Source organism: Sulfobacillus sp. hq2 (assembly GCF_002903155.1).
In the GTDB taxonomy this organism is placed as follows: domain Bacteria; phylum Bacillota; class Sulfobacillia; order Sulfobacillales; family Sulfobacillaceae; genus Sulfobacillus; species Sulfobacillus thermotolerans.
This window is the reverse complement of sequence record NZ_NWUL01000044.1, coordinates 57,672-115,342: the sequence shown is the minus strand read 5'-3', so window position 1 is coordinate 115,342 and position 57,671 is coordinate 57,672. Positions and strand designations below refer to the sequence as shown.

The 57,671-nt window shown below is 53.9% G+C and carries 53 protein-coding genes, 1 pseudogene and 1 riboswitch (2 of these 55 cut by a window edge); of the genes and pseudogenes, 18 read left to right on the top strand and 36 right to left on the bottom strand.

Features of this window, described 5'->3' with window-relative positions:
• Positions 1–893, bottom strand: partial view of an MFS transporter gene (locus tag CO251_RS12470; protein WP_103376137.1) — the 5' portion only. Its footprint begins 289 nt before the window's first position; only the first 893 of its 1,182 coding nucleotides appear in the window; the start codon lies at positions 891–893; the stop codon falls past the left edge of the window.
• 80 nt (positions 894–973) lie between these two features.
• Between CO251_RS12470 and CO251_RS12465 the strand changes: the two genes are divergently transcribed.
• Positions 974–1,486 (top strand): MarR family winged helix-turn-helix transcriptional regulator, encoded by a 513-nt coding sequence (locus tag CO251_RS12465; protein WP_158246335.1) that lies wholly within the window; start codon positions 974–976, stop codon positions 1,484–1,486.
• 137 nt (positions 1,487–1,623) lie between these two features.
• On the opposite strand, the gene CO251_RS12460 is transcribed toward CO251_RS12465, so the two are convergent.
• From CO251_RS12460 to CO251_RS12420, 9 genes are all read right to left on the bottom strand, one after another.
• Positions 1,624–2,631, bottom strand: a complete 1,008-nt coding sequence (locus CO251_RS12460) for a DUF1641 domain-containing protein (RefSeq protein WP_103376135.1) — start codon at positions 2,629–2,631, stop codon at positions 1,624–1,626.
• A 36-nt stretch (positions 2,632–2,667) separates the two neighbouring features.
• Positions 2,668–3,807, bottom strand: coding sequence for an NAD(P)/FAD-dependent oxidoreductase (locus CO251_RS12455; protein WP_103376134.1), 1,140 nt, complete (start codon positions 3,805–3,807; stop codon positions 2,668–2,670).
• A 42-nt stretch (positions 3,808–3,849) separates the two neighbouring features.
• Positions 3,850–4,080 (bottom strand): sulfurtransferase TusA family protein, encoded by a 231-nt coding sequence (locus CO251_RS12450; protein WP_242968589.1) that lies wholly within the window; start codon positions 4,078–4,080, stop codon positions 3,850–3,852.
• An 85-nt stretch (positions 4,081–4,165) separates the two neighbouring features.
• Positions 4,166–4,564 carry a DsrE family protein gene (locus CO251_RS12445; RefSeq protein WP_173677108.1) on the bottom strand — a complete coding sequence of 133 codons (399 nt, stop codon included), beginning with the start codon at positions 4,562–4,564 and terminating at the stop codon, positions 4,166–4,168.
• A 236-nt stretch (positions 4,565–4,800) separates the two neighbouring features.
• Positions 4,801–5,814, bottom strand: coding sequence for a hypothetical protein (locus CO251_RS12440; RefSeq protein ID WP_103376133.1), 1,014 nt, complete (start codon positions 5,812–5,814; stop codon positions 4,801–4,803).
• Positions 5,786–7,000 (bottom strand): DUF58 domain-containing protein, encoded by a 1,215-nt coding sequence (locus CO251_RS12435; protein ID WP_103376132.1) that lies wholly within the window; start codon positions 6,998–7,000, stop codon positions 5,786–5,788. The genes CO251_RS12440 and CO251_RS12435 overlap by 29 nt, the downstream gene beginning before the upstream one ends.
• Positions 6,997–7,935 (bottom strand): MoxR family ATPase, encoded by a 939-nt coding sequence (locus tag CO251_RS12430; protein ID WP_103376131.1) that lies wholly within the window; start codon positions 7,933–7,935, stop codon positions 6,997–6,999. Before CO251_RS12430 ends, CO251_RS12435 begins: the two co-directional genes overlap by 4 nt.
• A 45-nt stretch (positions 7,936–7,980) precedes the next feature.
• Positions 7,981–9,246 (bottom strand): hypothetical protein, encoded by a 1,266-nt coding sequence (locus CO251_RS12425; RefSeq protein ID WP_103376130.1) that lies wholly within the window; start codon positions 9,244–9,246, stop codon positions 7,981–7,983.
• Between the two features lie 57 nt (positions 9,247–9,303).
• Positions 9,304–10,095, bottom strand: coding sequence for a type III pantothenate kinase (locus tag CO251_RS12420; protein ID WP_103376129.1), 792 nt, complete (start codon positions 10,093–10,095; stop codon positions 9,304–9,306).
• A gap of 148 nt (positions 10,096–10,243) precedes the next feature.
• Here CO251_RS12420 and glp point away from each other — a divergent pair, with 148 nt between their 5' ends.
• Entirely contained in the window at positions 10,244–11,464 is a 1,221-nt protein-coding gene (glp, locus tag CO251_RS12415; protein ID WP_173677107.1) for a gephyrin-like molybdotransferase Glp, read from the top strand.
• 158 nt (positions 11,465–11,622) lie between these two features.
• Here glp and CO251_RS12410 read toward each other — a convergent pair whose 3' ends face one another.
• From CO251_RS12410 to CO251_RS12385, 6 genes are all read right to left on the bottom strand, one after another.
• On the bottom strand, positions 11,623–12,222 hold the full coding sequence (locus CO251_RS12410) for a chromate transporter (RefSeq protein WP_242968588.1): 600 nt from the start codon (positions 12,220–12,222) through the stop codon (positions 11,623–11,625).
• A gap of 28 nt (positions 12,223–12,250) precedes the next feature.
• On the bottom strand, positions 12,251–12,811 hold the full coding sequence (locus CO251_RS12405) for a chromate transporter (protein WP_103376128.1): 561 nt from the start codon (positions 12,809–12,811) through the stop codon (positions 12,251–12,253).
• Between the two features lie 20 nt (positions 12,812–12,831).
• The gene (locus tag CO251_RS12400) at positions 12,832–14,040 is read right to left on the bottom strand and encodes an MFS transporter (RefSeq protein ID WP_158246334.1); all 1,209 of its coding nucleotides are present in this window, start codon (positions 14,038–14,040) and stop codon (positions 12,832–12,834) included.
• A 79-nt stretch (positions 14,041–14,119) separates the two neighbouring features.
• Positions 14,120–15,562 (bottom strand): NAD(P)/FAD-dependent oxidoreductase, encoded by a 1,443-nt coding sequence (locus CO251_RS12395; protein WP_103376126.1) that lies wholly within the window; start codon positions 15,560–15,562, stop codon positions 14,120–14,122.
• A 224-nt stretch (positions 15,563–15,786) separates the two neighbouring features.
• Positions 15,787–16,128, bottom strand: a complete 342-nt coding sequence (locus CO251_RS12390) for a DUF6582 domain-containing protein (protein ID WP_103376125.1) — start codon at positions 16,126–16,128, stop codon at positions 15,787–15,789.
• 25 nt (positions 16,129–16,153) lie between these two features.
• Positions 16,154–16,660, bottom strand: a complete 507-nt coding sequence (locus tag CO251_RS12385; protein WP_158246333.1) for a universal stress protein — start codon at positions 16,658–16,660, stop codon at positions 16,154–16,156.
• 322 nt (positions 16,661–16,982) lie between these two features.
• A riboswitch (FMN riboswitch) is annotated at positions 16,983–17,137 on the top strand.
• 73 nt (positions 17,138–17,210) lie between these two features.
• Between CO251_RS12385 and ribD the strand changes: the two genes are divergently transcribed.
• From ribD to ribH, 4 genes are read left to right on the top strand one after another with little or no spacing between them, the layout of a single operon-like run.
• A complete protein-coding gene (ribD, locus tag CO251_RS12380) occupies positions 17,211–18,341 on the top strand; it encodes a bifunctional diaminohydroxyphosphoribosylaminopyrimidine deaminase/5-amino-6-(5-phosphoribosylamino)uracil reductase RibD (protein ID WP_242968587.1) in 1,131 nt (376 codons plus the stop codon).
• Positions 18,334–18,957: a riboflavin synthase gene (locus CO251_RS12375; protein ID WP_103376122.1), complete on the top strand. Its 624-nt coding sequence runs from the start codon at positions 18,334–18,336 to the stop codon at positions 18,955–18,957. Before ribD ends, CO251_RS12375 begins: the two co-directional genes overlap by 8 nt.
• Positions 18,954–20,168: a bifunctional 3,4-dihydroxy-2-butanone-4-phosphate synthase/GTP cyclohydrolase II gene (locus tag CO251_RS12370; RefSeq protein ID WP_103376121.1), complete on the top strand. Its 1,215-nt coding sequence runs from the start codon at positions 18,954–18,956 to the stop codon at positions 20,166–20,168. Before CO251_RS12375 ends, CO251_RS12370 begins: the two co-directional genes overlap by 4 nt.
• A gap of 48 nt (positions 20,169–20,216) precedes the next feature.
• A complete protein-coding gene (gene ribH, locus CO251_RS12365) occupies positions 20,217–20,687 on the top strand; it encodes a 6,7-dimethyl-8-ribityllumazine synthase (protein ID WP_103376120.1) in 471 nt (156 codons plus the stop codon).
• Here ribH and CO251_RS12360 read toward each other — a convergent pair.
• The 6 genes from CO251_RS12360 to CO251_RS12335 form a co-directional block, all read right to left on the bottom strand.
• Entirely contained in the window at positions 20,684–21,454 is a 771-nt protein-coding gene (locus tag CO251_RS12360) for a biotin--[acetyl-CoA-carboxylase] ligase (protein ID WP_103376119.1), read from the bottom strand. The genes ribH and CO251_RS12360 overlap by 4 nt on opposite strands.
• The gene (gene folK, locus CO251_RS12355) at positions 21,451–21,951 is read right to left on the bottom strand and encodes a 2-amino-4-hydroxy-6-hydroxymethyldihydropteridine diphosphokinase (protein ID WP_103376118.1); all 501 of its coding nucleotides are present in this window, start codon (positions 21,949–21,951) and stop codon (positions 21,451–21,453) included. The genes CO251_RS12360 and folK overlap by 4 nt, the downstream gene beginning before the upstream one ends.
• Positions 21,944–22,303, bottom strand: coding sequence for a dihydroneopterin aldolase (gene folB / locus CO251_RS12350; RefSeq protein ID WP_158246332.1), 360 nt, complete (start codon positions 22,301–22,303; stop codon positions 21,944–21,946). The genes folK and folB overlap by 8 nt, the downstream gene beginning before the upstream one ends.
• Positions 22,296–23,135, bottom strand: coding sequence for a dihydropteroate synthase (folP, locus tag CO251_RS12345; protein WP_242968586.1), 840 nt, complete (start codon positions 23,133–23,135; stop codon positions 22,296–22,298). The genes folB and folP overlap by 8 nt, the downstream gene beginning before the upstream one ends.
• Positions 23,125–24,300 (bottom strand): amidohydrolase, encoded by a 1,176-nt coding sequence (locus CO251_RS12340; RefSeq protein WP_103376156.1) that lies wholly within the window; start codon positions 24,298–24,300, stop codon positions 23,125–23,127. Before CO251_RS12340 ends, folP begins: the two co-directional genes overlap by 11 nt.
• Positions 24,301–24,393: 93 nt before the next feature.
• Positions 24,394–25,434 (bottom strand): hypothetical protein, encoded by a 1,041-nt coding sequence (locus CO251_RS12335; RefSeq protein WP_103376116.1) that lies wholly within the window; start codon positions 25,432–25,434, stop codon positions 24,394–24,396.
• 161 nt (positions 25,435–25,595) lie between these two features.
• Between CO251_RS12335 and CO251_RS12330 the strand changes: the two genes are divergently transcribed.
• Entirely contained in the window at positions 25,596–26,924 is a 1,329-nt protein-coding gene (locus CO251_RS12330; protein WP_158246331.1) for a sensor domain-containing diguanylate cyclase, read from the top strand.
• Here the strand turns inward: CO251_RS12330 and CO251_RS12325 are convergent.
• Positions 26,921–29,389, bottom strand: a complete 2,469-nt coding sequence (locus tag CO251_RS12325) for an exodeoxyribonuclease V subunit beta (protein WP_158246330.1) — start codon at positions 29,387–29,389, stop codon at positions 26,921–26,923. The two genes, CO251_RS12330 and CO251_RS12325, sit on opposite strands and share 4 nt — an antisense overlap.
• Positions 29,386–31,854, bottom strand: coding sequence for a PD-(D/E)XK nuclease family protein (locus CO251_RS12320; RefSeq protein ID WP_103376113.1), 2,469 nt, complete (start codon positions 31,852–31,854; stop codon positions 29,386–29,388). Before CO251_RS12320 ends, CO251_RS12325 begins: the two co-directional genes overlap by 4 nt.
• A gap of 97 nt (positions 31,855–31,951) precedes the next feature.
• On the opposite strand from CO251_RS12320, the gene CO251_RS12315 reads away from it, so the two are divergent.
• Positions 31,952–32,770: an HAD family hydrolase gene (locus tag CO251_RS12315; protein WP_158246329.1), complete on the top strand. Its 819-nt coding sequence runs from the start codon at positions 31,952–31,954 to the stop codon at positions 32,768–32,770.
• Positions 32,771–32,790: 20 nt separating this feature from the next.
• Here CO251_RS12315 and hutH read toward each other — a convergent pair whose 3' ends face one another.
• From hutH to CO251_RS12275, 8 genes are all read right to left on the bottom strand, one after another.
• Positions 32,791–34,329: a histidine ammonia-lyase gene (gene hutH / locus CO251_RS12310; protein WP_103376111.1), complete on the bottom strand. Its 1,539-nt coding sequence runs from the start codon at positions 34,327–34,329 to the stop codon at positions 32,791–32,793.
• A 23-nt stretch (positions 34,330–34,352) separates the two neighbouring features.
• Entirely contained in the window at positions 34,353–35,648 is a 1,296-nt protein-coding gene (gene yfmH, locus CO251_RS12305; RefSeq protein WP_103376110.1) for an EF-P 5-aminopentanol modification-associated protein YfmH, read from the bottom strand.
• On the bottom strand, positions 35,645–36,955 hold the full coding sequence (gene yfmF / locus CO251_RS12300) for an EF-P 5-aminopentanol modification-associated protein YfmF (RefSeq protein WP_173677106.1): 1,311 nt from the start codon (positions 36,953–36,955) through the stop codon (positions 35,645–35,647). The genes yfmH and yfmF overlap by 4 nt, the downstream gene beginning before the upstream one ends.
• 69 nt (positions 36,956–37,024) lie before the next feature.
• Positions 37,025–38,839 carry an ATP-dependent zinc metalloprotease FtsH gene (gene ftsH, locus CO251_RS12295; RefSeq protein WP_103376109.1) on the bottom strand — a complete coding sequence of 605 codons (1,815 nt, stop codon included), beginning with the start codon at positions 38,837–38,839 and terminating at the stop codon, positions 37,025–37,027.
• 73 nt (positions 38,840–38,912) lie between these two features.
• Positions 38,913–40,283, bottom strand: coding sequence for a tRNA lysidine(34) synthetase TilS (tilS, locus tag CO251_RS12290; RefSeq protein WP_158246328.1), 1,371 nt, complete (start codon positions 40,281–40,283; stop codon positions 38,913–38,915).
• Positions 40,284–40,358: 75 nt separating this feature from the next.
• The gene (locus CO251_RS12285) at positions 40,359–42,509 is read right to left on the bottom strand and encodes a SpoIIE family protein phosphatase (protein WP_158246327.1); all 2,151 of its coding nucleotides are present in this window, start codon (positions 42,507–42,509) and stop codon (positions 40,359–40,361) included.
• Positions 42,510–42,705: 196 nt separating this feature from the next.
• The gene (galU, locus tag CO251_RS12280; protein ID WP_103376106.1) at positions 42,706–43,599 is read right to left on the bottom strand and encodes a UTP--glucose-1-phosphate uridylyltransferase GalU; all 894 of its coding nucleotides are present in this window, start codon (positions 43,597–43,599) and stop codon (positions 42,706–42,708) included.
• 54 nt (positions 43,600–43,653) lie between these two features.
• The gene (locus tag CO251_RS12275; protein WP_103376105.1) at positions 43,654–44,700 is read right to left on the bottom strand and encodes a mannose-1-phosphate guanylyltransferase; all 1,047 of its coding nucleotides are present in this window, start codon (positions 44,698–44,700) and stop codon (positions 43,654–43,656) included.
• 245 nt (positions 44,701–44,945) lie between these two features.
• Between CO251_RS12275 and phoU the strand changes: the two genes are divergently transcribed.
• The 5 genes from phoU to CO251_RS12250 all read left to right on the top strand — a co-directional run bounded on the left by phoU (position 44,946) and on the right by CO251_RS12250 (position 51,146).
• The gene (gene phoU, locus CO251_RS12270) at positions 44,946–45,635 is read left to right on the top strand and encodes a phosphate signaling complex protein PhoU (RefSeq protein WP_103376104.1); all 690 of its coding nucleotides are present in this window, start codon (positions 44,946–44,948) and stop codon (positions 45,633–45,635) included.
• 3 nt (positions 45,636–45,638) lie between these two features.
• Entirely contained in the window at positions 45,639–47,237 is a 1,599-nt protein-coding gene (locus CO251_RS12265; protein ID WP_103376103.1) for a Na/Pi cotransporter family protein, read from the top strand.
• A 65-nt stretch (positions 47,238–47,302) separates the two neighbouring features.
• Entirely contained in the window at positions 47,303–48,910 is a 1,608-nt protein-coding gene (locus CO251_RS12260; protein WP_242968585.1) for a spore germination protein, read from the top strand.
• A complete protein-coding gene (locus tag CO251_RS12255) occupies positions 48,907–50,007 on the top strand; it encodes a Ger(x)C family spore germination C-terminal domain-containing protein (protein ID WP_103376101.1) in 1,101 nt (366 codons plus the stop codon). The genes CO251_RS12260 and CO251_RS12255 overlap by 4 nt, the downstream gene beginning before the upstream one ends.
• Positions 50,004–51,146: a GerAB/ArcD/ProY family transporter gene (locus CO251_RS12250; protein ID WP_103376100.1), complete on the top strand. Its 1,143-nt coding sequence runs from the start codon at positions 50,004–50,006 to the stop codon at positions 51,144–51,146. Before CO251_RS12255 ends, CO251_RS12250 begins: the two co-directional genes overlap by 4 nt.
• Positions 51,147–51,181: 35 nt before the next feature.
• On the opposite strand, the gene CO251_RS12245 is transcribed toward CO251_RS12250, so the two are convergent.
• Both CO251_RS12245 and CO251_RS12240 read right to left on the bottom strand, forming a co-directional pair.
• Entirely contained in the window at positions 51,182–51,508 is a 327-nt protein-coding gene (locus CO251_RS12245) for a hypothetical protein (protein WP_103376099.1), read from the bottom strand.
• Positions 51,477–52,391 carry a hypothetical protein gene (locus CO251_RS12240; RefSeq protein WP_207654683.1) on the bottom strand — a complete coding sequence of 305 codons (915 nt, stop codon included), beginning with the start codon at positions 52,389–52,391 and terminating at the stop codon, positions 51,477–51,479. Before CO251_RS12240 ends, CO251_RS12245 begins: the two co-directional genes overlap by 32 nt.
• A gap of 75 nt (positions 52,392–52,466) precedes the next feature.
• On the opposite strand from CO251_RS12240, the gene CO251_RS12235 reads away from it, so the two are divergent.
• Positions 52,467–52,964: a hypothetical protein gene (locus CO251_RS12235; RefSeq protein ID WP_103376098.1), complete on the top strand. Its 498-nt coding sequence runs from the start codon at positions 52,467–52,469 to the stop codon at positions 52,962–52,964.
• Positions 52,965–53,066: 102 nt separating this feature from the next.
• Here CO251_RS12235 and CO251_RS12230 read toward each other — a convergent pair whose 3' ends face one another.
• Positions 53,067–53,483, bottom strand: a complete 417-nt coding sequence (locus tag CO251_RS12230; protein ID WP_242968584.1) for a hypothetical protein — start codon at positions 53,481–53,483, stop codon at positions 53,067–53,069.
• Positions 53,484–53,617: 134 nt separating this feature from the next.
• On the opposite strand from CO251_RS12230, the pseudogene CO251_RS12225 reads away from it, so the two are divergent.
• A pseudogene (locus CO251_RS12225) lies at positions 53,618–53,908 on the top strand (transposase); the annotation flags it as partial.
• 139 nt (positions 53,909–54,047) lie between these two features.
• Here CO251_RS12225 and CO251_RS17790 read toward each other — a convergent pair.
• Positions 54,048–54,281, bottom strand: coding sequence for a hypothetical protein (locus CO251_RS17790; protein ID WP_242968583.1), 234 nt, complete (start codon positions 54,279–54,281; stop codon positions 54,048–54,050).
• Positions 54,282–54,872: 591 nt separating this feature from the next.
• Here CO251_RS17790 and CO251_RS12215 point away from each other — a divergent pair.
• The 3 genes from CO251_RS12215 to CO251_RS12205 form a co-directional block, all read left to right on the top strand.
• On the top strand, positions 54,873–55,607 hold the full coding sequence (locus CO251_RS12215; RefSeq protein ID WP_103376097.1) for a glycoside hydrolase domain-containing protein: 735 nt from the start codon (positions 54,873–54,875) through the stop codon (positions 55,605–55,607).
• 79 nt (positions 55,608–55,686) lie between these two features.
• A complete protein-coding gene (locus tag CO251_RS12210; protein WP_158246326.1) occupies positions 55,687–57,165 on the top strand; it encodes an FMN-binding glutamate synthase family protein in 1,479 nt (492 codons plus the stop codon).
• Positions 57,158–57,671, top strand: the start of a protein-coding gene (locus tag CO251_RS12205) for an NAD(P)/FAD-dependent oxidoreductase (protein ID WP_103376095.1). The gene runs 659 nt beyond the window's last position; only the first 514 of its 1,173 coding nucleotides appear in the window; it begins with the start codon at positions 57,158–57,160; its stop codon lies beyond the right edge, outside the window. The genes CO251_RS12210 and CO251_RS12205 overlap by 8 nt, the downstream gene beginning before the upstream one ends.

Below are 57,671 nucleotides of genomic sequence, written 5' to 3'. Positions count from 1 at the left end.
CCTGTAATCACCACAATGTACAACAGTGCATAACCAGGCAGAATTCCTGCTAATACAAAGAGAATCACAATAAACGGTAAATTTAAGGATAATATCGTCACCGGCTTCATGCGGCGTAGTAGCCAGTTCACCACCACCACGGATGAAAATGCCACCAATATTCCCCAGAAAAAGTAGGTATACCCCAAGGTAATCGCTTTTAGCCGGCCTAACGTGAGCGGTGAATAGGCTAAAATGGTAAAGAAGGCATAGCTATAGCTCAACCCAATCAATGCATTCGTTAAAATCGCGCGGTCACCCAACGCCCGAAAAATATCCCGCGCAGTCCTTGGCACCTCTTTTGCTGGCGGCTCTTTAACCAAAGTCCACGTCGCCAAAAAGGCAATAGCCATCAACGACGCCGTCCCGAAAAAGGGATCCCGCCAATTGAGGCTGCCGAGCGCTCCACCCAGTAAGGGACCCGACGCAATTCCCAGTCCTAAGGCGGCTTCATATAAGGTAATTGCCGGCCCCATGCCGCCCGTCGACAAGCCCACAATAATGGACAAGGCTGTGGATGTGAAGAAGGCATTGCCAAGGCCCCACCCCCCGCGAAATATCGCTAAAATCGGGATAGACGGGGACAACCCTGAACAGGTGGCAAAGACAACAACCATTCCCAATCCCAGCATCATCGTCCGTTTACCCCCCAAGCGGGTACCTAACACGCCAGAAATCAGCATGGTCAACGCCATGACCGCAATGTAGCTCGTAAACAGCCATTCCACCTGAGACGGGGTTGCTCCCATAGCCCGTCCAATCAACGGCAAAATCGGATCGACCACCCCAATGCCCATAAACGCCACAAATGTCGCAAACGCCGTCGCCCACACGGCAGACGGATAATGTTTCATTGAAATTCCTCCTTATGCGGTAACTTGTATGATACAATATCGTTGTTGCATCATACAAGTTAACGTTCATGGTAGGATGGATGTCGTTAAGATCCGTAAAGGGGCAATGCCGTATTCATGACGATAGCGTAGAGCAGGTGGAATATGCCGTAGCCGCTTTGGTCCGGCTTGTGACCGCAGCGCATCCCCGTGACCCGCGCATCGCAGCATTGGACCGTTCCGCTTACTTAATTTTGCACGAAGTACTAAGTCACCCTGATCCGCCTGCTGTGCAAGATTTGGCGGGCGAACTCAAAGTCGATTTGTCGACCATGAGTCGCCAAGTCTCCGCCATGGAGGCCAAAGGCCTCTTAGAACGCGTCCCAGAACCTCATAATTCCCGGGTACACCGCGTTCAGGCCACGCAATATGGTCGAGATCAATTTAAATTGATGAAAAGCGCCCGTCTGGAAGTCTATAAGGACATCTTGGACGACTGGCCCGAAGGTGAGCGTGCGCGCCTCGCCTATTACCTCCAAAAGCTCAGCGAATCGGTTCGCGAATATCAAAACTGCTCTAATGAAAGAAACGCGCCAGACAATAATCGGCCATGACAAAATGAGTCCCTCTCCAATCAGCGCCACGAGTGGGCAAAAACCATTCGTAGCAGACTGACGAGGAACTCACTTACAAAACAGGCGTCCGGAAGGGCACGTTTGGCCGCTCCCCACTTCTTTAAAAAGGTATGCGGTTAGCTGACCCCTTCCATGATGTGCGGCACTTTTTTCAGTACGTTAATAATCATCTTCACGCCCACTTGCACATCAGGGTCTTTAAGTGCACGCAACAGTCCCATTGCCGTCATTTTCTGCGGATCCGCCTTGGCTTCCTCTACGGCACTGGCGGCAGCATCCATAATTTTGAGTCCTAAGTCTAACAATCCTGAACGGATAGCTCCGTCAAGCGCTCGCGACGCTTCCACGACGATGCCGGACACACGCTCCACCATTTGCGTTGTGGCCGAGTCACGCACAGCACTGATTAAAGAGGAAAAGTCCACAATAGCGGCCCATGTGCCATCATGTTGCCATGACACCATCTGTTGAAACAAACTCATCATGGCATTTTGATTATCCAGCACAAAATTGAGCGCTGAGACGGTTTCAGGTTCTGATGCCCTGGCGGCCAAAGAGCCCAGCGACGACAATAACGAGGCAACGCGCTCAGCCATTGCAGGACTGGCAGAACTTTTCACAGCCGTCAGCAATGCCGTAAACTCCTTAATTGCATCCCATGTGCCGTCATGCTGCCACACATCTAGCTGCGCAGCCGCTTGCGTAAGCGACGGCGCCCGCTCGATCAGCTCCTGGGCCGCCTTTTTCGCCTCGTCACTCGCAGCCAGTGCCGTGAGTTCTCCCATATTGGACAATAAGGAGCCAACCCGCTCCGCCATAGGCGGCGTCGCCGACGCTTTAAAAGCCGCGGCTAGCGAAGCAAGCTCCACCAACGCGTTCCACGTGCCATCTTGATGCCAGCGCGCCAACTGCACCAATGTCGACTGAATGACGGCTTCATGCTCTAAGATTGTATCCACCGTGCGGCCCGCAGCCGGATCTTGCGCCTTGGCCGCCAATTCTCCAACCGTACTCAACATCGTTCCAATCCGCTCCGCCATCTGCGGCGTCGCACTGTCACGAAACGCCGTGAGCAGCGCTTTCCATTCTCCTAGGGTTTCTTCCGAAACTTCAATGGCAGCCATACGCTTACGTCCTTTCTGTATTCTCTGCCCGGCACCTTATAGAACACCTGCTGGGGTGAGCCAATACATGCGGTTATAGGCGAGCTTGAACATATGAATCATCTCGGTCGGTTCTTGGGGTTTGGGCGGATGCGCATAATCAAACTGAATGTAGGTCGCATTCTTCAAGCCAGTTTCAATAAAACAAAAGACTTTGCCGTCATAGCGAACGGAACCTAAGCCACCCCGTAGCAAATTGACGAGATTGGCCGCCACGACGTCTGCCTCAAAATGCGCCGTGGAACCTGCTTTACTAATGGGAAGATTAGTGGCATCTCCCAACACGAAGATATTGTCCGCACCTTCCATCCGCAATGAGTAGCGGTCGGTTGGAATCCAATTGCCCGCATCGCCCAATTCCGAGCGGCCAATAATGTCCTGACCGCGATGCGGTGGGATCGCAACAAGAAGGTCATAATTCAGCGTTTCTCCTTCTAAGCTGGTGATTGTGCGCTTGGCGGGATCCACATTTTCCGGATTGAAATAGATATGAGATTCGATGCCCCGCTCCGCAAACACGGGTGTGGCCCAGTTTGCAACGGGTTCAAGGGAATGGATGCGGCCAATGGGATACGTATAAACCAATTCCGTTTTGTCACCTAAACCACGCGCTTTCATCCATTCCTGCACCATAAATGTGAATTCAAGCGGGGCTACCGGGCATTTGTGTGGTACACCAACAGTCACCACAATGCGGCCCCCTTGAAAATTGTGCAACGCTTCGCGTAATTTAAGGGCCCCCTCTTCCGTGTAAAAAATATGCCCTCCTTCGGTCAATCCGGGAATCGTTTCCGGGGCCGGCCGGCTGCCTGTTGCAATCACAAGGTAATCGTAGGAGATTTTCTCGCCATCTTGCATAATCACAGCTTGGGCTTCACGGTCTATTCGTTCCGCATTGCCCACTTTCAAATGCACATGCCGATCTAAGATGTCACGTTCGGGTTTTTGAGCTTCGGCGGGCACCACTTGGTCAAAGGCAATGTATAAAAACATCGGTTGGTAAACATGCTGTGCGGATTCTGAAATAACCGTAATGTCTAATGCTCCTGTACGAAGCTCGGTGCCCATTTGCCGTGCGACTTGATTGGCGACAATGGTGCCGCCGACTCCGCCTCCAAGAATCACGATTCGCTGCATCTTCCGACGTCCTCCCTTTTGCAATAGATAATATGAAGCCTTTTATCGGACTTTTTTGACTTGCACCTTATAAATGCCGTCTTCTTCGCGATTTTGCACAACTTCATGACCTGCACGCGCCACCCATTCGGGAATATCTTTCGCGCTGCCTGCATCCGACGACCAGATCTCAAACACGGTACCAACAGCTTCCTGACGAATGCCCTTAATCAATTCCATAAGCGGCCCTGGGCAGAACGATCCGCGCGCATCAATCACTTTAATATCATCCACGATCTGCTCAACCTGCCTTTCTCTAAAGAGATCTATCGGGATCAACCATTAAAACGGCGAGTATCCCCCTACATAGGCCACATCGTTAAAACGTCAATGTCGGCTGCCCTTCGGCTTTAGCCAAAAAGCCCGCCACCCCCATCACCTCATCAAAAACGGGATGCATCTCACCGAGCGTCCAATGATATAAATCCATCACCAGTCCACAGGCATATAGCTTAACCTCGCCAAAGTCTTTTGCTTGTTGAAATAATTCTATAAAGTCTTGTCCACCAGATGCTGCAATTTTTTGGGCAACTGGCCCTTTAACCAGCGCGGACCCAGCGATATTGGGATCTTTATGAAAAGCGGGCAATGCCTCCATCGAGACAAACACGTTGACGGGCTTCCCATAACTGCTTGCCACCACACTAAGCATGGCAGCCGCGTGCAACCGGCTGTACTCACCAGAAAGAACCATAAGATTTATTGTTTCCTCGGCCATCACAGTGCCTCCCAAAGTAGGGTAAGTGCTTGGATTGCGATTTTTATTTTACCACGATATATGAATACGCAGACTATTAGTTCAAAATAGTTTTTTATTTTATCGGAACCATGTCAAATTATTTGCAACCCTATTGGATTTTTATATGCTTCTCCCGGGCTAGATATCTCGGTTGTATTGTCTACTTAATGCGTTGCGCTCTAGACATTTTTGAGTTTCTCAATAACCAGTTAGGATTACCTAGGCTTCGTGACTTTCCGCCAAAGCCGCTGCACCTCATTGGCGCGCGTTTTCGTATCATCCTCCATGCCATAGCGCACCTGTTCATAAATTTCCGCTATTGCTCGTCCCCATTCTCCAAACCCCTGCGCGGTCAACCATTGACGCAGGGTTTCTCCCTGGCGTTTGCCTTGGTGGTGCTGTGCTGCTTGTCGCAATCCTCGGGATACCACATGCCGCACGGGCGTTAACCGCGCCGGTCTAGGTATTGGTGGACGTTTGGGTAATGACTCTATCACCACCATATCTGATGTCTTAGAAACGGAAGATACCGGCTGGATTTTCAATCGCAGTCGCCATGCTAAGAGCACTACCCCCATGATTAAAAGCAGAGCGATCATTACCACAACCCCCGACATATCGGCGCGGGGTGCATGGGTTAGCCAAGGTCGGGTGAAAGGGTGAGTGATATGACGCGTTGCGGTCTCTTTGCGATGAAGATGGGGCACAAGCCACAATAGAAGACCTGCAGCGCCTGCCCCCACCCATCCCAACGTATTGGCCACCAAAACAGTCCAAGGGATAACCCATAACATGCCCGCTCCTAGCATTGCCAAGGCCCACGCCCCACCGACAATACGCAGAGCCGTTTGCCACGTCGATTGAGGCCAAGGCAGCAAGACTAATAGCCCACCCCCAGCGACCAGCAATAGCCCTATTTGGCCTACGAGACGGTATTGCCAGGCTAAAATCGTCCATGCCACCAACGCCACAACATAACGCCCCAGATATCTTACCCGCTGAATCCCTAAAATCCCCCCCACCACCAAAACGCCCACCCAGTGCCCTAGCACCACAGCGCTAAGCGCAAGACCCGCTACCCCTGCCGTGCGCATACGAGCACGCCCGGGAATTCCCACGGCCAAGTAAAACAATCCCGCGATGCCGACCATCCATAGGTTGTGAGAGGCCATTGCCACGCCTAAAAGCATCCATGACAAGTCAACGCCCGCTGCTAGTACGCGTCTCATGCACCACGCCTCCTTCAGTCCACGCCCAGTGCACGTCAACCACGGTGGGTATCTGCACACTAGACCCCGCACTCAGCCAGCCGATCACATGTCCTTGGCTTGACAATCGTTGCAATAAGAGATCGACGGCCTCGTCCCACTTGGGCGATACCACCAACAAAAGACCCGCAGGCCGTTCTTGCCGCAACAAGTTCTCTAATAATCCCTGAACATTGGTAGATACCGCAGGGGTCGCAACTGCCCATGCTAAATTCGTGAAATATTCTGCGCGCGCGGCCATTGCCGTGGTAGGCTCTAAAGAGACGCCATGACCTAATCCTGGGAGCGCACAGGATATGGTCAATCCGCACGCTAGGCCTTGATCGAACGCGATCTGCACGGCACTGGCCGCCAAGCTCAAACACGTTTCAACCGCTTGCATGTCAATCCCATGCCAAGGCACGTCGGCGGTATAGGGATGGCAAATGATATCGACCGATAGAGCACGAACCCGCTCGACGTCCTTCACCATCAGGGTGCCGGCTCGCGCCGAAGCAAACGGATGCACATCACGCAAGGGTTCCCCATACCGGTAAGGCCGAATCCCCCGGTAGTATGATGGATCTGGTTCGTCCCAGAGCCATCCCTTGGTTTCTCCCAACTCTCGCACCGCCTGCCACAATGGCAGATCGATGTCAAAGCGCCGTGGCCACACTGTAACCACGGTCGGGAGAAAGTGCCTTTGAACCGTTTCCCGCCACCCCCACAAATCGCTTTGCACCAGTGTCGTGTCCCCCAATATCCAGCGACCTCGCGCCACGCCTTTTAGGGGCCAGACCACACGCGCTTTTTGATATTCCCCTAACACAAATTCGGCGCCCACGTGATGGCTGCCGTTATCTTGCACCAAACCCTGGGGAATCTCTTGTCGCACGCGAATCCATCCAGCCGCTATGGCTAAAGGATTGCTGATAGACACGCTGTAGAGCCATTCTTGGCCAATTTCCAAGGTGATTTGCTGCGGTACGCTGTCAATGATCAGAGCCGCGTACGTACGGCGTGCCCACTTCTGCGATAAGAGGATGGCAGCGGCCACGAAGAAGCCTATGATTATCCACAGCGCGCGTCCCGCAATGATTCCGGCCAGCACCAGCAAGGCCGCAAGGGCTTCCAACAACCAAACCGGCTGTTCAGTCCCTCGCATCATTCCACCGGCACCGCAATCTGAGCCACAATCTCGTTCAACACGTCACGCACGGCCTGTTGGCGTTCGCCCCAAGTCCCCCCACGTATGCCTCCTGCCACGATTAAGCGATGCCCTAATACCACCGGCAGCGACACCTGCACATCATCGGGGATCACATAATTTCTTCCTTGCACCCATGCGTACGCCCGTAAAATTCGTATCCATTGAACAGCGGCCCGGGGTGAAGCCCCCAAAGAAATGCGGGGATGCGCACGCGTCGCCTGCACAATATCCACTACGTAGCGCACGATGTCATCCGATATATGCACTTGCTGCGACGCGTCTTGCCAGCGTAAGAGGTCGGCAGCAGAAGCCAAAGGGCTAGGCACATCGCTCGTGTCGTTTCTGGAAAATCGGGTGAGAATCTCAAATTCTTCATCCGCCGTCGGATAGCCTAATCCAAACGACAACCAGAACCGATCTTTTTGGGCTTCAGGCAGGGGAAAGGTCCCCGCCATCTCGACGGGGTTCGCCGTGGCCATAACGAAAAAGGGCCGCGGCAAAGAGTAGGTTTCCGATTCCGCGCTAACTTCCCTATCTTCCATCGCTTCGAGCAAGGCCGATTGAGCCCGCGGCGTAGCTCGGTTGATTTCATCTACCAAGACGACTTGGTGAAAAATGGGTCCCTGACGAAACGTCATCGTCTGGTTACTGGGATCATAAATCATAGCGCCCGTAATGTCTGAGGGCAATACATCAGGTGTCGCTTGAATCCGTGCATAGGATAAATCTAACAAGCGTGCCAGCGTACGTGCCAATCGGGTCTTGGCGACGCCAGGCACATCCTCAATCAGAATATGGCCGCCAGCGACCAAAGCAGAGACGGTCCAGAGCGCAGGCTGGCGTTTTCCGACGACATAACCTGTAAGCTTGTCCAATAATTGTTGAGGCGACATTCGCCCCCCTCCTTTATTTCGCCAATCAGGCCTCTATGCTTTTGTTTAAGGCGCGACCCACCTTATCGGCCCGTCGTCCCATCCGTCCCACTCCCATCCCGAAGAGGCCACCTGCCCGCCATGTTCCTCATCCAGCTCAGCAGCGGCGACCTTGCGGCTCACATCGCTAGACAAACTAAGCGCCCAGCGCCACGCGTCGGCCGGTTTAAACCATTGTCCAAGCCACGTAGCCACTTGATCCGGATCGGCTCCTTCCAACCATAACCACGCGTCGGCCACCGCTAAGACGTCGCACAGGACGCGGTAATGTTGGGCTGCTAAAGACACGACAGGCAATGTTGTGTCGGATCCCACGATACCTGCCAACCCGTAGAGACCGGCCTCAAGAGCTGGCGGATCACTTAAGAGCCACGTCAATGGGTCCGCCGTAGCCCTATCTGCCCACCAGCATAGAAGACGGCTGAGAAGCAATGGACCATAACTCTGCGCACCGCCATACACGGTAGGCTTGGGAAAAAGTCTCACCCAGCTTTGGGTTCCTAAATGCGCTACCCGCTCGACATGCCATGGCGCCTCTTTCCCATCGCCTCGGCAACAACTATCTAAATCTCTAATCCATTGGTCTACGGACACCTTGGGTATAGGAGCTAAAGCAGGCATGACAAACTGCTCCCGTCTTTGATGCCACTTCCAGGTATTGACATGGGCCGTTGCGCGCCATGGAATCGGATCGGCTCCGAAGTCTTGTATCGGCACCCGGTCCATATATCGGCCAACCGCCTCACGAATCGGCAACACCGTCAGTTGGCTGTCTTGGCATGTTTCTACAGCCTTGGCGACAACCATCCCCAAGGCGTCAGCCTGACTGACCAGTTGCGCTCTTTCCAGAGGGTCGACTCCCCGTTCAGCAGGCAATCGATCAAGCCATGACGCCAATTCTTTGACAGTCCGTTCCAAGACGCCTTCTTGATTCTTGGGATCTAAAAGCATGACAGCCAGCAGCTGCATCCTGGCATGGCGCAATGGGGCTTGGGGCGACTGCCATCCTCCCGCTTGCAAGCGACTAGCTGCCAATCGCGCATACCGCCCCCAGTGATGCACGTCACGGTCTTGGTGACCTACCGTTGATTCCGAGAGCATCAGCCAATCTTGGCGCTCCCGCTCAAAAGCCTCCCGCGACCATTGGGGCCACGCCACCTGTTCTAAGGGTAGCAAGCCGTGCCAAATGCCAGCCACCGCATTACGAGACGATACCAGCCTTAAAAACCCCTCACGTACCACGGCTCTGTCTTTTAACCCTGCTGTGGGCATGGGCATCTCCCTCCATCCGGAACTATCCTATGCCCACGTTCCCTAATTGTGCCCCGGTTATCCTCTGCCGAAATGATATTCTGCTGCATAGCGCAGTCCATCAAGCGTCAAAGTCGGTTCTAGGTGCACAGGAAACCGCAAATGCGGCTGAATGCGCTGAGCCCACCCTCCCGTTAAAATGATGGGGGCCTCATCCCCTAGCACCTGCCAGGTCCTGGCGATGAGTTCGCTCACCATCCCAATAAAACCATGCCCAACTCCCACAGCAATCGCTTCTTGGGTATTTTGCCCAAGTAGCTTGTCAGGAATGGCCGGGGGAATCAGCGGCAGGCGTGCCGTTCCTTGGGCCAATGCCTGTGAGAGAAAATGGGGACCAGGCGCAATCATGCCGCCTAAAAATACCCCGTCCCGCGAGACCGCGTCGACTGTGGCCGTGGTCCCCACATCGACAACCACTAAATTCGTGCCATATTTTCGCCATGCCCCTAAAGCATTGACAAAGCGGTCCGCCCCCAAAGAATCCGGTGGCTGGTATTGCACTTTCAACCCATAGCCGGGCGGCGTAATTTCCAGTGGCGGAGCATCGGATAAAGCGCTGGCAACGCGGTGAAAAACAGGTGCGAGAAGCGGCACCACCGACGCCATCACAACCTGATCCACTTGCTCTACAAGCACTTCTCGCAAAAAGCCGCGCAAAGGCACGCGGTACTCATCGGCCGTTCGTCTAACATCCGTCGATAGCCGCCATTCTTCTTGCCATACGCCATCATGAAACAGCCCCACTTTAATATGGGTATTCCCAATATCAATTGCCAATAAATAGTCGACAAACCGCAGCGGGGAATCCACCGATGTCTCCCCTTTCTTTATTCGCTCCGATGCTTTTCATCATCCCATGGTCAAGACTCTTGAGCAAGTCTTGCCCCAAGCTTGCCGCTATTTGCTAAAATAAAAACCATCTGAATGCGAACGGTCGTGATGAAAGGCAGGAATTGGCATGCTGATGTCTGTGGAAGAGGCGCAATCTCGCATCTTGGCTCATGTTCCCCCGCGTAAGACTCCCGAACTCATCTCCTTAATGGACGCATTGGGGCGCATCGTGGCCGCCCCCATAGCCTGTCACGAGGATATTCCCGGATTTGCCAACAGCTCAATGGACGGATATGCTGTGCACGCGGCCGACCTGGCCAATGCTTCGCGGGAAAATCCCATCTCTTTGGAGGTACGTGGCGTCATTGCCGCGGGGCACCCCCTTTCCCGGCCGCTCCAATCTGGTGAAGCCTATAAGATCATGACAGGAGCCCCCTTACCCCCAGGGGCTGACGCCGTGATTCAAGTGGAATGGACAACAACGCCTGCCCCAGGCCGCATGTCGGCATGGGCCCCCGTATCTCCCGGGCAAAATGTCCGCCAAGCCGGGCAAGACATGCGCGCCGGCCAAAAGATTTTAGAGCCTGGCACCGTCTTGAGTCCGCCCTTAATCGGTATCCTCGCGTCATTAGGGATGGACCACGTTCCCGTCATGCCCAAGCCCCACGTAGCTATCGTGTCAACAGGCGATGAGTTGGTCCCGCCAGGTCAGCCTCTGGGACCCGGTCAAATTCGCAATTCCAATAGCTACGCGCTCGCCGCGGCTATAACTGCGGCGGGTGGGAAACCTTGGCTTTTGCCTCCCGCGCGTGATACCAAAGAAGCGATTGCTTCCCGCTTGGCTGAAGCCCAAACGTCAGATATCATTTTAAGTTCGGGCGGCGTATCCGTCGGCGATTTTGACTGGGTCAAACAAGTACTGGAAGAAGAAGGTCAGCTCGAATTATGGCGCGTCAATATGAAACCCGGTAAACCCTTAGCCTTTGGCATGCTCCACGGCCGCCCGTTCTTTGGGCTGCCCGGTAATCCCGTCTCAGCCCTTGTGACCTTTGAATTGTTTGTGCGCCCCATGATTCGCACCTGGTTAGCAGACGCCAACTGGCGCCGTCTTACATTGGCATTGCCCCTCTTTGAACCATTCACAGAGATTCAAGACCGCTGGCATTATGTGCGCAGTCGCTTGGTGACAGAACACGGCCAGTTGTGGGTCCACCCCTATGCGCAACAAGATTCCGCGGTGCAGTCCTCATGGATTGGGGCTGACGCCCTCATGATCGTCCCCCCTGATACCGGGCCTTACAAAGCCGGTGAGATCATGACAGTCATGCTCTTACGCTCGGGATTTTAAAATCGGAGACGGGCGTGGGAAGCGAAAGCGGCGCAAAACTGAGCCATGATCCTGTCGGTTTGACAAACAGGCGGAACTCAGCCCATCCCCCGGCTTGGTGCGGGCGCGTAGCCGTTTGACAATATCTCGACCTGGTCTTAGACATTTCAGCTCTAAATTTATTCGTGGTGAATCTCAGACGTAGGTTTGCTGCCCCGAGAAAGTGGTTGGCGCCTTATCAAAAAATCGAATAACCCAATGGCTGCTGCTATCCCAATCGTGATAACGGGGTTGAGTCCCAAAACAGTCAGGGCCAATGACAAAAGCGCTAATATTGCGGTGACGACGGCTTTCGGAACATCTTTCCATAATGTCCAAACCACGTCAATTAACAGGCCCACGACAGCCACTTCGATGCCATGCAACGCACCCGTTAACCAGGGATTATGCAAGATACGCGTCGCGACGGCCAACAACATAATTAACAAAAAAGACGGCCACAAGGCGGCAATGGTGCCCATCACCAAGCCTTTCCACCCTTGCAGGCGGTAGGCGATGGCGGCCAAAACATTAGACGTGGTTGGTCCTGGTGCAAAAGCACTCATTTCGACAACATTATCAAATTGCTCGGCATCGATCCATGCGTGACCATCCACCACTTCGCTACGGATAAACGACAGCACCGCATACCCCCCACCGAAGCCTAAAAGGCCGATTTTTGTGTAGACCCCTATTAAAGCGAGCAAGGTGGGGCGGGGCCTCCGGACAGGCGCATTCACCACGATACGCTCCCTTCATGACTCCAAGTTATGGACGAAACCATATCGCGCCCACCACTCCCGCCCCAAGGATAATCGACCAATACGGCACTTTCCAGCGCAAAGCCACTATCGCCACCACTAAGGCCAATACCGCCCCAGTCCAAGCATGAATCAAGGACTCTCCCAAGGTCATCGCCACCCCTGCGATTAACCCCGTGACAGCCGCCAATGTCGCAAACAAAACATTTTGCACCGCGAGCACTTTTTTCAAACGAGTAAACCAATGACTGAGCACAACAATGACAACTAAAGACGGGGTAAAAACGGCAATCGTCGCCACGAGCGCTCCGAGGGGACCTGCCACCCGCTCCCCGATAAAGGTGGCACTAATGGCTACCGGGCCTGGGGTGATCTGCCCCATCGCAATAGCCTGGTCAAAAGTACCAGGACTCAGCCAGTGGTGGGACAAGGTGGCACTTTTCATCAAAGGAATCATGCCAAAGCCCCCGCCAAATCCCAACAATCCCACCCACAAAAAATTCAACACCAGCGCTACTACATGTCCGATATCCTTGACAACCTCCTTCCTCACGATCCCACTTGGCATTCATCCTACCACGTAGGCTATCAGATCGTCTTGTGCGAGACGCGTTTTGCATAGGCTAGCAGTCCTATGCCCACGAGATAGATCAATGCCAAAAGGCCCCAGGCAGGACGATAGGAGTCAGACCAACGGATAATCAGGCCAAAAATCGGTAAGAAGAGTACAATGCCTATAAAACCGGCCATGCCTGTCAGCCCCAACGCAATGCCGCGTTGCGATGTTGAGCTTTTTTGGGCTACCCACGCCGTCAACAAAGCATTCCAGCCATCAAGGCCGGCGCCGAGCGCAAAAAAGATAAGAATAATCACCACGAGTGGTATGCCGTGCGGAATAATAGCCCATAACACCAATGACAAAACGCCCACACTGCTGGTTAACGCAATCAGCCACGGAACACTGTGCGCCCCCTTGTCCATCATCTTACCCATATAAATCCGGGCCAGAAATCCTCCCAACAACGCCAGCGCTATAATAGGCCCCGCAATACCCATGTGCACATGCCAACGGTCGTGCAAATCTAACAGCGCATACGTCAGCAGGGCATATTGACCCGGCGACAATAGCAAACTGGTCAACAACGGATACTTCAAGGGCCGCAATACCTCTACCAGACTTTTGAGCCCTTGCGTCGCAGGCATGGCCGCTCGCGGCGAGTGATTCGTGGGCGCAAGCGCCCAGGCAAATACCAGCGTCCACCCGCCGGCATTTACAGCAATGACCCAAAGCACCGTGGCCAGCGACCAAGTTTTGACGAGAAATGGAAATAAACTGGCAGCTAAAATCCCCCCTAAGGGAGTTGCGGCCTGGCGGATCCCAATGGCCACGCCCTCCCGCGACGATCCATCAAAGACGTGCGTAATAGCGGTCGTTCCCGTCAAGGACAACGCCGGAAGAAAAAAACCGACCAGACTTAATAGCGCTTCCAAAGCCCAAAAATTACGTGGTAACAACATTGCCAAAAGCCCCATCACGACGAGGATGGCACTTCCTGCCATCCATGCCACGCGGCGTGATCCGAAGCGGTCCAGGGCGATGCCAGCGGGAATCATGCCAATAACGGCTCCTAACGCCACAGTGGAAAACAAAATGCCCATTTGCGTGACGCCCAGGCGAGCATATTCTTTAAACGCGACACTAAGTATGGATAAGCCTTGTTGCGACATCGTAATCGCCAATTGATCCAGCGACGCAATTGTCAACAGCCCTGCTGGACCAATGCTTTTAGACTTCATACGCCTCAGCAGCATCAAGGTTCAACGCTGCCTTTCCTCCCCACTCAATTTACACACCCGCAACTTTGCGCGAACGGGTTTAGTCTGTCCTGATTGCCCCGCCCTCTTGCGCTGTTTCGCTCTGGGCCTCTATAAGCGCCTTCATCGCTAGGTCCGTGACCACCTCATGCAGCGTCGGATGAGGATGAACCGTCTCGACGAAAGATTCGAGCGTTCCTTGGTGGGTCATGACCTGCGTCATCTCGCTAATCAGCTCTGAAGCCCCTAAACCAATAATCTGACATCCCATAATCTTATGCGTTGCCCGGTCCCAAATCAATTGGGCAAAGCCCCTCTCATCTCCGGCCACCAAGGGACGAACGCTGTGCTGGTATTGCCACTGCGTGACCCGCCAGGTGGGGTGCATCACCAATGACCGTGTATCAGCACCGACCGCCGCAATTTCTGGTGAAGACATGATGACATGGGGCACAATGTCATGAGCAGCCGCGGTTGGCTTTTTCAAAATATGCTGGGCCACAATAGAGGATTGCCGCGCTGCCGCATGGGCTAGCATGATTTGTCCATTCACGTCGCCCGGCGCGTAAATATGAGGCGCTGTCGTTTGAAAATAACGATTCACCGGCACTTCCCCCCGCGGCCCAAGCGTAATCCCCACTTTGTCCCATGCCATCTGCCCCGTATTCGGTTCTCGCCCAATGGCAACCAATACGCGGTCCACCGTTTTCCGACGAAAGCCTCTTAATGGATGATTATATCCGACTGTCCATCGACCATCAGGACGCGTCTCAATACGCGTAACCCGGACATCGGTTTCGACCTCGATGGGATTGATGGCACTCGACCAGTTTTTCGTCAAATACGCCCCAATGGCGGGATCTTCCGAGGCCAATATGCGAGATGCTGCCTCCAACACATGCACGTGGGTACCCAGTGCCTGATACAACGTGGCCAATTCTGCCCCGATATATCCTCCCCCGACGATGCATAAGGATGATGGAATGGTGTCTAGCTTTAACGCTTGGGCGTTAGTCCACAACGAAGCATCATCCGCTTCAGGAACCCGTAGAGGCTTAGGCCGCGAGCCGGGGCTCGCGATAATATAGTCTGCCGATAGGATTTTCCGGGCATCGCCAGTTTGCACGACGACGTGATGCGCATCTAAAAAATCAGCACGGCCATAAACGACGGTGACCCCTAACTGAGTCAAACGTTGTTGCATCTCTAAAGACCGTTGCCGCAAAATTTTCTGCTTCCGTTCCGTCAAAACAGACAGGGCCAATTCCTGAAATTGAGCGTTAGCCAGTCCAAAACGTGCCGCCTCCTGTATATCTCTTATTCGTTTGGCGGTTTCTAAATAAATTTTCGAAGGGATACATCCTTCAAATAGACACGTGCCTCCCAACGCGTGGCCTTGCTCTATCACCGCGACCCGCTTGCTGTGACGTGCCAAGTAAAGGGCGGCAGGAGTGGCTCCTGGTCCCGCGCCAATGGTGACAACATCGAATTTTGTGGTATCCATTCCCGCTCCCCCTTATCGACGGACCGCCCCTAGTGAAGAGCACCACTTTGCGCTATTAATCGTACAACTTTGGCGGACGCCTGGATAATTTTAACAGTATAGACGGTTACTATCCGCCTTTCTTTTCTTATTCCAAAGGGCCGTGTGCATAACCTCAAAGGCTCTTGTTCGCAAAGATTTTCATTAAAAAATGCCGCAAGATGTGCTCTTGCGGCTCATTGGCTCTATCCCTCATAGCCCGCCCTTCTGAGAACGTCTGGGCCGGGCTCAATACCAAAACGGCGCTCCGCCTGCACAATGCGTTGCCAGATTATCCGGCGGTCCTCCTCGGACAACACCTGGTACACATCCATTTGCGGAAATCGACTAGCAGCGTTGCGAGCATGCTCAGGGGTGTCGATGGGCAGCGCATACCACTGCGGAATCGCATAGGCGCTGCGCTCAACAGGATATCCTTTGGGAGGCGTGCGGTGCGCTCCTTCCGGCAGCTTGTCATTGGCAGGCGGCACGGTCTCCGACTCTATAGGATCCCACATATCCTTATGGTGCTGCGATGGATGATCCATATTTCGTCCCTCTTTCTTACTCCCATCACGCGTTTTGGCCCGCCGCGGCCCTTGCCTCTTTTGACTGTGGAGGGGGCACAACGACGACGGGCAGAGCACTATGCGTGACTAACCAGCGAGGAAAACTTCCCAATAATCCTTCAATAAGATGCGATCCGCGGTGTTGTCCCACTAAAATCGCCTCCGCCTTCTCGCGTTGGGCAAATTTATACAACGCTTCGGCTGGCCCGCCTTGCCCAGGTTTCAATTTCAAAATGTGCCATTCGGCAGCAAGGTGCAAGTCAGACGCTTTGTGCAACACGTCTTCCTTTATCTTTCGCGCTTCTTTATTCCACTCATTGCGAAAGAACTCGGCGTCTTCTGCCATTTCACCCTCATAAGAATCGACCGCGTACTCCCGGTAAAAGGCCATAATATCCTCAACATCAACACACAACACCGTCCCTGACGGGGCAATCATCTTCGCTGCTACATCCAAAGCTTGCATGCAAGCCGGGGATCCATTAATTGCGACAACAACACGGTTCATCATATACACCCATCCTTTTAACCGATTCCCTCGCCTATCCTTCTTGGGCCTAGCAATGCCCATGACGTTGGCACTCCATCCCTACACGAGTGGGTAGCTAAACCATACCCTGAGACCCTGCAAGGGAAATAGGTCCAACCGGGCCCATTTCGCTTAGTCTTTCGGACAAACCCTCAAGATACATCGGTGATGGCCCTTGCATGCCCTTTATGCGTTCCAAGGCGCCGCATCAGATGCCGACAATTGCCCTGTGACAGGGACCCCCACCGCTGACAACGCCGCCCTAGTTGATCTTTTGTGACAAAAGACCTACAATAGGCCCTATTAAGACCTTCGGGGCGTGGTGAGAGGCGTTTCGTGGCCTCAATTCCCGACCGGCGGTAAACTCACGAATGTTGAGGAGCCCGCGAGCCAATCATATGGCAGGAGTCCGGTGTAATCCCGGCGCCGACAGTACAGTCTGGATGGGAGAAGGTTATAGGCCTAATTGTGGTCTATATAATTTTGCCATCCCCCGAAATTGGGGGGTTTTTTGTTTATGGAGGGAGTTCACTTGAGCAGTCCAATGATGGAGCGTGCCTTGAGACTGGCCCGCCGCGGGCGTTACACCACCTCACCCAACCCTATGGTGGGTGCCGTAGTGACAGACAAAGACGGCATTCTGGTGGGAGAAGGATACCACAAGCGGCCGGGCGGCCCCCATGCCGAAGTGGGTGCCTTAGCCCAAGCGGGATCACGCGCCCAAGGCGGCACGTTATACGTGACGCTCGAGCCCTGTAATCACACGGGGAGAACTCCTCCGTGCACGGACGCCATTATCTCAGCCGGTATCGCGCATGTGGTCATCGCCATGAAAGATCCCAACCCCGAAGTTAAAGGCGGTGGCATCGAACGTCTTCAAGCATCTGGCATTACAGTAACCGTTGGCGATGGTGAAGCCGAGGCAGCGCTTCTCAACAAATTTTTTGTCACGTGGAGCCAACAACGACGTCCCTTTGTCACCTTGAAGGCCGCCATGAGTCTTGATGGCAAAGTGGCGACAAAGACAGGGGATTCGAAATATATTACGCATGCTAAGGCGTTGGCTTTCACGCATACCCTTCGCCGCCAGCATGATGCCATCTTAGTAGGCGTCAATACCATCTTGGCTGACGACCCCGCCCTGACCTACCGAGGACAAAGCCCCGGATCAGATCCGGTGCGTATCGTCTTAGATAGCCATGGTCGGACGCCGCCTGACGCGCGCATTTTTTCCGTGTCTTCTACCGCGCCTACGTTGGTGTTTACCACGAATCAAGCCCCCGAACCATGGCAGCGAGAGATTTTTTCTGCGGGCGGTGAAGTCATTGAAGTCCCCGCCGACCCACATGGCACCTTGGATCTCGCCGAAGTCTTACACGAATGTGCCCAGCGCCATCTCTTATCCGTATTAGTTGAAGGAGGTCCCACAGTCCATGCCGCATTCATCGCTGCGGGCCTTGCGGACGAATGGTATAGCTTCATTGGACCCCTAATCATTGGCGGCGAAGCTCCGACCCCTGTTGGAGGACCGGGCGTCAGCGCCTTAAGCGACGCGTGGCAGCTAAGGCCTCTGTCCGTCCGCCGTTTAGGGCCAGATGTTCTTATTCACGCCCAATTTCTTGGCCGTGACGTTGACCTCGAAGGAGGGCTACTACATGTTTAGTGGATTAGTTGAAGCCGTAGGCCAGTTAACGGCCACGGACAGTAGCAAAGACGCCCATGCGCGTACCTTGACTATTGATGCTCCTTTTGCACATCAGCTCGCGCTTGGAGAATCGGTCTCCGTTAATGGCGTTTGCCTGACGGTGACAGCCACCACCCCCGATCACTTTCAAGTCGAATGTACTCCGACCACGCTCGCGATTACGACCCTTGGCAGCTTGTCCGTCCCCTCTTTAGTGAATCTCGAGCGATCGGTTACACCAACGACCCGACTGGGAGGTCACTGGGTACAAGGGCACATTGACACCCAAGGAACCGTGGTCAGCGTGGTGCCGGAAGGCGAAGCCCATCACGTCACCTTCGCCTATCCCCAGGAATTTCAACGCCTGATTGTGCCATTTGGCTCCATTACGATCGATGGTGTCAGTTTGACGGTCGTGCATGCTGAGCCCGGTCAATTCCAGGTCACATTGATTCCGTTTACACAATCCCATACCACTTTGGGGTCCTTAAGCGTCGGCCAGTTCGTGAATTTAGAATTTGATGTGTTGGGAAAATACGTGCAGCAATTGCTCACGCCCTACGTTGACAACGAAAAGAGGTCAAGCATCCAATGACAGAAGAACAGCACAGGGAATTTAATACCATTCCTGAAGCCATAGAAGATCTTCGGCAAGGCAAGATGATCGTGGTTGTCGACGATGAAGATCGTGAAAACGAAGGCGATTTGGTCATGGCCGCCGACTTTGTGACGCCTGAGGCCATCAATTTCATGGCACAATGGGGGCGCGGACTCATTTGTGTTCCCATGACCAAAGAACGGCTCGAAGAATTACAAATCCCCTCGATGGTAGGGGCACCCGATGAATCCATGGACACCGCGTTTACTATCTCCGTCGATGCCAAGAACACAACCACAACCGGCATCTCGGCCCATGACCGGGCAGCCACCGTTCGGGCCCTTATTGATCCTTCGAGCAAACCCGAGGATTTTGTGCGCCCCGGCCACTTGTTTCCGCTCCGTGCGAAAGATGGCGGTGTATTAAGACGCCCCGGCCATACCGAAGCCAGTGTGGATTTAGCGCGTCTTGCCGGGTTGACTCCGGCCGCTGTTATCTGTGAAATCATGGACGACAATGGTACCATGGCCCGCTTGCCACGCCTCCAAGAATTTCGGCGCGAACACGGGCTCAAGCTGATTACCATCGCCGACCTGATTCGCTACCGACGCCATCAAGAAACCCTCTTTATCCGCGAAGGTCGAGCCCAACTCCCCACCCTTTACGGAACCTTTACCGCCATTGCGTATACGGAAAAGGAAACGAAAGATACGCATTTGGCGCTCGTAATGGGTGACGTCGCCAATGGCGAACCGGTATTAGTCCGGGTCCACTCGGAATGCCTCACAGGTGACGTGTTTGGATCCAAACGGTGTGACTGCGGAGACCAGTTGGATATGGCTTTGCGCATGATCGCCCAAGAAGGGCGCGGCGTCTTATTGTACATGCGCCAAGAAGGCCGAGGCATCGGCCTGGCCAATAAGATCAAAGCCTATGCCTTGCAAGAAGCCGGTTACGACACCGTCTCCGCCAACCAAGCTTTAGGATTTCCCGCCGATTCCCGGGACTATGGCGTGGGCTCGCAGATATTAGCTGATTTGGGCGTACGGAACATGCGCCTTCTGACCAACAACCCGAAAAAGTATCACGCGCTAGGTGGCTATGGCTTACGCATTGTTGAGCGGGTTCCTATTCAATCCCCACCTCGCGAAGAAAATGCCTTTTATCTCGAAACCAAAAAAGTCAAAATGGGACATTGGATGGACTGACGGTTCCAGTCTCCCATCATTATACGAAAAGCGAGGTCTCATACTGCCGTGTCAGAACATCAAGGATTTCTCACCACGTATTCCAGCCAATCATGGGCGATTGTCGTGAGCCGCTTCAATCAGCGGGTCACCGATCGCTTGCTCGAAGGCGCCGTTGATACGCTCATTCGCCACGGAGTTCCTGCAGACAATATCGATGTGTTTTGGGTTCCCGGCGCCTTTGAAATTCCGAATCTGGTCAACCGACTCGTGAATCAAAAGTACGCCGCCATTATTACACTGGGAGCCATTGTCCGGGGCGAAACGCCTCATTTCGATTTCATTGCATCGGCAGCCACCAGCGCCATTGCAGATCTCGCTCGGCACAGCCCTATGCCTATCATTTTTGGGGTCTTGACCACCGATACCATGGCCCAAGCGGAGGACCGAGCCGATGGAAAATCCGGCAATAAAGGCGCGGAAGCGGCGTTGTCCGCCATCGAAATGGCCAACTTATACCACCGTTTGCAAAAAGATTAAGTCCGAGGCGCATAGGCTCCATTGGCCAACCTTAGACTGACTTCCCCGCTCATCACCGGAACGCGGTCCGATCCCTGACGAATCCACAATGTCCCATCGTCCGAGACGTCTTCCGCAATTCCGGTGATAAGCCCCGAAGGGGTTCGCACCTCCACCGCGTAGCCTAGCGTCACGCTGACTGTTTTCCACTGCGCAATAATGGGCGCATTACCATCCTCCAGCCATTGTTCATAGCGTTGCTCTAAAGCCTTAGCCAAATGTCTCCAAAGACCCTCTATATCAACATCCTTACCCAGTTCTTGACTCAGTGTGGTAGCGTGGGGAAAGTCTTCTGGAACGGTTCCCAGGACATTAATTCCCATTCCCACGATCGCCCACGGTTGTGGCTCCGTTCCTCCTTCCACTAAAATGCCGGCGTATTTTTTTCCACCCATCACGGCATCGTTAGGCCACTTTAAGCCCGGTGTCATCCCTGTGGCCTGCTCCACGGCATCCGTCAAAGCAACCCCGGCCAACAGACTGAGAATTCCCCCTTGTCGTCTTTTAGGCGGATATAAGAGCACCGACACATATAAGCCTTGATTAGGCGGAGACCACCATACCCGGCCCAGACGCCCGCGCCCAGCCGTTTGTTCTCGCGCTAACACGACTGCCCCTTCCGGAACGTGTTCGCGGCGCATCCGCTCGCGCAAGACCTGGTTTGTTGACCCCACACGAGCCAGCTGGGTCAAATCCGCTCCAAGCCACCTTGGCTCCTTACTTTTCATCGGATGCTCCCCCCACAAATCCAATTCATGAGCCGGGTGACCGGTTGATTAGCCACCGCAGCAAGCAACCCCTGGATGTGACCCACGCCCGGAATCGTGAGCTGCGGATCGATTTCCGCCAAAGGCTCTAGCACAAACCGCCGTTGAGCGAGACGGGGATGCGGCACTTGTAATTGCGGTTCGTCAATACGCTCTTCCCCCCACAACAAGATGTCAAGGTCTAACGTTCTGGGCCCAAACCGCTCACCGCGCTCGCGCCCGCAAGCCGCTTCAGCCGCCTGCATTTGGCCCAGCAAACGCTGCCAATCCCACAAGGTATCCAGACACAGAACAGCATTCAAATAATCGGGTTGGGACGGTCCACCTTGCGGAGCTGTCCGGTAAATCCCCGAACACCCCGTCACCCGCCCCGCGCCCTGCAGCCATTCCAATCCTAGGGCAAAACATCCTAACGGATTGCCCAAATTGCCCCCGAAGCCGATATACACCTTAGGCATCACGCCAAATCTCCACTTCTACGTGCCCCAACACGCCATCAACAGGCGGCGCCATTTTGCGAACGCGCACCCGCACTGCTATCACACGCGGCAATGCCAGTACCTCGTCAGCAATGCGTTGCGCCAGGGTCTCCAATAAATTGACCGGAGGAGCTGCCATCACGTGATTGATGCGGCTGACCACCATAGCATAGTTAATGGTTTCGGATAGCTTGTCCTGTAACGCCGCACTGCGCGTATCGAGCCCTATGTCGACATCGACTTGGAAGGGTTGCGGAATATTTTTCTCGTGGGGTAACGCGCCGTGTTTCGCTTGATATTGCAAATCCTTCAACCGAATCCAGTCACTCATGATATTGCCACCGATCGGCCACCGCGACCGCATCGCGCGTGAGCGCAACATTATGTACACGCATGACATCGACGTGGTGCATCGCTGCAATGGCACACACGGTGGCTGTGGCCACATCCCGCTCTACGGGAGGCTTCCCCGTGAGTGTGCCCAAGAAGCGCTTGCGACTCGGACCTAGCAACAATCCCGCTCCCATCCCAGACAACGCGGGTAAATGGCGCAAGACTGTCCAACTGGCCGCACCGCTATACGCAAATCCTAGACCAGGGTCAAGCAAAATCCGGTCGTCGGCGATGTGATAAGCCCGAGCGCGTTGCAAGCCTTGAACAAAAAATTCCTCCATCTCGCCAAGATCCACCACGCCATCGGGCCACGGAACGGGTCGGTTAAACATCATAATATAGCCGGCGTTGCTATCCGCCAGCACCCGAATCATCTCCGGATCCCCTTGAAAGCCTTGAATGTCATTGATAATATCCACTCCCAAGGCAATCGCCCGGCGCGCGACTTCAGCCTTTTGGGTATCGACGGAGAGTCGCACGGCAGGCCAACGGGCCCGGATTTGGCGCAAGGGCTCTTCCAATCGGCGCCATTCCGTTTCGACATCGACGGGCTGATATCCTGGGCGAGTCGATTCTGCGCCGACATCAATGATGTCGGCGCCGTCGGCAATGAGTTGAGCTGTCTGATCCACAGCTCGGACCGGATCGTCGTAGCGTCCCCCATCCGAGAAGGAGTCCGGCGTCACATTGACAATCCCCATCACATAAGTCCTTGAACCGAGATGTAAGGGACGGGTTCCACAGCGAAAAATGCGCGGGTTACTCTCCACGGCGCACCTCCTGGGCTCGTTGCCGATCATACACGACGCGCCCCGCCACAATGGTCTTGTCCACGACACTGCGGTACTCAAAAGGATGGCCACTCCAGATCACCACATCCCCATCTTTACCCGGATCCAAAGAGCCTAGGCGGTCACCGACGAGACAAAAATCGGCGGCATTTTGGGTGATGGCCCGCAGCGCCTCGACTTCTTCTAGCCCCTCCCGCACCGCTAGCGCCGCAGAGACCACCAAGTATTGCACCGGCACCACAGGGTGGTCTGTGATTAACGAAATTTTGACCCCAGCGCGGGCTAAGATGCCCGCTTGCGCAAAGCCCCGTTCGCGCACTTCGGGTTTGACGCGCGCGACAAGACCCGGGCCCAACGACACAGGGACGTTATACGCGAGCAATGCATCCATCACTTTGAAGGCTTCTGTACCATGTTCAATGATTTGCTGTACCCCAAATTCTTGGGCGATGCGCAACGCGGTTAAGATGTCGTCTGCTCGGTGCGCATGGGTCCGCAGTGGAATGTGCCTCTCCAACACTTGAACCATGGCTTCTTGATCCAGGTTACGCTCCGTGTGAGGATCATTTTCCAAGCGTTTGCGGTAATTGTCGGCAGCGATAAATGCCTCACGCAGAGCTTTAGCCACGCCCATGCGCGTCATTGGAAACTTCTTGTCGGTGCCGTAGACGCGTTTGGGGTTCTCCCCCATCGCACTTTTCATGCCCGAAGGTGCTTTCAAAATCATATCCATAACATTGTGTCCGACAAGCCTAAGCGTCGCACCTTGTCCCCCAACGACATTGCCACTGCCAGGCGTTACCCACGCTGCCGTGATGCCCCCTTGAATCGCATCGCGCAACGCAACATCCGCTGGGTTAAAGCCATCAATAGCCCGAATCCCCGGAGTCACGGGATGCGTCATTTCATTGCCATCGGCTCCCTCGCGTCCCTCACCGTCATTGAAGACGCCAAGATGGGTATGTGAATCAATAAATCCCGGCAATACGTATTGTCCATGCGCATCAATGACTTGGGCATGCTCTGGCACCCATACGTCTGTGCCGACGGCGACAATCTGTCCATCATCATCTATCAGCACGGTGCCTCCAGCAATGGCCCCGTGGCTGATGGTCTCGACTCGTCCTCCTACTATAGCCAGCATGCTATCCCTCATATTCACGTATAATGTCGAAAGCCTTTGAGCAATCTCTTCCGCCATCATACACCGCCAGGCCGCCTGACAGCAAAAAGCCTATCACAAGTGAGGCATGTGCCACACCCAATGCGTTTGAGGGGTCAGGCCCCAGCGGGCAATGCGGTATTCATCCGCCGTGCTTTGTAGCAAATAAAGTGCCCCGGTAGGGCCCACCGTCCCGTATACTACGCTCTTAATTGGCACGGCATGCACCTTGAGCGTCGTACTTTCTCCTCCGGGCTGAACCACTTCGACTAACGCGCGGCCCGAGACATTGAGATTGAGACCCATATAAATCCATCCCCAGCGGTTGACGCCCAAGAGTTCACTATGCACAATCGGTTCTGGCGAGACAATCGGCACTTTGCGTACCAGATGATTGTGTCGACTATACACCCAAACCATGCGCTGATACCGGTCACTGCTGGCCGCTTCGACGTAAAGGCCTCCACTAGGGCCTGGCTCAAATGACCGGACTACCGCCGTAACCGGATACGTAGGCTGCACTTGCAAAGGACTATCCCAAGCGCTCTTGGCCAGATTTAACATGGCAATCTGCCGCCCCTGGGCAGAATATTTAGCCAACCACATTACGGACTCTCCATGACCAAGCCGCACCCCTTCTAGCAGCAAGTCGCCTCCATCGGCTGCCAAGTGCCAAATTGCTTCAGTCTGCCCCAAAGGAGCCTGCAGTTGAATCACTTTGGTGATATGCTGGTCAGCGAGCCGGTAGACGGCCAGCTGCTGGTTATCCACAAAATATAACGCGCGGCGGACAAAAACCAAATCGTCAATGATAGTCCCGGGCACGCTCACAGTTTTCCAAGGATTAGTGGATTCGATAATCCGATTGCGGTAAGAATCAGCAATCCAAAAATCCTTGTGCGCATAGGCAAAGGCCAGAGGACCATATTGCTGACCGTCAAGGCCTCGTGCTACGCCCACATGGGTTGGGCCGGCTCCAAAGGGCGCCTGCCACACGATCCGCGCCTGATCATTCATTTTCCAAAACTGCACCCGGTGCATCCCTTTTGCTACGACTCCCATAGCCAGGCCCAACACCGCCACCGCAATTGCTGCCTGTCGCCGCCTGTTTGCCACCCGCCTCCCCTCCTCCTTCACGTTATGCGTGCATCCCAAAAGACATGTCCTCGTGGCAAAAAAGACATCACCCAAAATCCTTTGTTTTTTTGCTGCAACATCGTTACACTAGGAGAAAGGCCAAAGCTCACCGCGGTACTTTGAGACGCTTTGGCTGTTTGTTGCTGGAAAGAGGAGAAGAACAAACGCGTTACCGAAGACATCCAGCGCGACCCGGGGACCTACCCGCCCAAGCGCACCAGTGGGACGAGTTCTTCAATCTGCTAACCGACCGGATGCTTGTGGGCGTGGACTTGCATACGGACCGATTTCTTTATGCCAATGCGGCTTTGCAAAAAATGTTGGGCTATTCGGCCCAAGAATTGCAGTCGCTCTATGTTTGGGACGTCTTGCAAGAACCCTATAAATCCCAGATTCAGGCGTCCATTGCCCTAGGACTGCAAGATCCCAACCATGTCACAGCCACCCTCATTAAAGCCGTGCGCAAAGATCAACAGCCTATTTGGCTGCAAGCCTATGCCACTTCGGTGTTTTATCAAGGACGCATGGTACGCCTCGCCAACTATATCGATATTACCGAAACTATGGCCTTAAAAGAGCAAATGGACCAGGAAGCGGCCACCTTTTATCAAGTGCTAGATGCCATCCCTACTCCCGTCGTCATTGCTCGCGAAAAATTTCTTTATGTGAATCCCGCTACGGTGACGTGGTGTGGATATACGCCCGAAGAGTTCACACACATGCACTTATGGGATGTTCTCGCCGTAAGCGATGATCTGCGTCACCGCATGCAGATCAACATTCAAAGACGGCTAGCGGGCGAATCGTTTACCGAAGAATATCCCCCCATTCAAATCAAAGGGCGAACCGAGCGACCCATCTGGGCCCGGATAGCGTCTCGCACTTTGTGGCACAACCACCAGTGGGTCATCTTAGCGGTCGCTTCCGATGTGACAGAAACTGTTCTGCAAGAACATCAACTGTGGCAGGAAAAAGAACGCTATCGTACCTTATCGGAAGTGGATAGCCTCACCGGGATTTACAACCGCCGGATGTTTGACCGGGCCTTGCAAGCCATCTTACACGAGCACGCCTTAGGCCGCAGACGTCCCGTGCTGATCATGTTTGACTTAGACAACTTCAAACAACTCAATGATGCTCTCGGCCATCATACGGGCGACCGCGTGCTTCGCGAAGTTGTCCGGATCATCCGCAGCAATTTACGCAGCAGTGACATCTTTGCGCGCTATGGTGGAGAGGAATTTACCATTATTATTCCCGACACGTCTTTGGACGCAGCCTATCAGTTAGCCGAACGTCTTCGCACCGCAACACGCCAGCACGACTTTCATATTGGTACCGCCGTCACCATTAGCTTGGGCCTCACCGCACTAGAGCGTGAAGATACCCCGGAAACGGCCATTCACCGCGCCGATGCGGCTCTATATCAAGCCAAACGACTGGGCAAGGACCGGGTCGAGAATGGCTAATGCTTGGAAGCGCCCCAGCGGGGATAGAGATTCCACGCATTGGATTTATCAGGCGCATAGGTATCAATCACCACTAAATAATCGCGCGCCCGGGTCAATGCTACATAATACAAGCGTTCGCGTTCCGCGTCTTGGCGCACGCGTTCTTCTTGCTCTAATGCTTCCCAATCGCGGCTGAGAAGATCCTTACTGGCTAAGGCAATCCGCCCTTGGGACAAACGCAAACCCGGATGCGTTGCCCGAGGACGTGAGTGCCAATTGGCCACGATGACAATCGGCCACTCCAAGCCTTTCGCTCGGTGCACCGTGAAAATATGAACCGCATCATTCTCTGTGGGCAACGGCCCTTCCTCTTCTTTATCGCGTAGCTGAACCTTACGTTCCAACCATTGGCACAACTTATCAATACCCCAAAGATCCCCTAAGTCACGGCTCAAATCCGCAAGTTTTTCAAGATTAGCCAAAGCCCCCGCGTCTTGACGCGCGCTGAGGGCCGCAGGTAGTCCACTCCAATCATAAAGGGCCCAAAAAAAATCTTCAGCCCGCCATGCCCACCACTGTTGGTGCCAATTCCGCAATTGCGCTAAGGCCCGAAGAACCGCCGGATGGCCTTGGGCATTGGCCTCCAGATAAGCAAATGTTCCGCCTAAACGGCGATGCTGGGCCAACTCTCTATGCGAAATGCCCACCCATGGAGAACTCAGCCATGCGACAATGGGCAAGACAGCCTGCGGCTTGCGCAATGCCGAGAGAAACTGCTGAAATCCGCGCACTTCATCCCGTTCAAAAAACCGAATGCCGCCTTCGGGTGCCACCGCTAACCCCGCTTGTGTCAAGACGTCTTGATAAATGCTCATGCCCGTCCGGTTGGGAATCAACAGCGCCACATCGCCTAAAGTAGCCATGCGCGTGGCCCCATTTTGCGGATCTAAAATCGCCAGCTTTTCGCTGACCACCCACTGCTTTAGCCATTCAGCAATGAGGCGGGCTTGAAAAAGTCGTTCGTCATAGGCTGAACCGTCGGTAGGTCCCCCTTGAACGATAAACCGCGGGGCTTCATCAGCTGGCATGTACGGGACAAGGGGTGTATATGGAGCGACATAGGGACGGGCGGGGTCTAGTTGCTGTGGCCAATTTTCCGTAAAGAGGGTATTGACCGGTTCAATGATTTCAGGACGCGACCGAAAATTTTGCACAATATCAAGCAGCAAGGCCCCTTGCTGCTGCAACTGAGCACGTACCATTTGATAGGTTTCCACGCTGGCACCACGGAACCGGTAAATGGACTGCTTGGGATCCCCCACCACAAACAAAGAACCTGCAGGCACCGGTGCCTTTGTCCAATCGCCTTGCCATGATGGATTCAAGGTCCGGATGATAATTTCTGCCTGCACCGCATCCGTATCCTGAAACTCATCCACCATAATCATGTCGTAGTCCCGCTCTTCGCCACGCCCCCTCCGCAAAACGTGGCGAGCTTCCCACAACAAATCATCAAACGTGAGTTGCCCTCGCTGCCAGCGAAAATCTTTCCAAAATGGCAAGAACCCTTGCGTCATAAGCGATAAAAATTCGGCGAGGAGGTAGTCAGCGAGGTGCTGCCGAAACGCTGCCAGGGACTCTTTCAGGTCTGCCACCCACTCCTTTTGTTCCGCCAGCGCTGAGGCCTCGGCCCACTTCTTGCGGTTTCCCTTCGGTGCCCCCACTTGCCAACTGGCCAAGGCCTTATACCATGCGGCACGGTCCAGGGTTTTCAGCGAACGCATAAACCGCACAATGTCATAGATTTGCAGACGTCCTTGATCATCCTCCGCCGCCAGATCCTGAGCCCGCTGCATCCATTTTTCGCCCGTTGCCAATAGCTCATCGACCCAATCCAATCCGGGCTTGGTGGCTGAATAGCTAGGAATGTCCGGCTCTTGGCTAAGCATTTTCGCCATGGTATGAAACCGTTCAAAGGGCAAGCCCAAGCCTAAGATCGTACGCGTGCATTCCGCTGCTGTCCCATCCGACGCTAACCAGGCGCGAAAAGCCTGATCAAACAACTCATCTTGCTCATACGGATCCATGACCCGAAAATTGAGCGGCACCGCGGCACGAGGCCCCATGCGCTGCAAAGTCCGCATCGCAAATCCATGAATCGTGGTAATCGCGGCCCCAGGCAATTGCTCCAAGGCCCTTTGGGCTAATGCCGCCTCGAGAGGATCCCCCTCGCGGATGACGTCCTCAAGGCGCATCGCCAACCGGGAGCGAATTTCATCAGCAGCTTTTTCCATAAAAGTGATCAAGGCGATTCGGTCCAAAGACATCCGTTGGTGAACCACGGCGTAAACGGTGCGCGCCACCATGAGCGTTGTCTTGCCCGTTCCCGCTCCCGCTTCAACCACAATATTATGGCGGAAATCCGTGATAATGCGGTCGCGGGTTTCTTGATCCACGACGCGCGGACGCTGTGCTTGGCTCACCCTTGTTGATCCTCCCATAATGTCCAATATGCGCCCTCTGTCTCATGTTTGCGGCGCGCCTCTGCCTTAATGTCGCCTGGGCACAATCCCGTGTACGGACATAACCGGCACGGATCCGCCGTTAATTGCGGCAGGGGCAAAAAGTCGCCCGCCACCATGCGCTGCGCCATGGCTGCCAAAATATTTTCGACCCGCCCGCGCGGCATTTTCGCCACGTCTAAGACTTTTTCTTGGAATTGATTGTGCAAAGACACGCCGAATAGACGCGCGCTCACCGTAGCCCCCGGCACACTCTGCGCCAAGGCTTGGCGGTACAAGGGCATCTGCAAGTTGTCTGGACGCACATGATTGGGATCAGATAAGGTTCCCGTTTTATAATCTGTAATGAGAAGTTCTTGCGTTTTCCACCCATCAATGCGGTCAATACGCCCAGACAATTGCCATAACACATCTCTGGCCTGCACCGTAAACTCAACTGGATACTCTGTCAGAAACGGTTTAGATGGCCGTACCAAGGGCCATACTTGCCACAATTCGCGGACAATGTCGTCTCGCGCATTCTCTAGCACGGGCCCTACCGGAGATCCCGACCCCATATCCATGGCAGACACCTCATTGACCCACGCGTACAACACATCCAGCGTCAGCTCTTGTCCGTAGGTCACCATTTTCTCTAAAACCGCATGGACCCATTGGCCGCGTAAGGCCGCAGGCACCGCCAAACCATCTTCGGGGGAATCTGCAGGAATTTGTAAAACACGTCCATAAAAAAATGCCAAGGGACAGGTACCAAATGCCTCGAGAGCCGAGGGAGAGGCTTTCAAAGACACCAATTCTTGCGCAACGTCTGTGCCGATCCGCCCTGTATAGTCGTCAAATGCCTTGCTGTCATAGTGGCTGCGGTACCATAAAGCCGACCGCCCATCGTCTTCTGGCCTAACTGACTTTAGGTCTTTGGGGTTGATCGAGACGGGTTCTGGATTAATGCCTATAGGCCATAGGGCATTGCCGTCCTCATAGCCAAACCACCACAGTTCACGAGCCCCTGATTCTTGGAGCAAATGCATGAGATGCAGGTCTTGATCACGACCATGGGTAGATGCCGGCAACCCAAAGTCTTGGGCCAAATGCGCCGGCCATAAGGGATCGGGGCTAGGTGCGCGGGGAAATGTCCCCTCCTCGGCGGCCACCACCGTTATCACAGACGCCGTCAAGAGCCGGGCATTTAAGCCGTATGCCCACCTGAGCCCCTCCTGCGCGCGTTGAAAGGCTGGCTGAAAGGGCAACAAAGCCCACATCTCATCCAGTAAATCCGCATTGGGCCGCCATGGCCAGTGATCGAACAAAGCCCAATCATCTGCTCCTTTAAGCGACCGTGTCAGAGCCTCGAGTCCATGAAATGCGGCGGCTTGTTGCACCAACGCGACCACCTCTGTCCACGAAGAGGCTCGGTGAATGTCCTCCGACCACCGTTGTGCAAACTGCCCGGCTTCTTGGGCCCCGGTTCCGTGCACTGCCATCACTTCCAGCCAATTCCTGTGGTCCGCATCATCGTGGGTATGGCGGACAATGCGCCAAAACGCCTGCCAGACATTACGAGCAAGCCGATACGGCCCAGCGTCCTCCGCTACAACCACCCCGCGGCGCTTGGCAAATTGCAACAAAGGTTCAGGCTCTTGGCCTGTCACAATGAGCAGATGATCCTCTGCGCCTTGGGCTTGCAAATGGCCGGCCACCTTCTCCAACAACGGCGTCCCCTTTCTCACCCGTACCCCCAATTCCCGTGCAGAAGACCTGTGCGCGGGGATTTCCTCAATCACCGCGCCTTCCTCTCGCCACGCATTGACCCATGGCTCGGCAAGTTGATTGCTATAATGCTGCAGCCATGGTGTATAGACCGTAAGCGGATAGCGTGCAGCTAGGGCCTTGATAAATTGCCATTGCGCAGCATGAGCTTCCACATAGCCGTACAGGACTAAAGATTGCCAAGGGCGAACACTTTTCACGGTCTGCGCATATTGATATACCCTCAGTTCATCGTAAACCCGGGTGGGTATAACCCCTTCTAACCACTGTGTAATTCGGGGCCAGTCAATCCCACCTGAGGCGGGCAGAGAAATATGGCGACGGCGTAGTTCTAAAGCATGACGGACAATGCTAAGATAGATACCCGGGACATCAAGGGGCAAACTCTGGGCAAAATCACGCGCTAACAAAAAGGCGAGCGCTTTTTCCATCCCGATCGGTGCAACATGGACACCCTGAGGCAATAACGATCGCGCCAAGTCCCACAAACTGATGATTTCAGGGAGGTGACTCTCTTCAGGTTGGCGCAGTTGGTCAGACAAGAACACCGCGAGTGTCTGATTGGGCACGACAAGACCCCACGGCTGCGTCTGTTGGCGGGCTTGGTTGGTCAACCGTTCCAGTAAATCGGACGCAGAGCCTAGGACAAGTCTTACCACGGGCTTCCCCCTCCTAAGGTGTCAAGCTTTCTTTATATATACGCGGTATGAGACAGAATCCCTGCGCAATGTCGGGATAGAAAAGAGGCGCATGTTCATGATTCGGATGATTGCATGTGACTTGGATGGCACCTTGCTCGATGAGGCAGCACACGTGCGCCCGCAAGCCGCGCACGAACTGCATCAACTCTGGCTCCAAGGGCTGCACGTCGTCGTCGCGACAGGCCGAAGCTGGCGCACCGCGGTACGTGTTCAGCGCGAGCTTGGTATCTCAGGTCCCATTGTCGCGCATAATGGAGCGTATGTCTTCAACCCCGCGCTGCCCCAGCCTGATCTCTACCGGCACGGCGTCCCGATCACGAGAACGCAAGAAATGATGCGTTGGGGATTTCGACACCACGCGCACCTGCGCTGCTATTTGGGATATGCCAACCCTGTCCTATTCACGCAATTTCCTCCCGACTATGACGTATGGCAAAAACCCGAAGACCAAGTAATCACGGAGGACACCGCCATAGAAACTGAGCCTTTGGAAATTTTAATGCTAGGTAACCGCAAGGTCACACAATTTATTGATGATTTTGGCTATCAAGGCCCCGATTATGAATTGACAGTCTTTAGCCATATCGGTTACCAAGAGGTCAATATCTGTGCGCCGCGTGTGACCAAGGCCGAAGGCCTCCAACATTTAGCGCACCTATACCACATCAAGCCACATGAAGTGCTCGCCATTGGCGACGGCATGAACGACCTTCCTATGCTGCAATGGGCCGGCGTAAGTGTCGCGGTCGGCGAAGGGCTCGAAGCCTGCCATCAGGTGGCAGACTACATTACCCCTGTCCCTTGCTCTGATCCCGTCTCCGCCGCTCTCTCGTGGGCATGGCGAAAGCACTTGCTGCGCCCGCTTCCCACCTAGGGGCGGGAAGCGGGCCAGCATCATGAGACAATGATGCCACGCCCCAAGCCTAGTTCATTCAACACTTGCTGTCCTGATTCACTCAGCATCGCAGCGGCAACAACTTCGATATCGGGCGCTGGAGAACGGTCATCCTCAAGCGTCGGCACCATCGTGCGCACCCATTCATAGACCTTGCGGGTCGCAGGCGCCAGCAAGGTCGGTCCAATTAAATCCGCTGCCTGCGCACCCGCCAACAGCTCAATCGCCAGCACATAGCGCAAGTTCCCCACAATCGTTAACGATTTGCGCGCTGAGGTCGTCCCCATGGAGACATGATCCTCTTGGTTTGCTGACGTTGGGATGGAATCCACACTCGACGGATGAGCCCACACCTTATTCTCTGAGACCAGACTCGCCGCTGTGTATTGAGCTAACATCAGTCCGGAATGCAATCCCCCATGGGTGGTAAGAAATGCTGGGAGTCCGGACAACGTGGGATTGACCATGCGCTCAATGCGGCGTTCACTAATGCTGGCCCATTCTGCGGCCACGATCCCTAAATAGTCCAAGACCAATGCCAGCGGTTCCCCATGGAAATTGCCCGCCGAAATGACCATATCCTCGTCGGCAAAAAGAAGGGGATTGTCTGTCGCGCTATTCAACTCCGCGGTCACTACGTCAGCAATATGGGCTAAACCCTCGCGTGCGGCCCCATGCACTTGTGGTGTGGTTCGCAGGGAATAGGCATCTTGCACCCGCAATTGTCCAGGGCTCGTCGTCAATTGGCTACCGTGCAGCAAATCCCGCAGATGCTGCTGCACCAAAGCCTGGCCAGGATGAGGACGTACACGGGCAACGGCGGGATGAAATGCCAAGGGAATCCCTCTAAGCACATCGATACTCAAAGCCGCTGCCGCATCCGCCCAATCGGCCAATCCTGTGGCTTCGTGGACAGCTAACACCCCCATCGCTCCCATCGCCTGGGTGCCATTAATCAAGGCCAACCCTTCTTTGGCTTCTAACACTAAAGGTGTCAGACCAGCACGTTCCAAAGCTTTTGCACCCGGGAGCACCTGTCCTTGGTAGGTGGCCATGCCTTCGCCAATGAGCACTAAAGCAAGGTGGGCCAATGGCGCTAAATCCCCACTGGCCCCAACCGACCCTTGGGATGGAATCACGGGAACGACGTTCTTATTCAACAGGTTCACCAGTTGCTCTACGACCACGGGGCGCACGCCCGAATATCCCTTGGCTAAAGCATTAGCGCGCAGCGCCATCATGCCCCGAACGACCGTTTCAGAAAACGGCGTGCCCACCCCCGCACTATGACTGCGTAACAAGTTCACTTGAAGGGTCTGCCTTTTATCTGCAGGAATAACCACCTCGCTAAATCGGCCAAAACCGGTCGTGACGCCATAGACCGTACGCTCTTCATCCAGGTAACGTACTACCATATGACGGGAGGCCGCCATGTTCATGGCGGCCTCCGGGTCTAACTCCACAGGATCGTAATGTTTTGCAATAGCATAGGTTTGGGCTATCGTTAAGCCCTCCCCCGATAACGTGACATGGGGCATGGCTTTAGTCCTCTCTTCTCGATTTATGGATTTTGCGGACGAATCACCGAGACGGCACGCTGCGGTTCTTGTAGATGCGTGCTCCGCGCTTGTTGAATATCTTCCAGGGTAACGTGTTGGACGGTATCCATATAATCATAGATATCAATCCCACGGAAAAAGAGACTATTATACGCATAGGCAAGTTCTTCGGGGTTTTGAAACAATCCGATAAACTCTCCCATTTCCCGCCGTTTGGCGCGATCTAAATCCTCTTGGGTTAAGGGAGCCTTCACTAGCCCCTCAACCAACCTGGCTTCGAGTTTTTCGGGATCCGGCGTTTCTCCACCCAAGGCGCTAAACCCAAAGGTCGTAGATCCACCATAACGCGCATAAAAGCGGTCATTAATCAGACCCTCACGATACAATTCTTGAAACAACCCGGAACTTTTGCCACAGAGCATTTGCCACATCAAGCCATAGGTGATTTCCCGGTGCAAGAGAGCCTTACCAGTTAGCCCGACCTCAGCATCCTTATATCCCATCACAAACAAAGGCATCGAGACCACCATCGTTTTTTCCACATGCTTCTGATGGACGGTGGATGGTTCTTCCGGATACACCGCCACCACGGGACCTTGAAAGGCATATCCTTTTGGCTCTTGGTTGCTCCGCACCCAGTCGATAATCTCAGATGCATCGACATCGCCAATCACAAGAAGAATCATATTACTGGGGTGATAAAAAGTCTGGTAACACGTATATAAATCCTCTGGCGTAATCGTGCGAATCGATTCCACACTGCCCGCGATGTCAATACGCACGGGATGATTCACATAAAGCGCCTTCATCAAATTCGAATGCAGTCGATCCCCTGGCATATCCAGGTACATGCGAATCTCCTGCTCGATGATGCCCTTCTCTTTATTGACGTTGGCTTCTGTAAAATAAGGACTTTGAACAAAATCTAACAAAACCGTAAGGTTCTCTTTCACGTGGCTCGTCGTTTGAAAAAGAAAGGTCGTAGATGTGTAGTCCGTATAGGCATTAGAGGAGGCGCCAAGCCGCGCAAAATCATCAAACGCATCACCCCCGCCCTCTTTCTCAAACATTTTATGCTCCAAAAAGTGGGCGATGCCGTCCGGGACTGTAATAATATCGTGCGTCTTGGGATCATGAAATGCGTTGTCTATCGACCCATACCGGGTCGCAAAAGTCGCAAAGGTTTTGTGAAAGCCCGGGCGGGGAATCACAACGACGGTGAGCCCCGACGATAAGACGGTCTGGATGCGCTTCTCGCCAATCGCCGCATTTTCGAGCGTCTGATTCATAACACTCATTGGGCCTCCTCCTGTCTCTGTACGTCTTCGGCTTGGGTTAAAAAGAAAATCGTGTCGAGGCTCACGGCCTTTGCCACCTCTTGGACTTGTTCCCGTGTTACATTATGTAAGGCTTGAATGAGCGCCGTGCCCGATTGACCACCGCCCATGAGAATTTGTTCTAGTTGGCGTGCAATGATCTGACTGGGATTGTCTTCTTCAGACAAAATATCGTTTTCAAAAGCACGCAACGTAAACTCCCATTCTTGTTCGCTAATCTCGCCTTGCGCCATAGCATCGAGCTGTTCACCAATAATTTGAATCGCAGGGTCAAAATCCTCAAACTCGATCCCCGCTCCAATCAGCATCGCCCCTAAAGCAGCATCAACGCGGGCATATGCATAGTATGCCAACGACGCCTTTTCCCGTACATTCAAGAACAGCTTGGAATGAGGAAATCCCCCCAAAATGCCCGCGTACATCATCAAAGCCGGATACCGCAGATCCGTTAACGTAATTCCGGTATGGTATCCCATATTGACCTTGCCCTGTTGAACGTTTTGACGCTCAATCAACGTCCGGTCATGAAATCGTTGCGTGTAAGGAGCGATAGGTTCCAACATATCTGCTTGACGCGTTTGATAGCGGGCCATAAACCGCTCAATGGTTTTAGGGTCCACATCCCCTACGGCAAACAAGACAAAGGGTTTGTGCCCCTTGACGGCTTCATAATGGCGGAAGAGACTTTGCGGCGTGATGCGGTCGAGCTCGTCGATCGTCCCTAACTTCCGCAGACCAAAAGCCCGTCCGTCCGCCATTTGTTCAATCAGACGGGTTAAGGCATATTGTCCTTTATCATTAATCAACGATTGAATCTGCCGGCGCAATAAGTCTTTTTCTTGATCCACGATAGCCGGAACAAAGCTCTCCCCCTCCGTTAGCGGCTGTTCGAGCACCTCGTACAAAAATTCCAATCCTTGTGTTAGCGTATCGGGATGACCGGGCAAATACTTGCCGTTGACAATTTCCAAATGAAAGGACAACAACTGTTTGTCGCCCATCTTGCCCACGTCCGCTCGAAACGATGCCCCATATAACGATTCCAAAGTTTGCTCCATGCGTTGGAAGGTCGGCCAGCTTGTCGTGCCCCGCTGCATCACATGGGGCAACAACGCTCCTAAAGCGGCCTCCTGACGGCTTAATTGATTAATCCAAAAGGCATGCAAGGTAATTGTTTTGAACCGCTTGGTTGGAAAACAAAACCAGCCCGTGCCCTGCTCCATCGTGCCGATAAACGCTGTTGCTTCCGCTGTGGACAATCCATCCACTCCTTTCCGTCTTACCATAAGAATAGCCTGAAACCCCGTGAAATATCACGAGTTTTTCAGGCTACCCACTTAAATGGCCACTTCGCGACCTTTCACAATGGACTCGAGTTCATCGGCCAATAAGGTTTCCTTTTCCATCAAGGTTAAGGCCAGACGATTTAAGGTCACCCGGTGCGTCATTAAGATGTGCTTCGCGCGTTGATACTGTTCCGTGACAATTTGCTGCACTTCGCGGTCAATCGCCGACGCTACATCTTCTCCATAGTCGCGATCGCGTCCAATATCTCGTCCCAAAAACACTTGATCTTGCTTCTCCCCATAGGTCATGGGGCCCAACTCATCCGACATTCCATATTCGGTAATCATCTGCCGAACCATGGATGTGGACTTCTCGAGGTCGTTTTGCGCTCCTGTGGAAATCTCCCCAAAGACAAGCTCTTCCGCCGCTCGTCCTCCCAATGCCATCGCGACCTGATCGAGAATCTGCGACTTCGTGACCAAATACCGGTCCTCATCGGGTAAGGGTAGCGTGTAGCCCATCGCCATGCCTCGCGGAATAATCGTCACTTTGTGCACCGGATCCCCGTGGGGCACCAACATTCCTACCAAGGTGTGACCCGATTCGTGAAAAGCCACGGCCTTTTTTTCCTTTTCGGTGACGATCCGGCTCTTTTTTTGAGGCCCTGCCATAATGCGCTCCGCTGCTTCCTCAAAGTCACTCATGTGAATTGTGCGCTCCCGGCCCCGTGCCGCCAATAACGCGGCTTCATTACACAAGTTCGCAAGATCCGCTCCCGTATAGCCTGGGGTGCGCTTAGCGATGACATCGAGGGTGACATCATCTGCCAACGGTTTGCCACGCGTATGCACCTTTAAAATGGCCTCGCGGCCGCGCACATCCGGGCGGTGAATAATCACTTGACGATCAAAGCGGCCCGGGCGCAATAGGGCAGGATCCAGCACATCTGGACGGTTCGTCGCAGCCACCACAATAATGCCTTCATTGACGCCAAAGCCGTCCATCTCCACCAACAGCTGGTTTAGTGTTTGCTCCCGCTCGTCATGGCCGCCACCGTAGCCCGCGCCACGCATTCGGCCCACGGCGTCAATTTCATCAATGAAGAGAATGCACGGGGCATTCTTTTTGGCTTGGTCAAACATATCGCGCACCCTAGACGCGCCAACTCCCACAAACATTTCCACAAAGGCTGAGCCGCTTTCCGAAAAGAATGGCACTCCGGCTTCTCCTGCCACCGCTTTGGCTAATAACGTCTTGCCGGTACCTGGAGGTCCCGATAACAAGATGCCTTTCGGAATACGGGCTCCCAATTCCAAGTACTTTTTAGGATACCGCAGAAAATCCACGACTTCCTGCAGCTCTTGCTTTTCTTCCTCTACCCCCGCCACATCAGCAAAGGTCACCCGGTTATGGTCATCGGTGTGCAATTTCGCTCGGGATTTCCCAAACTGCATGACCCGATTGCCCCCACCTTGAGTTTGACTGAAGAAAAAGTACAACATAAAGACAATCAAGAGCAGTGGCAAAATGTTGCCTACAAGGCTCAACCAAAAGGACGTCGTCGCAGGCTTCATAATGTTCACGGTGACATGGTCATTTGTCAGCGTGTTGGACAACGACGCGGTCCCACCCGTCGCGTATGTCGTTTGAAACTGTTTGCCGGTCGTGGTGGTCGCATAAACCACATGGGTTTGAGGATCCACACGCACGCTGCTGACCTGTCCGCTATGTGCCATGGACAGAAGACGGCTGTATGATTCCTGGGGCGTTGTAGACGATTGTCCACTCATTAATTCCCACAACGTAACAATGAAGAGCACCGCCAATACAATGGTCAGTCCTCCTCTAAGCCATCGATTTGTCAAGAAACGGCCTCCTCTCGCACGATTGCGCCGCAAGCGGCGTGCATGGGCCAAGTTGCGTTATTATACCACAATATTATATTCCTTCTTTAACCGGGAAATCCCCTTGAAAATACTCAATCTGATGACACCGGCCACCAATTTTGCATCGCGCTGCTTCCGCCGTTACCAATCCCGCTACCGCTAACACCTGACGGTCATCCTCTGCCGCCACAATGACGGGCCACAACCGTCGTTGGGACCAGGGAAGTTTGGCATCCACAAAAATGTCTTGCAGTTTCTTATGATGACCGGCCATCCCCAAGGGCTCGATACGGTCACCTGGTCGCCACGCCCTCACCTTTAATGCGCTCCATCGGTCCGCATTAATGAAAGTGGCCGATGCCTGGGGTTCCTTATAGAAGGTTTGTGAGACGACTAAGCGTCCTCCAGGCAACATGAGACTTCCCTGCAGCGGCAGCTCATGAGATGGCCATAACGTGTGGATAGCCGCACTATCCCCGGCAATTAGCCAATCACCCTGGGCATTTTGCCAGACGCGAAAGCGCTTAGGCCACTGGGCCATGCCATCACGCGCCTGTCTTATATGTTTTCGACTCAGTCTTAGCCCCCGAACTTGACCAATCCGCCGCATGACATCGGCCTGGACAGCAGGCAGCAACAGGCCAAAGGCTTTGGGTAAGAGCAGCGGTTCGGCACGCACATCGATATTCCAAGATAGCAGAAACTGCTCGGAGCTTTGGGCAATCACCTGATATTCTTCCTGCGCCCGCTCAGCCAGCTGCGCTAAGGTCGTCTCAATTTGCGGATTGAACCGAGTCTGTAAAAGCGGCAGTAATTGCCAGCGAATGCGGTTTCGAAGCCAATATGGGTCTTGGTTGGTCGGATCCTCCCGCCATGACACATCGTGCGCTTGCAAATAATCGCGCAAACTCCCTGGGCTAAATGTGAGGAGAGGACGCACAATATCTTGGGTTTTTTCTCGCATCCCCTGTAATCCTTGAATTCCTGTCCCTGTAATCAGACGCATCAGCACGGTTTCGGCTTGGTCGCGCTGGTGATGTGCCACAGCAATCCAAGCATCCGGTCCTGCCTGTTGGCGGTACGAACGCAAAATCCGGTAGCGTTCCCGCCTTGCAGCCATCTCCCATGATTCACCACGTTCGCGCACAATGTGAATCGCCTCTACTACCACGTCCATGCCCAAACGGTCGCGCACCACCTGTTGCACCCACGCGGCATCGTCTGCGGAATTCGGCCGCAGATTGTGATCGACATGGACGGGTTGCAACGTCACCGGCCACTGCGGATTAATTCGCGCCAGGAGAAAAAGCAGCGCTAAAGAATCTGCGCCGCCGCTGACGCCGACGATAATCGTAGCCCCTGGCGCCCATAACCGACGCGCGGTGTCCAAAAATCTTTGTTCGATTGACAACACACCCATCATTCGCAGTCCTCTCACGCAAGCGGCCTTCATCGACTTGTAGTATAAAAGTCGACCGCATTTGGTGCAAATGCACCCCTAGCGGCGTGAAGCTTTTAAAGGAACAGGAGGGATATGTTGCCATTCCCTAGGTTCTGAGATGCTTGGGATCCGGCTCGCTTGGCGATGGCCCTTTATCTGGACGACCATCACAGCGGCATCGTCGCGCCCGTCTTGATCGTGGCCCAGCATATAGCTCAAAATAGTTTCCGCCATGACTTGCGGATTGGCTGTAGGCATTTCTTGCAACAATTTGGACAACGTTTCCTCCGCATGCGCATCGGCACCTTCCAGCACCCCATCGGTCACCATGACGATAAGGTCGCCGGGATCCAGCGTATGATAAACAGGCTCCACGTGGACTTCTTGCAAAATACCAACAGGTACCGCGTGAGAACGAATGATTTCCACGCGGCGATTTCGGCATAGAAATGTGGGGGCTGCCGCCACCTTAACCATCTCGGCCCCCTTTCCCACGCGGTCAACCATCAAAAGATCTAACGTAGCAAAATGATCCTCCACCGATCGTAAAAGCAATGTGGTATTGACCGCACGCACCGCCAGGACTTGATTAAATCCCGCTTTCAACAGCTGTTCTAAAAGAGCAACCGCCGTACCACTTTCCCACGCAGCTCGCGGTCCCACGCCCATACCGTCCGATAACGCAAAGACCACGCGGTCTTTACCCAATTCACAGACCATCTCGCTATCTCCCGTGACGATACCCCCACGTCTGGGACGCTTGGCCACCCCCACTTCACAATCGAGAGCGGGCTCCACGACACGCACTCCAGCCCTCGGCATGTGACCAGAGTTCAAATCCTGAGCCATCTCTTGAATAAGAGAAGCCAAACCCCCGAGTTGACGTTCAGCCAGAGCCCGCGACTCTTTAACCCGTAGACGATAGCGCGCGCGCTCCCGCTCCTTGCCTAATGCCACATTCGCGGCCTGAACCACCGCGTCTGGACGAATACAGCGTTTTTGCAAATCGCGGCTCAAATCCGCGACAGACAAGAGTTCTCCTGTAGGCTGATTTGTCAAATCCAGAAGGCCGCGGTAGGAGCGATAAAATTCATCCTCCCAACAGGACCGATATAAAGAACATTTTCGGCAGACTTGGCCGACAACGACCTCGACTAGGCTCGTTTCCTGCCCGGTCTCTTCTTCTTCAATTTGAAACGCATGCGCCATTTCCTTCATGACACCCGCAATCTGCTCCATCCTCGCCGGCAACTGGTCGGGACGCTCACCGGTCACCAGAACTTGGACCCAAAGGCGCGCCGCCGTCACAAAAGATCCCGGCAGGGCTTGAAAGAGCACGCCTGCCACGCCCAATGATACCCAGAGCATGGTCATTTGATGAGGCAGTCGCACCATCACCGCGTAGAGCACAATGCCCGCAATCAAGCCCACAGGCGCCAATCGCCATTGTCGAGATGCTAAGATTCCCGCAAGAAATCCTCCCACTACAAGGATCCCGAGCCCGCCGCCAGGACCTGAACCCCTGACGGCCAATGTAAAACCCAAGGTGGCACCTGCCACTGCGCCGCCGGCCGGGCCATTTAGGACCGCGGCGCCCAAAATTAGCAAGCCCCCCACGATGAGACTCGGCGAAAAAGGGCCAAACATCCAGCCTTCAAGCCCAGCAATTAAGGATCCTGTCGCTGCCAGGCCCATGACCAAGGTTGCTTGATTGCCTTGTCCGGTGTCCCACACATGAATCTGACGCAGCGCGGCCCAATATAACAAAATGGCTCCCATACCAATGAGCCCGGCCATAATGGCTTCAAAAGAATTGACGCCCCGGCCCGCTAAGTAGAGTCCGCCAGCCCCTAGTCCCACGAGAGGCCACTGCATCCAGCCGCGTCCTGTTCGGTGCCACGGCATGGGAATTGCCAGTGCGAGTCCTAACAAGGCCACACTCGATATCCAATTAATCCCTAGCACAGTGCCAATTAATCCGCCAATCAGCACGGCCCCAAAGACAGAACGCCACCTAGGCCATACCAAGACCAAAACAATCCATAAGAACGGCGCGGCACGGTGGAAAATCATGGCTTGTCCTAATACCAACCCGACGAGCGCCATCATCAATTGAATCTTGCGAATGTCCTTTTTATGACTTTGAGCTTTAGGGCTTGGTTCTCTCGCGCCCACACCTTGCATATTCATGGATAATGTCCCAGCCACTATGTCTGCCCCCTTATTCATGGTTCATTTGGAACCATAGCAGATGGCAAACGGCATAATCTGGAAATTAATGCCATGACCATGCGATTGTTTGTCGACACAATGAACTCAAAATCCCAAAATTGGGACACAAACAAGCGGGACAAAAAAACCTCCTCATCCAACTGAGGAGGTGTATGAGCAAAATAGCCCCGTCTTATTTGGAAACGGTGCTCAACTGTTCCACAAGGGAGCGCAAATAGAGGACCACATCATCGCGCAAGTCGTCGCGATCCAGTGCGGCCTCTACCGTCGCTTTGATGAATCCTAGCTTTTCGCCGACATCAAAGCGCTTCCCCTCATACGCGACCGCAATCAGTTTCCCTTGCCGGGCCATCACATCCAAAGCATCGGTCAATTGAATCTCTCCGCCTGCGCCCGGCTCAATTTGCTCCAAGACCGGAAATATTCCGGGATCGAGAATATAACGACCCATAATGGCTAAAGGATGTTCTGGCGCAGCCTCGTAAGACGGTTTTTCGACGAGGTGAGAAACGCGGAAGGACCGCCCATCTGCCGCCCAATTCCCGTAAACGATACCGTAACGGCTCGCCTCTTCCCGCGTGACAGGCTGGACCGCTAGGACCGACAAACCGGGCTCCCAGTGGTCGATTAATTGCTTGAGCACAGGAGGCTGACCTTGCATCACATCATCCCCCAACAGAACCGCAAACGGCTCTAATCCCACGTGGCGTTTCGCCGATAAGACGGCGTGTCCTAGACCCAACGGCTCTTTCTGTCGAATAAAATGCAAATCCGCGAGCTTGGAGACATTCATGACAACGTCCAACAAGTCCTGTTTCCCACGGCTCTTTAAATACTGCTCTAACTCGGGGGTTCTGTCGAAATGGTCCTCAATACTCCCTTTATCGCGCCCAATGACGACCAACAAGTCGTCAATCCCCGACGCTACCGCCTCTTCGACAATGTATTGGATGGTGGGTTTGTCAATTAGCGATAGCATTTCTTTCGGTTGAGCCTTTGTGGCGGGCAAAAACCGTGTACCAAGCCCTGCCGCAGGAATGACCGCCTTTTTAACCGTTTCGTTCATGGTGTAAGCCTGCCTTTCGTCTCAGAATGCACCCGCGGGTGCGGGCTCGTCCTCTTAGAGCAAATGGTCGTGCTGTCCCTCTTTTAGGGCCTGAACGACCTGCCGCACATCCTGGCTACGGTCGGGCGATAAAATGAGGACCGCATCTTTGGTCGCCACCACAAAAAGATCCTTCACCCCGATGAAGGACACCACTGGACCTTCGCTTATCGCGGTGACATTCTGGCTATCGACAAAAATGGCATGGCCGCGTGCGGCATTTTGCTCGTCATTGCGGGGCAAATGGCGGGCGAGAGCCGCAAAGGTACCCACATCGTCCCAGCCGATATCGGCGGGCAATACAAATACATTTTGCGCTTGCTCCATAATCCCGTGGTCCACGGAAATCTGAGGCAGGGCCGGAAATACCGTATCTAAGCGCTCCGGGTGCGCCCATAATTCTTCAATTCCCTGACTCAATTCGGGAATATGCTCTTCCACGGCAACCAAAAAGTCATTGGCCCGAAAGACGAACATTCCCGAATTCCACATAAAGTGTCCCGATTGCACCATCTCTTGGGCCGCCTCCACGGGTGGCTTTTCGATAAACCGCTTGACACGGAATATGCCGTGAGAGACTTCTGCCCCTTGTTCTATATAACCATATCCGGTTTCAGCGTGGGTGGGCACGATGCCAAACGTGTAAAAGCCGCCGTGAACTTCGGCGGCATTAAGCGCCATCTCGGCTAGTTTTTGAAACCGTTTCTGATATTTAATCATGTGATCGGACGGCAACACTAAAACAACCGCGTCCGCATCTTTTCCATAAATTTCGCGAACCGCCCATGCAATGGATGGCGCCGTATTGCGCCCAACCGGTTCTCCTAAAATGAAAGAGGATGGAACATCGGGCAAATTCGTCTGGACTTTTTCCACGTAATCCCGGCCCGTGACCACCAAGGTGTTTTCTGGTCCGATGAGTGAACGCACGCGGTCCCGAGTGCTACGAATCATGCTGTGATTGCCCATCAATGTCAAAAATTGTTTAGGATGCATCATCCGAGACAGCGGCCAAAATCGCTCGCCCCGTCCCCCTGCCAAAATAATTAACCAACGTGCCATAGTGTGTGCGACTCCTTAGTGCGCCACCGCCATTAATGCTGTTTGGCCTGCCGTCTTACCGCAATCGGTTATAGACGGTCTGCGCAATCCTTATGCTCCTTAACTAAATGTAACATATTCTCCCTCATGGCTCAGCCCTTGTCTCCGCCATTTTCGGTCATCGCAATAATCCGCGTCAAGAGCATGGACGATGGCGGCTAACAGTATATAATAAGAGATACTGTCTAGCGGAAGGGGGGCACGGGGTGTTTTTAAACAGCTATGACCGGTCATTGCAGTCGATTAAAGACCGGGTAAATCTTTTGGGACAAGAGGTTTCCCGCATGCTGGAACAAGCACTCGCGTCCCTCTATCATCAGGACCAAGAGCTGGCGACATGGGTTTTAAACCATGACGACAGCATTGACGATGAAACCAATCAAATCGAGGAAGATTCTTTGCAGCTTATTTCCTTGCAGCAGCCCCGCCAAAAAGACCTCCGAATTCTTGCCGCAGGACTACGCAATGTCCGCGACTTGGAGCGCATTGCCGATTATAGTTGTGATATTGCGGAAGTGACTCACCGATTAGCGCGACAACCCTATTTCAAAAAACTGGATGACCTGGCCCGCATGGGGCATAAAGCGCTTGTCATGGTCAACCGTGCGCAAGAAGCCGTGCGCCTGCGTGACCAAGACATGGCCCGGGACGTTTTTTGGCGGGACGATCAAGTGGATGACTTGTACCGCGCGTTGCACGACGAAATGTTGCAGGTTATGCGCCAAAATCCCGATGCTATCGAACAAGCCAGTAATTTATCATTAGTGGCTCGCTACCTTGAACGTATTGCTGACCATGCTGTGAACATCGCGGAAATGGCCGTGTTTGTGGAAACGGGCGATCGTCGTCCTTTTCGCCTGCTGCCACACCATAATCCCGAATACCCGAAGGACTAACCGATGACAGCCAGTTGGATTTCTCTTGTCGGCGGTATGGCGCTTTTTACTTTTGGTCTCTCTCAAACTAGTGACAGCCTGAAACGGCTAACCTCGAGTTGGCTGCGTTCTCTGCTCTTAGTCATGACTAAAAACCCTCTGGGGTCGATGGTTCTTGGGCTCGGCGCCACGATGCTAGCAGGCTCTTCGAGCGCTATTACTGTCATGGTGGTCAGTTTTGTCAGCGCCGGACTCTTGGAACTACGCCAAGCCCTGGAAGTTATTCTCGGCGCTGCGATCGGCACGACGTTAACCGTTCAGCTTATATCGTTCAACTTTATTCGCTATGCGCCCATTCTCGTTTTTGCGGGCGTGGTCATTGGCATCATTCAACGCGGACGGGACAACGCCTCGTTAGGTTCGCTAACATTAGGGTTCGGGCTCATTTTCTACGGCATGATGGTGATGATTTCCGCTGTGCATACGCTTTCCACCGTTCCCACTGTGCGCTTCGCCCTGGCCCGGCTTGATCATAATGGACTATTGGCATACCTGCTCGCGATGATCTTCACCGCCTTGATCCAAAACTCCGCCACCGTCATTGCGCTCGCCATTACGTTTCGCATTCATGGCCTTATCAGCTTGCCCACGGGGCTCATCATCGTGTTAGCCGCCAATGTCGGCTCCACAGCCGCCGCACTCTATAGCGCCTGGCTTGGCGGTTCCCGCAGCGCTAAACGCACGGCGGGTGCATATTTTCTGATGAAGTTGACAGCCTCTTTAGCGGCTGTCTTGGCACTGCCATGGTTGGAAACCGCTGTGCGGTTTATCGACCACAGCCCTGGACGTCAATTGGCTGATGCACATTCTCTCTTCAATGTGGCACTCGCCTTCATCTTTCTACCCTTTTTGGGGCCATTGTCACATCTTATGGAACGTTTGTGGCCCGACCTCAAACCCGAGCCTATCAGTGTCCTGCTCGAAGACGATGCGCTAGATGATCCCGCGGAAGCGTTAGCCCGGGCGTCTCAAGAAATTCTTCGCATGGCCCAGATCATTCATGAACACATCATCGCATTGCTAGCTGATTACTTAGAGAATCCTCAAGAGACCATCGCGCGCACGATGCGTCAAGCCGAGTCTGATGTGGACCTGCTGCACCACGCCATTACCCACTATCTTTTCCAGCTGGCCCAAGGGACCTATTTGACCGAAAGTGACCTCTCAGCTCAAGTTCGCTTCCTCTATTTGGCCAACCATCTTGAGCACTTATCCGACACCGCCATCAAAGTCATTAATACCCGCGATAAACTGGTGCGTCGCAATTTTGTCTGGCCTCCCTCTTTATGGGAAGATACCGCCAGGCTGCTTGACCGTTTGCACACCCAGTTCGACCGCTTAACGCAAGCTATTGCCCATGATGACGATGCCCAGGCACTTCAATTAGTGCAAGAAAATCCCGAGATCTTGCGACAAGAGGGAAAGATTCGCCTGCGCATCCTCACCCAAGTCGACGAATCGCAATTACCCTTTACCTCAGCACTGTTAGAACTCTCCGATGACTTATCCCTACTAACCGGACGGATTGCCGCGGTGTCACGGGCGTTACTGGGTATTATCTAATCCGCTCTGAGGCTGCGCATGAAACCATAGCGTTTTAGCCAACATATCCCCGAGGTGATATCACGTTGGCTTATGATGATCAAGCGGTTCTGCGCGATATTCAAGCCCTTGCCAAGCATTTATTGCAAACCCTAGACGCGTGGCTTGCTCTGCAAAGTGAAGGCCCCCTAGCATTAACGCATTACACCCCAAACGTCCACGCCGCTTACAACCGAATCAAATCAGGGTTTGGCACCAGCCCGGATGTCCTCTTGCGGTGGCTGCAAGTGCCCGCATGTGCCCCTGAAAAAGTCTTAATAGCCAGCATCGACGGGTTATCCGATACGCAAATGGTCGATCAGGATATTGTGGCTCCTCTGTTAACAACCCATGAGGATCCGGCGTCGTGGGGCGAAAACACCTTAACTCCTGGCCATATTCACGCTGAGGATTCTTGGGATACCATCATCCGAGCCTTAGCCGCGGGCAACACGCTGATCTTTGCCCCAGGTTTTCCAAAAGTTTGGATCGTGGACACCGTCACCTATAAACAACGGGCGATCTCGCGTCCGCAGACGGAAATTGGTGTTAGAGGGCCGGAAGATGCGTTCAACGAAGTCCTTTTAACCCAAATGAACCAACTACGTCAACGCATCCTAGATCCATCGTTGCGTTTTCATCAAATGGTTTTGGGCGAACGCCAGCATACCCCGGTGGCTATAGCCTATCTCGACGGCCTAACCAATCCGGCTCTCGTCGAAACGGGGATCGCACGGTTGGAACAAGTCAAAATTTCAGGAAGGGCTAATGCTACCATGATTTCGGGTCTCATTCGCGATCATCCCCGGTCCATATTCCCCACCATGCGTTCAACAGAACGTGTCGATGTGGCATGTTGGCGCCTTTTGGAGGGAAAAATTCTGATCTTGGTCGATGGCGATCCTTTTGTGCTGATTGCTCCCGCTCCCCTAGCCGATTTTTACCGTACGTCCATGGACTACGCAGAAGTATGGTACGATAGCTCGTTCGTGCGCATTATTCGTCTGCTAGGGTGGATTTTGGGGGTCTACTTCCCCGCGCTGTACATTGCCCTGACTCAAGTGAACACCAATTTGGTACCCGCACCCTTGCTGGCCATAACACTTGGAAGCCATGCGGCGCTGCCTTTTTCGCCCTTTGCAGAAGCCGTGCTAATGGTCATAATTATAGAAATCCTACGGGAAGCCTCTTTGCGTCTCCCGAAACCCATGGGCACCACCATCGGCATCATTGGAGCGATTGTCGTCGGCACTGCTGTGGTGAAGGCCGGTTTTGTCAGTCCCCAAATCATCGTCATCATCACGTTGACCGCTCTGAGCTTTTACACGGGGCCTGTCTACGATTTGACCGGATCCTGGCGGTTAATCAATATGGCGCTTTTAGTCACTGCCGACATCTTTGGCATCTTTGGGATCGTGCTGCTAACGATGACGCTCATTGGCTCCTTGATCCAGATGACGTCATTTGGCACGCCCTATTTTGTGCCCTATGCCCCATTTCGCATAAAAGACTTTAAAGACTATCTCGTGCGCGCTCCCTATGACATGTTGCGGCAACGCCCCAGCTCAGCTCGCCCGCTCAACACGGTGTTAAGCCGTCACGGCAGCGTCCAAGAAATTCCCCACTTACGTCAAACCCAAAAGGAACGGCCGTGATCCGGTTGATAAGAAAATGGCGCATCGCCATTTTAGTGACGCCACTGCTCTTTCTATTGACGGGTTGCTGGGATTCTAAGCCCATTGACCACCAAGGGATTGTGTTGATGCTGAGTATTCGCGCGTCCAAAACACCTGGGCAATACCATTGGCGATTCGTGTTCCCCAACGTCACCTTAACTCCTGGTGCTTTGAGTACGATAAAACCCGATGAGGAATATTACGATATTGCTGTGATGGCTCCTAATTTCGCGGATGCCGTCATGCACGCCCAAGAAAAATCAGCCCGCGCCCTTTATTTGGGACAGCTTCAGGGAATCATCTGGAATAATCGGCTCACTTTTCGCCAGCTGTGGCCGCAAATTAACGCCATCAATGCCGCGGGCACCATTCCTAAAACTTTTTGGGTGATGGGCGCGGACGGTCGCCCCTTAGCCGAATATATGAACTATGTGTCTCCTCAAATCGTTGCGCCCCGCATTGCGCTCGCCGCGTATTTTAACTGCATTCGGTGCTCCCCCATACAACTTGGCATGCGCGGGTGGAAATTCTGGTCCAGTGCGGTTTCGCAAGGCATTAGTCCTTATGTACCCATTGTGGAGTTGAAACAGCAGAGCTTAACCGTGCGCCAAATCGACGTCTATCCTCCCAGTGGCGGACCACCGGTAATGTATTCACCCCTACAGACCCAAGGATTCGGCTACCTAACTGGCAAGGTGCAACGTCTAACGTTGTCCGTTCCGTGGCATGGACAAACCGTGAGCATCAGCCGGATCAGCGATACAAGGTCCCTTCATACGTTTCAGACGGCAAGCGCTATCAACGTGCGTGAGACCTTGCACGTCAAAGGCTTCATTGATGATATTTCCGGTCAAAATCGGGTGACGTTGCAAGACGAACGCTCCATCTCGCACCGTGCCGAACAAACCCTTTTGCACTTATGTCTGTCCACTATTGCCTATGCAAATAAAACCCATACGGATCCCTTTGGATACGACCGCAGCGAAGCGTGGTTTCATCCCCACGCAGGGTTTCTCCCCATTCATGCCACGTTAACGGTCGTTGTCACCCTCTATGGGGAGGGATTAATGCGATGAGCCGTTTTGTCGAGTCTACGGTTGAACCGATAGGAGCGCTCGAATATTTCTTCTTGGTGGCGTCGTCCATTGTCACCGGCGCGGTGTACATTTGGCCGCAAGCCCTCATGACCGCCTCCCAATCACAATCGGATTGGGCGGTCGTAGGCAGCATCTGTTTGGCATTGGGCATGACAGGACTGGGGTTAATCTGGATTCAGCTCACACCTCCCGGCATTTTGGTCGACCGCCTAGGATACGCATGGGGACCCTTGCGGTGGATTTTACTGCTGATCCATGCCGTGTTATGCCTCGTATTGGATACGGCCGTCTTGACCTTATTCACCCAAATGCTGGCCGCGTCATTTTATCCCGCCACACCTTTATGGATGATGAAGGGATTGATTATTGCCGAAGCCGCTTGGTTCGCTTCGCGTTCCCTTTCAAATTTTTCTCGCAATGTGCAGTTTTGGTTTCCCGTCTTTGCCTTCACGTTTTTTATTTTAGCCGGGATGGGTCTAGGCCACGTAGAGGCGTGGTGGGCTTTTTTGCCCCATGCTCTCAAAGATACCGGTCCTGTAGGCCAAGGGATTGTAGCCACGTGGTTTTTATGGAAACAAAATGAAGTCACTGCCACGTTATCGCATTTTATCCGCCCCCAGAATATCGTCATGATTCGCCGTGTTACCTTAGGGGCCATTGCCTTTCAAACATTGGTGGTGATCTTAGTCTATCTCATTACCGTCGGCACCTTAGGCCCTCAAGCGGTCATCTTGTTACGGTGGCCACTCGTCTACGTACTCAGCAACTTGAATGTCTCGACCTTTTACTTAAGCCGGCCAGGACTCATCATTTTGCTGCTATGGACCGGCAGTATGGTCTTTTACCTCGCCAGCAACCTCTTTTGCATGGGCATCAATTTCTCCCGTCTCATAACGGGATCTTACAAGAGCACGATGCCCACCACTCTTATTATCGCCATCATCATGATGGTGGGGTCCTGCTTTATCCATACCCCGACACAATCCACCCATTTAGTGGTCGATTTCTTTGACCCTATCGATCTCGGCTACAGCTTCGTCGTTATTAGCTTGTCCATCCTTTTGACACTCATCGTCACTAGCTGGCGACGACATCACCCGAAATCGCCGCCCGCCTAAGCATCTGGCATGCGAATGTGGAGGAGCAGCAGATTTTACCGCCGCTCTCCTAAATCACTCAAAAGCGCCTCAAAATCGCGGACAATCCGCTCCTCCCATCCTGAGAGCAACTGGTGGAACCCTTCTTCAAGATAGCGGCGCATGTCTTGTGGCGGTACCACATTGCGCCCCGGTTCACGTTCTGATGACCGACCAGAGCCCTGGCGCCCTACCAGAGCCATTCCAGTCATCAGCGCCAACAGCACAACATGGGGCCAATCTTCTTCGCGGTAGGTTTGCAACTTCTCAACTACGCTGCGGTTAATAGGGACTTCCGTCAGCACGTACCTGTCATGCCCCGTGGATACGATCTTGATCGCCATCGCCCTCGTCCTCTCTTGCCACCACTGCTTCTAGGCTGTCATTCTCATAGGGTTCGGTGTTTTCGTCTGGTAAATCGATGTTCTCAACGACACGAGCTTCTTGCCCCTTGTCTTGATTCCACAAGGGTTCCAAATACTCCACCACACGGACGAGACGACTTTGCCGAAAGAGGAGAAACGACACAATCGCATCCTTGCGGTGAGATGACAGGCCCCAATCATGCGGCACCGAATCGACCAAGTCGATGAGATCCTGACGCGTAACCGCCATGATGGCATCAAGTGCTGGGGTAAAATCAAAGCGCTCAGGCGCTGCCATGGCCAGCACCGTTAAAGGCTTGACGGCGGGAAACTGACGACGAAAGCGATGCAAATCGGAGGGAAGCCATTTGGGGCCATAAGGAAAGATAAAGCCGTGATCGGTGACAACGAGGCGTTGATGGTGCGCCAAAATATGCGAGTATTTCAAGTCTAAATTGAACAACCATGACTCCAGCAAGGCCACTAAGGGCAATTTGTCGAGATTATGCAAAGTCCCCACGGTACTAGGCCTGACTGGTTCCGCATCCTTTAAAAACTGGGTCCCAAATTGCAAGCCCGGATGCCATCGAGAGCGCACCAAAAAGGGTAAATGCCCCAGTTGATCGTGCTCAATCCGCACCAACCGAACCGCCAAAAAAGGCGCGTCTAAGGCTTGCCCGAGTAAGGTACCAATCCAGTCGCCGGCTAAACTCCGGTTGGATTGCGGATTTAATTGCAGCTTGACGTGCACAATCTCCCCACTGTGGGTCCGCAATAGAACCGGGCGGGATCCGCCATGTCCTCCACTCCCCACGTATCCTACCGCCTCAACCACCGGAACATTGCGCCATACTGCGATCATATTGTAGGTCTCCTTTTCCAAGCCGGGGTGTCATAGAGTGTCAGGAGTCCGCATACCTATAAGGACGAGAAAGGAATGGTGCTGATGCCAAACAATGGACCGGATGAAGCCACAAAGCCCCACACCATGGCGTTTCCCAAAGAGGGGAATCTTTCCACCGACCATGCCCCGCTCCGGGGACGTTGGAGCGAGCGCACGGTGCCAGAACCCTCTGTCCCCGTGGAAGAAAGCCGTCAAGGCAGCCCGTCAGAACCAGTAGCGCCACCGGAACCGGAGTCTGCTGACCCTGAGCCGGAAATGCCTACGGACGAGATACAGACGCCGCCCACCATTCCCAATCCTGCGGTGCCGTTGGTGGAGGACCTCCGCCATTTGATTCGGACCCTGGATGCGCTCGCCTCCGCGTTCGAAACGATTGACACCTTGCTGCATCAAGACATTGGCGCACAAGCGCCCGCCTCCTCTAGTGAGGCCTCTGAGCCCCGTCCTACGACAGCTTTTGCGGACATCTTGACCCGTCCCAATGCACGACCCGATTTACACAGTGTTCTGCGTCAATATCTTCTGCGTTAAACCCATCAGATAACGTACCAGGAGGCCGAGGTTGCGGATGATGCCCCATCCGCATGACGGATTGAGGCACCGTCTCCGCAACCTCGGGTCTGACCACAGGCTTTACGACCGAAAGCGCAGCAATAGGGGCAAAATACCCTCAAGAAACGGAACCCGATCAATCCCGACCACATTCGAAATGGGGATAATCACCCGGTCTTTGAGCCCCAATGGAACCCCCGCAGCTGTCGCATCGCGCAACACGATGAAGTCGGTCCCCACTTCAGCGAGGTTACCGACTAGCGTCAAGGCATTGTCCACAGCGTTAGACACACTGACACGCACAACATCCCCCACTAATGAAGCCAAGTACGCATTAAAACTCGAGGGCACAGGATAATCGTCCGATGAACAGCTTTCGGACCGGGAAGATTCCCCGCGTTCCCCTAGTAGTAGCAATAGGGGCAACAGGTCGCGTTGGTTGTTCAACAGGAGCAGCGGCAAGATATCTTCGAATGGCATGCTGGAATTATAACTCACGGAAGTGCCTCCTTATTTCAGAACTAAACTGGATAGTGCGCCCAAGGGGAAGCGCTGATTTGTGGTGATGCTGTAAAATATGTGAGCCTTTGGCAAAAGGTGCACCGGCTGACCCTCTTGGTCATCCCTTCTGTTTTATCCAGGTGACTCAGCAAGCGTTGGACCGCTTCTGGCAACGCCTATTGGACGGTCGACCATGGGTCGTGGTGATGATCGATGGGTGACGTGTGGCCGACTATCTGGTCGTGGGGCCTTAGGGATGGATGCGGATGGTCACAAACGCGTCTGGGGATTCGTGGAAGGGCGAAAATCACACCGTGGTCACGGCGTTATTGCAGGATTTCACCACACGCGGCCTGACGGTCGCGGACGGGTTGCTCGTGGTGATCGATGGTGCGAAAGCGGTGCGTGCGGTCTGGGATGATTAGGTCCTGGTCCCACGTTGCCCAATGCACAAGCCACAGCATGGGCTCAACCCACCCACAGAGGTTCTGCAGTCGGTTCGTTGTCCTCATCCTTCCCATGCGCAGTTCGGGGGTCGCATCTTGGCGTAACCGGATTTCATCACCGAGTCAGTAGTCGACTCGTCACCGCCCCTTGGTGTTGTCTCAATTCGAGGTGTCCACAATTTAGACTAACATCCATTGAAGTCAATCGGTTAAGGCCAAGAGAGCCGTCGTGAGAGTCCCAAACGCCCGGGTCGTAGGTTACCATCGGGGTCAATACGGTGACGACAACAATCTTCTTATGCACGTCCAATCCCGCTCCTTGTGGGACGACACCCTCGAGATCCATCACGCTCACCCCTCCTTGGTTAGATCCGGAGCCATCAAGAACTCTCCTGTGCGTGCTACCCGACATCAGCGTAAGCCAACGGAGCGCAACAATCGGCGGTGCTCGTCCTTTTCCGAACACTAAACTTAGGAGAGGAATAGGGGCTTCTGCATCCTCCTGTCGCAATAAAACGGTCCTATTCAATCGTCACACTGTTGCCGCCCGTGAATATCATGCGAGTGTACCAGATTTTTCCCGGAAAGGAGGTGTTCCCCAATGAGCGACTCGTCGCGACATTCCTACAGTCACTCGCATCACAGCCGCCGCCACTGCCGGCGCGAACCCAGTTTTTTGATATGGTGGCTCTTGCTGTCCCAGCAACGGCCTTGCCACTCGCACCGTAGGAGCTGCTCTTCTTCTAGTCATATGATGCATGCGTAACACGACTAGAGGAGTGTCTTGAGGACTTGCGTGCAGGGGGGAGCGCCGATTCCTAAAAGACATTGCCGATAGGCTTCCGGGTCAGTACCAAAACCAGAGGGCATCACCCCTCTGGCTTTTTTCTTTCCCTCCGTCGTTGATGTCTGGAAATCCATTAGTCAAGGAGGAATCCCAATGACGCAACGCATCGCCTTAGCTCCAACAGATCGCCAGAAATTATGGCGGGGACACGGCCCCCAGATTTTGTGTCGACGTCCTCATCCATCTTGTCTTAATGGGGTCGACAATAACGTGGATTTAAGTGCCGTAGGCCCTTGTTTAAAACAGCATGGCTATTCCTTTGTGGGACGCTATTTAGGAGGGCCATGCTACCAGTTCACAGCGCTTTCTCTAAGAGAGGCACAGGCTCTATCTGAAGCTGGCTTATGGTTGGTCAGCATTTACGTTGGCGCCAATGCGGTGCGCCGTTTTTCATGTGGCATCCAGTCCGTAGAACAAGGACGTCATGACGGCCAAGAAGCGGCCGCCTTAGCCCAACAGGTCTCACAGCCCCGACATACCGCCATTTATCTTAATCTTGAACCCCAACAAATCACGCCCCTTGAAACCTGGCTCACTTATGTCGACACATGGATCCAAACCGTTGCCGACAGCGGCTATGTGCCAGGCGTCTATTCATCGACGTCGCAGCTCAAACGCATTCATGAATTGGTCGGAGTCAACGCAGCCGTATTGTATTGGGTAACAGGGGGCCGAATTAAGGCGCCGCATACACCGCCGCCTTGTCCCCAAGAATTTTTGTCCTTTGCTCATCTCTGGCAGTATGTTCATCAGGTTTCGGTCTGCGATATTCCTTGCATGGATATCGATAGCGCGGCCAGTCCTTTGGGCATGTGGTCGTTGCCATAGGCGCTCCAGTTTTGTCAAAGCCGGCATAAAACGAACCATGGGCGCACACCCTAGCGACAAAAGCGAGAGGAGTATGCGGGTGAGAGTCGTATTAATCGTAGGACTGTGCGTCATTTTGGCCACTCTTATAGCCATCGCCGCGGCGCTCGTCGGCACACGCCTGCTGGCTCGCCGTGTTGAACACCTCTTAGGATCCTCGCCACGCACTAGTATATTGGAACTCTTTTATAGCCTCCAGGCTTGGTCCTGGCGAGAGATTATCTTGACCATGCGGCGGGCGCAGTCGGGCAAAGTCGCCGAACACCCCATGGACTCGTTTGTCTTAAGTCCCTCGCTCCTAGACCAATTGGCGTTTGACCCTGCTACATTTCACCCGAACGCCCATCCGCATACCCACAATATTTCACTCACCACCCAGATAGGTCCCCGCGCCAAGCGTCCTCTGACGCTTCGGTTGCCCGTGTTAATCGCGCCTATGGGCTACGGCATTGGTCTGGCCGCCGACACAAAACTTGCTTTAGCCCAAATTTCTTCTGTCATTGGGACGGCAGCCTCATCAGGTGAAGGCCCCTTTCTCCCAGAAGAACGCGCCTATGCGCAACGCTGGATTTTGCAATGGTCTAAAGGGCCGTGGAACCATAGCCGAGCGGTGATTAAATTAGCCGATGCGATTGAGATTCATTTAGGGCAAGGCGCAGAAGCCGAAATTGCGGTCCACAAAACCCATCATCTTCCCCGACGTCTCAAACGGATGGCCGGCCAACATCAAATCGTTTTTCATTCCGGGATTCCCCGCGATTTTTTTCGGTTGGTCCCCTACTTACGCCGGATTAACCCAGATGTGCCCATTGGCGTAAAAATTCCAGCCAGTCAACATTTGGAAGCGGATCTGGCTATCCTCACCGCCCTCTCCTTAGACTTCATTACCATAGATGGGTCTGAAGCAGGCAGCGCAGGTAGTCCTGCCGTGATTTCTGATCATTTTGGCATTCCCACGGCTTCCGCTGTCAAACGGGCCAGGGATTGGCTCATCAGCCGACACATCGAGGGGGTAAGTCTCATCGCCTCTGGCGGCGCCAAAGGGGCTGCGGATATCGCCAAACTGTTGGCCCTTGGCGCTGACGCGGTCGATGTCGGGTCCGCCGTTTTATTTGCCATGAGTCACGGTCAAGTGGAACGGTTGGTGCCGACCTTTTTTCAAGGCCCCAGCGCGTTGGTTTTTGCGGATTCGCCGAAGCATCGCCACCCCCGCCTTGATATCGGCCAAGCGGTATTGCATGGCACACACTGGTTTGAAGCCACTGCGCAAGAGCTCCAAGTCATTTTACAGGCGCTAGGGCTGGGCGATGTCCACGATTTAAGCCGCCAAGCCTTGATTGCGCGCACCCTAGAAGCCCAAACTCTTTTGGAACTCCCCACCAGTCAACACGTACCTGGCGAATCCGGCCTTTCCCAACAAGTATCCTCGCTGGCCACGGAATATCAACGCCTTTTGACCAGTCTGACCGAACAATTTGCTTTACTCACGTCCCCACGGAGCGTACACCGCCATGCATAAAGTGGTGGTGTTGGGCGCTCGTTTTGGCGGATCGGCCACCGCCTATTGGCTACACAAGTTATTTCCCGCCCGCGAACTCGAGGTCACGGTCGTCGACCAATGGACCACCATGACCTATCGTCCCGCGCTTGTCACAGCCGCAGCGGGGCATCCTGCGTTGGCTGATCAGTGGCACATTGCCATGAAGCAGCGGTGTGAGAAAGCCGGCCAACACTTTGTCCGCGACACGATTATGCGTATTGACCCGCACCAGCAACAAGTCCATCTGGCAAGCCGTGCCCCATTGTCTTACGACACCCTATTTATTGCCACGGGCACCGATCCGGGATGGAAAACCATCCCGGGCTTAGGCGCTGAGCGCGGTGGAGTGTGCGAAGATTATTTGGCGCGGCAGTCGGGTGACCGCTTGCACCGTGCCGCGCGTTCCATCGTCTTAGCCGTGGGTCCTTTAGCCCAGGCCCCGGACGATACGCCGAGGCTGGCAGGGTCTTTAGATGCACCCGCGT

Bases quoted from the DNA above. Each gene is read 5' to 3' on its own strand.
- CO251_RS12465 (WP_158246335.1), top strand. From the start codon at position 974: ATGTCGTTAAGATCCGTAAAGGGGCAATGCCGTATTCATGACGATAGC.
- CO251_RS12460 (WP_103376135.1), bottom strand. From the start codon at position 2,631: ATGGCTGCCATTGAAGTTTCGGAAGAAACCCTAGGAGAATGGAAAGCG.
- CO251_RS12455 (WP_103376134.1), bottom strand. From the start codon at position 3,807: ATGCAGCGAATCGTGATTCTTGGAGGCGGAGTCGGCGGCACCATTGTC.
- CO251_RS12445 (WP_173677108.1), bottom strand. From the start codon at position 4,564: ATGGCCGAGGAAACAATAAATCTTATGGTTCTTTCTGGTGAGTACAGC.
- CO251_RS12440 (WP_103376133.1), bottom strand. From the start codon at position 5,814: ATGAGACGCGTACTAGCAGCGGGCGTTGACTTGTCATGGATGCTTTTA.
- CO251_RS12435 (WP_103376132.1), bottom strand. From the start codon at position 7,000: ATGATGCGAGGGACTGAACAGCCGGTTTGGTTGTTGGAAGCCCTTGCG.
- CO251_RS12430 (WP_103376131.1), bottom strand. From the start codon at position 7,935: ATGTCGCCTCAACAATTATTGGACAAGCTTACAGGTTATGTCGTCGGA.
- CO251_RS12425 (WP_103376130.1), bottom strand. From the start codon at position 9,246: ATGCCCACAGCAGGGTTAAAAGACAGAGCCGTGGTACGTGAGGGGTTT.
- glp (WP_173677107.1), top strand. From the start codon at position 10,244: ATGCTGATGTCTGTGGAAGAGGCGCAATCTCGCATCTTGGCTCATGTT.
- CO251_RS12405 (WP_103376128.1), bottom strand. From the start codon at position 12,811: ATGCCAAGTGGGATCGTGAGGAAGGAGGTTGTCAAGGATATCGGACAT.
- CO251_RS12400 (WP_158246334.1), bottom strand. From the start codon at position 14,040: ATGAAGTCTAAAAGCATTGGTCCAGCAGGGCTGTTGACAATTGCGTCG.
- CO251_RS12395 (WP_103376126.1), bottom strand. From the start codon at position 15,562: ATGGATACCACAAAATTCGATGTTGTCACCATTGGCGCGGGACCAGGA.
- CO251_RS12390 (WP_103376125.1), bottom strand. From the start codon at position 16,128: ATGGATCATCCATCGCAGCACCATAAGGATATGTGGGATCCTATAGAG.
- CO251_RS12385 (WP_158246333.1), bottom strand. From the start codon at position 16,660: ATGATGAACCGTGTTGTTGTCGCAATTAATGGATCCCCGGCTTGCATG.
- CO251_RS12375 (WP_103376122.1), top strand. From the start codon at position 18,334: ATGTTTAGTGGATTAGTTGAAGCCGTAGGCCAGTTAACGGCCACGGAC.
- CO251_RS12370 (WP_103376121.1), top strand. From the start codon at position 18,954: ATGACAGAAGAACAGCACAGGGAATTTAATACCATTCCTGAAGCCATA.
- CO251_RS12360 (WP_103376119.1), bottom strand. From the start codon at position 21,454: ATGAAAAGTAAGGAGCCAAGGTGGCTTGGAGCGGATTTGACCCAGCTG.
- folK (WP_103376118.1), bottom strand. From the start codon at position 21,951: ATGCCTAAGGTGTATATCGGCTTCGGGGGCAATTTGGGCAATCCGTTA.
- folB (WP_158246332.1), bottom strand. From the start codon at position 22,303: ATGAGTGACTGGATTCGGTTGAAGGATTTGCAATATCAAGCGAAACAC.
- CO251_RS12340 (WP_103376156.1), bottom strand. From the start codon at position 24,300: ATGCTGGCTATAGTAGGAGGACGAGTCGAGACCATCAGCCACGGGGCC.
- CO251_RS12315 (WP_158246329.1), top strand. From the start codon at position 31,952: ATGATTCGGATGATTGCATGTGACTTGGATGGCACCTTGCTCGATGAG.
- hutH (WP_103376111.1), bottom strand. From the start codon at position 34,329: ATGCCCCATGTCACGTTATCGGGGGAGGGCTTAACGATAGCCCAAACC.
- yfmH (WP_103376110.1), bottom strand. From the start codon at position 35,648: ATGAGTGTTATGAATCAGACGCTCGAAAATGCGGCGATTGGCGAGAAG.
- tilS (WP_158246328.1), bottom strand. From the start codon at position 40,283: ATGATGGGTGTGTTGTCAATCGAACAAAGATTTTTGGACACCGCGCGT.
- galU (WP_103376106.1), bottom strand. From the start codon at position 43,599: ATGAACGAAACGGTTAAAAAGGCGGTCATTCCTGCGGCAGGGCTTGGT.
- CO251_RS12275 (WP_103376105.1), bottom strand. From the start codon at position 44,700: ATGGCACGTTGGTTAATTATTTTGGCAGGGGGACGGGGCGAGCGATTT.
- CO251_RS12265 (WP_103376103.1), top strand. From the start codon at position 45,639: ATGACAGCCAGTTGGATTTCTCTTGTCGGCGGTATGGCGCTTTTTACT.
- CO251_RS12250 (WP_103376100.1), top strand. From the start codon at position 50,004: ATGAGCCGTTTTGTCGAGTCTACGGTTGAACCGATAGGAGCGCTCGAA.
- CO251_RS12245 (WP_103376099.1), bottom strand. From the start codon at position 51,508: ATGGCGATCAAGATCGTATCCACGGGGCATGACAGGTACGTGCTGACG.
- CO251_RS12240 (WP_207654683.1), bottom strand. From the start codon at position 52,391: ATGATCGCAGTATGGCGCAATGTTCCGGTGGTTGAGGCGGTAGGATAC.
- CO251_RS12235 (WP_103376098.1), top strand. From the start codon at position 52,467: ATGGTGCTGATGCCAAACAATGGACCGGATGAAGCCACAAAGCCCCAC.
- CO251_RS12215 (WP_103376097.1), top strand. From the start codon at position 54,873: ATGACGCAACGCATCGCCTTAGCTCCAACAGATCGCCAGAAATTATGG.